55 protein-coding genes and 1 pseudogene (2 of these 56 running past the window's edge) are annotated in these 57671 nt (G+C 62.3%); 22 read left to right on the forward strand and 34 right to left on the reverse strand.

The window, feature by feature from the left end; genetic code table 11:
- The 3 genes in view from HALRU_RS09720 to HALRU_RS09730 are tightly spaced (at most 22 nt apart) and all read right to left on the reverse strand, a layout consistent with a single transcriptional unit that may run on beyond the window.
- A protein-coding gene (locus HALRU_RS09720; protein ID WP_015301210.1) for a helix-hairpin-helix domain-containing protein crosses the window boundary here: on the reverse strand, positions 1 to 758 show its 5' portion. The gene continues 130 nt to the left of window position 1, outside the view; only the first 758 of its 888 coding nucleotides appear in the window; the start codon lies at positions 756 to 758; its stop codon lies off the left edge, out of view.
- Entirely contained in the window at positions 755 to 1564 is an 810-nt protein-coding gene (locus HALRU_RS09725) for a DUF2589 domain-containing protein (protein ID WP_015301211.1), read from the reverse strand. Before HALRU_RS09725 ends, HALRU_RS09720 begins: the two co-directional genes overlap by 4 nt.
- Positions 1565 to 1586: 22 nt before the next feature.
- Positions 1587 to 2192, reverse strand: a complete 606-nt coding sequence (locus HALRU_RS09730; RefSeq protein WP_015301212.1) for a DUF2589 domain-containing protein — start codon at positions 2190 to 2192, stop codon at positions 1587 to 1589.
- 274 nt (positions 2193 to 2466) lie between these two features.
- Here HALRU_RS09730 and HALRU_RS09735 point away from each other — a divergent pair, with 274 nt between their 5' ends.
- The 4 genes from HALRU_RS09735 to HALRU_RS09750 all read left to right on the forward strand — a co-directional run bounded on the left by HALRU_RS09735 (position 2467) and on the right by HALRU_RS09750 (position 7908).
- On the forward strand, positions 2467 to 5400 hold the full coding sequence (locus HALRU_RS09735) for an ATP-dependent helicase (protein WP_015301213.1): 2934 nt from the start codon (positions 2467 to 2469) through the stop codon (positions 5398 to 5400).
- A gap of 121 nt (positions 5401 to 5521) precedes the next feature.
- On the forward strand, positions 5522 to 5989 hold the full coding sequence (locus HALRU_RS09740; RefSeq protein WP_015301214.1) for an acyl-CoA thioesterase: 468 nt from the start codon (positions 5522 to 5524) through the stop codon (positions 5987 to 5989).
- A 108-nt stretch (positions 5990 to 6097) separates the two neighbouring features.
- The gene (locus tag HALRU_RS09745) at positions 6098 to 7087 is read left to right on the forward strand and encodes an AIR synthase family protein (protein ID WP_015301215.1); all 990 of its coding nucleotides are present in this window, start codon (positions 6098 to 6100) and stop codon (positions 7085 to 7087) included.
- A gap of 209 nt (positions 7088 to 7296) precedes the next feature.
- The gene (locus tag HALRU_RS09750; protein WP_245547738.1) at positions 7297 to 7908 is read left to right on the forward strand and encodes a type IV pilin; all 612 of its coding nucleotides are present in this window, start codon (positions 7297 to 7299) and stop codon (positions 7906 to 7908) included.
- 33 nt (positions 7909 to 7941) lie between these two features.
- Here the strand turns inward: HALRU_RS09750 and HALRU_RS09755 are convergent, their stop codons facing one another.
- The 6 genes from HALRU_RS09755 to HALRU_RS09780 all read right to left on the reverse strand — a co-directional run bounded on the left by HALRU_RS09755 (position 7942) and on the right by HALRU_RS09780 (position 14743).
- Entirely contained in the window at positions 7942 to 10704 is a 2763-nt protein-coding gene (locus tag HALRU_RS09755) for an AAA domain-containing protein (protein WP_015301217.1), read from the reverse strand.
- Positions 10705 to 10848: 144 nt separating this feature from the next.
- Positions 10849 to 11172 (reverse strand): transcription factor S, encoded by a 324-nt coding sequence (locus tag HALRU_RS09760; protein ID WP_015301218.1) that lies wholly within the window; start codon positions 11170 to 11172, stop codon positions 10849 to 10851.
- Positions 11173 to 11317: 145 nt separating this feature from the next.
- On the reverse strand, positions 11318 to 11848 hold the full coding sequence (locus HALRU_RS09765; RefSeq protein WP_015301219.1) for a hypothetical protein: 531 nt from the start codon (positions 11846 to 11848) through the stop codon (positions 11318 to 11320).
- Positions 11841 to 12701: a hypothetical protein gene (locus HALRU_RS09770; RefSeq protein ID WP_015301220.1), complete on the reverse strand. Its 861-nt coding sequence runs from the start codon at positions 12699 to 12701 to the stop codon at positions 11841 to 11843. Before HALRU_RS09770 ends, HALRU_RS09765 begins: the two co-directional genes overlap by 8 nt.
- A gap of 131 nt (positions 12702 to 12832) precedes the next feature.
- Positions 12833 to 13669 carry an RAD55 family ATPase gene (locus HALRU_RS09775; RefSeq protein ID WP_015301221.1) on the reverse strand — a complete coding sequence of 279 codons (837 nt, stop codon included), beginning with the start codon at positions 13667 to 13669 and terminating at the stop codon, positions 12833 to 12835.
- A gap of 108 nt (positions 13670 to 13777) precedes the next feature.
- A complete protein-coding gene (locus HALRU_RS09780; protein WP_015301222.1) occupies positions 13778 to 14743 on the reverse strand; it encodes a beta-ribofuranosylaminobenzene 5'-phosphate synthase family protein in 966 nt (321 codons plus the stop codon).
- A gap of 165 nt (positions 14744 to 14908) precedes the next feature.
- Here HALRU_RS09780 and HALRU_RS09785 point away from each other — a divergent pair, with 165 nt between their 5' ends.
- Complete coding sequence (locus HALRU_RS09785; RefSeq protein WP_015301223.1) at positions 14909 to 15658, forward strand: hypothetical protein; 750 nt, start codon at positions 14909 to 14911, stop codon at positions 15656 to 15658.
- An 84-nt stretch (positions 15659 to 15742) separates the two neighbouring features.
- Here the strand turns inward: HALRU_RS09785 and HALRU_RS09790 are convergent, their stop codons facing one another.
- Positions 15743 to 18718, reverse strand: coding sequence for an MMPL family transporter (locus HALRU_RS09790; RefSeq protein ID WP_015301224.1), 2976 nt, complete (start codon positions 18716 to 18718; stop codon positions 15743 to 15745).
- 382 nt (positions 18719 to 19100) lie between these two features.
- Between HALRU_RS09790 and HALRU_RS09795 the strand changes: the two genes are divergently transcribed.
- Both HALRU_RS09795 and HALRU_RS09800 read left to right on the forward strand, forming a co-directional pair.
- Complete coding sequence (locus HALRU_RS09795; protein ID WP_015301225.1) at positions 19101 to 19706, forward strand: TetR/AcrR family transcriptional regulator; 606 nt, start codon at positions 19101 to 19103, stop codon at positions 19704 to 19706.
- 1207 nt (positions 19707 to 20913) lie between these two features.
- Complete coding sequence (locus HALRU_RS09800) at positions 20914 to 23142, forward strand: CDC48 family AAA ATPase (protein WP_015301226.1); 2229 nt, start codon at positions 20914 to 20916, stop codon at positions 23140 to 23142.
- A gap of 212 nt (positions 23143 to 23354) precedes the next feature.
- Here the strand turns inward: HALRU_RS09800 and HALRU_RS09805 are convergent, their stop codons facing one another.
- From HALRU_RS09805 to HALRU_RS09835, 6 genes are all read right to left on the reverse strand, one after another.
- A complete protein-coding gene (locus HALRU_RS09805) occupies positions 23355 to 24266 on the reverse strand; it encodes a DMT family transporter (protein WP_148680497.1) in 912 nt (303 codons plus the stop codon).
- A gap of 134 nt (positions 24267 to 24400) precedes the next feature.
- Positions 24401 to 26491, reverse strand: a complete 2091-nt coding sequence (locus HALRU_RS15990) for an oligopeptide/dipeptide ABC transporter ATP-binding protein (protein ID WP_015301228.1) — start codon at positions 26489 to 26491, stop codon at positions 24401 to 24403.
- Positions 26484 to 27794 carry an ABC transporter ATP-binding protein gene (locus tag HALRU_RS09820; RefSeq protein ID WP_015301229.1) on the reverse strand — a complete coding sequence of 437 codons (1311 nt, stop codon included), beginning with the start codon at positions 27792 to 27794 and terminating at the stop codon, positions 26484 to 26486. Before HALRU_RS09820 ends, HALRU_RS15990 begins: the two co-directional genes overlap by 8 nt.
- Before the next feature lie 2 nt (positions 27795 to 27796).
- Complete coding sequence (locus HALRU_RS09825) at positions 27797 to 28798, reverse strand: ABC transporter permease (protein WP_015301230.1); 1002 nt, start codon at positions 28796 to 28798, stop codon at positions 27797 to 27799.
- Positions 28795 to 29859: an ABC transporter permease gene (locus HALRU_RS09830; RefSeq protein WP_015301231.1), complete on the reverse strand. Its 1065-nt coding sequence runs from the start codon at positions 29857 to 29859 to the stop codon at positions 28795 to 28797. The genes HALRU_RS09825 and HALRU_RS09830 overlap by 4 nt, the downstream gene beginning before the upstream one ends.
- 52 nt (positions 29860 to 29911) lie before the next feature.
- Entirely contained in the window at positions 29912 to 31519 is a 1608-nt protein-coding gene (locus HALRU_RS09835; protein ID WP_015301232.1) for an ABC transporter substrate-binding protein, read from the reverse strand.
- Between the two features lie 195 nt (positions 31520 to 31714).
- Between HALRU_RS09835 and HALRU_RS09840 the strand changes: the two genes are divergently transcribed.
- Complete coding sequence (locus tag HALRU_RS09840; protein WP_015301233.1) at positions 31715 to 32338, forward strand: ribonuclease HI; 624 nt, start codon at positions 31715 to 31717, stop codon at positions 32336 to 32338.
- Positions 32339 to 32377: 39 nt separating this feature from the next.
- On the opposite strand, the gene HALRU_RS09845 is transcribed toward HALRU_RS09840, so the two are convergent.
- Positions 32378 to 33109, reverse strand: a complete 732-nt coding sequence (locus HALRU_RS09845; protein WP_015301234.1) for a phosphatase PAP2 family protein — start codon at positions 33107 to 33109, stop codon at positions 32378 to 32380.
- Between the two features lie 210 nt (positions 33110 to 33319).
- On the opposite strand from HALRU_RS09845, the gene HALRU_RS09850 reads away from it, so the two are divergent.
- The gene (locus HALRU_RS09850; RefSeq protein WP_015301235.1) at positions 33320 to 34804 is read left to right on the forward strand and encodes an NCS2 family permease; all 1485 of its coding nucleotides are present in this window, start codon (positions 33320 to 33322) and stop codon (positions 34802 to 34804) included.
- Positions 34805 to 34891: 87 nt separating this feature from the next.
- Entirely contained in the window at positions 34892 to 35143 is a 252-nt protein-coding gene (locus HALRU_RS09855) for a glutaredoxin family protein (protein ID WP_015301236.1), read from the forward strand.
- A gap of 140 nt (positions 35144 to 35283) precedes the next feature.
- Here the strand turns inward: HALRU_RS09855 and HALRU_RS09860 are convergent, their stop codons facing one another.
- The 3 genes from HALRU_RS09860 to HALRU_RS09870 form a co-directional block, all read right to left on the reverse strand.
- The gene (locus HALRU_RS09860; RefSeq protein ID WP_015301237.1) at positions 35284 to 35553 is read right to left on the reverse strand and encodes a DUF7521 family protein; all 270 of its coding nucleotides are present in this window, start codon (positions 35551 to 35553) and stop codon (positions 35284 to 35286) included.
- A 5-nt stretch (positions 35554 to 35558) separates the two neighbouring features.
- The gene (locus HALRU_RS09865) at positions 35559 to 36032 is read right to left on the reverse strand and encodes a winged helix-turn-helix domain-containing protein (RefSeq protein WP_015301238.1); all 474 of its coding nucleotides are present in this window, start codon (positions 36030 to 36032) and stop codon (positions 35559 to 35561) included.
- A gap of 415 nt (positions 36033 to 36447) precedes the next feature.
- On the reverse strand, positions 36448 to 37416 hold the full coding sequence (locus HALRU_RS09870; protein WP_015301239.1) for a transcriptional regulator: 969 nt from the start codon (positions 37414 to 37416) through the stop codon (positions 36448 to 36450).
- Positions 37417 to 37667: 251 nt separating this feature from the next.
- Between HALRU_RS09870 and HALRU_RS09875 the strand changes: the two genes are divergently transcribed.
- A complete protein-coding gene (locus tag HALRU_RS09875; RefSeq protein ID WP_148680498.1) occupies positions 37668 to 39014 on the forward strand; it encodes a tRNA(Ile)(2)-agmatinylcytidine synthase in 1347 nt (448 codons plus the stop codon).
- Between the two features lie 11 nt (positions 39015 to 39025).
- Here the strand turns inward: HALRU_RS09875 and HALRU_RS09880 are convergent, their stop codons facing one another.
- The 4 genes from HALRU_RS09880 to HALRU_RS15720 all read right to left on the reverse strand — a co-directional run bounded on the left by HALRU_RS09880 (position 39026) and on the right by HALRU_RS15720 (position 41224).
- Complete coding sequence (locus HALRU_RS09880) at positions 39026 to 39280, reverse strand: hypothetical protein (RefSeq protein WP_015301241.1); 255 nt, start codon at positions 39278 to 39280, stop codon at positions 39026 to 39028.
- 79 nt (positions 39281 to 39359) lie between these two features.
- Positions 39360 to 39512, reverse strand: coding sequence for a hypothetical protein (locus HALRU_RS15715; RefSeq protein WP_015301242.1), 153 nt, complete (start codon positions 39510 to 39512; stop codon positions 39360 to 39362).
- A 456-nt stretch (positions 39513 to 39968) separates the two neighbouring features.
- Complete coding sequence (locus tag HALRU_RS09885) at positions 39969 to 41057, reverse strand: tyrosine-type recombinase/integrase (RefSeq protein ID WP_015301243.1); 1089 nt, start codon at positions 41055 to 41057, stop codon at positions 39969 to 39971.
- Entirely contained in the window at positions 41054 to 41224 is a 171-nt protein-coding gene (locus tag HALRU_RS15720) for a hypothetical protein (RefSeq protein ID WP_015301244.1), read from the reverse strand. The genes HALRU_RS09885 and HALRU_RS15720 overlap by 4 nt, the downstream gene beginning before the upstream one ends.
- A 508-nt stretch (positions 41225 to 41732) precedes the next feature.
- Here HALRU_RS15720 and HALRU_RS09890 point away from each other — a divergent pair.
- Positions 41733 to 42008 (forward strand): transcriptional regulator, encoded by a 276-nt coding sequence (locus HALRU_RS09890; RefSeq protein ID WP_148680499.1) that lies wholly within the window; start codon positions 41733 to 41735, stop codon positions 42006 to 42008.
- On the opposite strand, the gene HALRU_RS09895 is transcribed toward HALRU_RS09890, so the two are convergent.
- Entirely contained in the window at positions 42009 to 42791 is a 783-nt protein-coding gene (locus tag HALRU_RS09895) for a hypothetical protein (protein ID WP_015301246.1), read from the reverse strand.
- A 293-nt stretch (positions 42792 to 43084) separates the two neighbouring features.
- On the opposite strand from HALRU_RS09895, the gene HALRU_RS09900 reads away from it, so the two are divergent.
- From HALRU_RS09900 to HALRU_RS09935, 9 genes and pseudogenes are all read left to right on the forward strand, one after another.
- A complete protein-coding gene (locus HALRU_RS09900; RefSeq protein WP_015301247.1) occupies positions 43085 to 43531 on the forward strand; it encodes a type IV pilin in 447 nt (148 codons plus the stop codon).
- Between the two features lie 103 nt (positions 43532 to 43634).
- Positions 43635 to 44036 (forward strand): hypothetical protein, encoded by a 402-nt coding sequence (locus HALRU_RS09905; RefSeq protein WP_015301248.1) that lies wholly within the window; start codon positions 43635 to 43637, stop codon positions 44034 to 44036.
- A gap of 4 nt (positions 44037 to 44040) precedes the next feature.
- A complete protein-coding gene (locus HALRU_RS09910) occupies positions 44041 to 44601 on the forward strand; it encodes a hypothetical protein (protein ID WP_015301249.1) in 561 nt (186 codons plus the stop codon).
- Positions 44598 to 44741: pseudogene (locus tag HALRU_RS16265) on the forward strand (twin-arginine translocation signal domain-containing protein); the annotation flags it as partial. The gene HALRU_RS09910 and the pseudogene HALRU_RS16265, both read left to right, overlap by 4 nt.
- Positions 44742 to 45854: 1113 nt before the next feature.
- Positions 45855 to 47258 (forward strand): PQQ-binding-like beta-propeller repeat protein, encoded by a 1404-nt coding sequence (locus HALRU_RS15995; RefSeq protein ID WP_245547739.1) that lies wholly within the window; start codon positions 45855 to 45857, stop codon positions 47256 to 47258.
- Positions 47259 to 47260: 2 nt separating this feature from the next.
- Positions 47261 to 47800 carry a hypothetical protein gene (locus tag HALRU_RS09920; protein WP_015301251.1) on the forward strand — a complete coding sequence of 180 codons (540 nt, stop codon included), beginning with the start codon at positions 47261 to 47263 and terminating at the stop codon, positions 47798 to 47800.
- On the forward strand, positions 47797 to 48591 hold the full coding sequence (locus tag HALRU_RS09925) for a hypothetical protein (RefSeq protein WP_015301252.1): 795 nt from the start codon (positions 47797 to 47799) through the stop codon (positions 48589 to 48591). Before HALRU_RS09920 ends, HALRU_RS09925 begins: the two co-directional genes overlap by 4 nt.
- Complete coding sequence (locus HALRU_RS09930) at positions 48588 to 49760, forward strand: ATP-binding protein (protein WP_015301253.1); 1173 nt, start codon at positions 48588 to 48590, stop codon at positions 49758 to 49760. The genes HALRU_RS09925 and HALRU_RS09930 overlap by 4 nt, the downstream gene beginning before the upstream one ends.
- Positions 49761 to 49914: 154 nt before the next feature.
- Positions 49915 to 50298, forward strand: a complete 384-nt coding sequence (locus HALRU_RS09935) for a hypothetical protein (protein WP_015301254.1) — start codon at positions 49915 to 49917, stop codon at positions 50296 to 50298.
- A 52-nt stretch (positions 50299 to 50350) separates the two neighbouring features.
- On the opposite strand, the gene HALRU_RS09940 is transcribed toward HALRU_RS09935, so the two are convergent.
- Positions 50351 to 51238, reverse strand: coding sequence for a DUF6414 family protein (locus HALRU_RS09940; RefSeq protein ID WP_015301255.1), 888 nt, complete (start codon positions 51236 to 51238; stop codon positions 50351 to 50353).
- 102 nt (positions 51239 to 51340) lie between these two features.
- Complete coding sequence (locus tag HALRU_RS09945) at positions 51341 to 51595, reverse strand: DUF7692 domain-containing protein (protein ID WP_015301256.1); 255 nt, start codon at positions 51593 to 51595, stop codon at positions 51341 to 51343.
- 280 nt (positions 51596 to 51875) lie between these two features.
- Here HALRU_RS09945 and HALRU_RS09950 point away from each other — a divergent pair, with 280 nt between their 5' ends.
- A complete protein-coding gene (locus tag HALRU_RS09950) occupies positions 51876 to 52409 on the forward strand; it encodes a hypothetical protein (protein ID WP_015301257.1) in 534 nt (177 codons plus the stop codon).
- A 65-nt stretch (positions 52410 to 52474) separates the two neighbouring features.
- On the opposite strand, the gene HALRU_RS09955 is transcribed toward HALRU_RS09950, so the two are convergent.
- From HALRU_RS09955 to HALRU_RS09985, 7 genes are all read right to left on the reverse strand, one after another.
- Positions 52475 to 53224 carry a hypothetical protein gene (locus HALRU_RS09955; protein ID WP_015301258.1) on the reverse strand — a complete coding sequence of 250 codons (750 nt, stop codon included), beginning with the start codon at positions 53222 to 53224 and terminating at the stop codon, positions 52475 to 52477.
- A 735-nt stretch (positions 53225 to 53959) separates the two neighbouring features.
- Positions 53960 to 55633 carry a DUF7845 domain-containing protein gene (locus HALRU_RS09960; RefSeq protein WP_015301260.1) on the reverse strand — a complete coding sequence of 558 codons (1674 nt, stop codon included), beginning with the start codon at positions 55631 to 55633 and terminating at the stop codon, positions 53960 to 53962.
- On the reverse strand, positions 55630 to 55923 hold the full coding sequence (locus HALRU_RS09965; protein WP_148680500.1) for a hypothetical protein: 294 nt from the start codon (positions 55921 to 55923) through the stop codon (positions 55630 to 55632). The genes HALRU_RS09960 and HALRU_RS09965 overlap by 4 nt, the downstream gene beginning before the upstream one ends.
- Positions 55920 to 56111 carry a hypothetical protein gene (locus HALRU_RS09970; protein ID WP_148680501.1) on the reverse strand — a complete coding sequence of 64 codons (192 nt, stop codon included), beginning with the start codon at positions 56109 to 56111 and terminating at the stop codon, positions 55920 to 55922. Before HALRU_RS09970 ends, HALRU_RS09965 begins: the two co-directional genes overlap by 4 nt.
- Positions 56108 to 56986, reverse strand: a complete 879-nt coding sequence (locus HALRU_RS09975) for a DNA adenine methylase (RefSeq protein WP_015301261.1) — start codon at positions 56984 to 56986, stop codon at positions 56108 to 56110. Before HALRU_RS09975 ends, HALRU_RS09970 begins: the two co-directional genes overlap by 4 nt.
- A complete protein-coding gene (locus tag HALRU_RS09980; protein WP_148680502.1) occupies positions 56976 to 57269 on the reverse strand; it encodes a hypothetical protein in 294 nt (97 codons plus the stop codon). Before HALRU_RS09980 ends, HALRU_RS09975 begins: the two co-directional genes overlap by 11 nt.
- A protein-coding gene (locus HALRU_RS09985) for a hypothetical protein (protein WP_015301263.1) crosses the window boundary here: on the reverse strand, positions 57259 to 57671 show its 3' portion. 115 nt of this gene lie beyond the right edge of the window; only the last 413 of its 528 coding nucleotides appear in the window; its start codon lies off the right edge, out of view — the gene reads right to left on this strand; the stop codon is at positions 57259 to 57261. Before HALRU_RS09985 ends, HALRU_RS09980 begins: the two co-directional genes overlap by 11 nt.

Below are 57671 nucleotides of genomic sequence, written 5' to 3' on the forward strand. Positions count from 1 at the left end.
GACCGCGAGTCCGTGCTCACCGACTCTGCGATTTCGGCTGGGTCCGTCTCGACGAGTTGCTCTAACGTTTCGATGCCGTGTTCTCGCAGACGCCCACCGATCGTCGGCCCGATATCGTCGACGAACTCGATCGGCTGGCCACCCGAGAGGACGGTGATCATGCCGCGAGCCTGTTCGATCCAGTCGTTCGCACGGCCAGGAGAGACGGTCGCTCCCTCCGAACTGACGATGGTGGCGAGTTCTTCTGGCGTGTGGGCGACCAGATCGACGATCGTCTCGACACCCGCGTCCGCGAGGTCGTTCGAGAACTGGGTACCGATACCGTGGACAGCATCGACCGAGAGACCGCTAGCGTCACGAAACTCGTCACCAGCAGCCACGTCGTCGCCGGGTTTCCGGGGAACGGATCGGCCCGGCCGGGTCCCGGCTCCGAGAATGTCCTCGTAGTCGAGTTCGTCGAAGTCGTCGATGTCGACGAGGTCGAAGAGATCGACGGTGAACGTGAGCCCGGATTCATCACCGTCGCGGGAGTCAGTGATGTAGATCTCCATGCCACGCTCGGTCTCCTCGGCGTCGAGCCCGACGTCGAGAGTTACGTCGGCGTTCGCTGCGTGGTAGACGGGAACGGCCCCGTCATTCGGGATTGCGCCATTCTCTACGAGTTTCAGGTAGCGTTCACGGCCGTGTTGTAACGCCTGTAGTTCCGCTTCGGAGAACGAATCGTACAGCGCCGTCAGAAACGTTTTGAGTTCGGTCATTCGACCGAGTCCTCCCCGCCTCGAACGTCGTCGAGGCGGCGTTCGATAGCTTGTCGAGCGGTCTTTCGGTCGTGGTTCTCGCGTTCGGCCGTCAACATCGCCCGGAGCGTCGCCCCGTCGTCGATGTCGTCGATCGCCGATTGCAGTTCGGAGACGGTGAACGCCGATGGATCCGGGACCGACAGATCGGCTCGCCGTCCGTCGTCGGTACCCGGTGCGATAGCGGGGCCGCCCCCGTCGGGGTGCCCCTCTGTAGCGGACAGCGCCGCCGTTCGCTCCTCGTCGACCCGATCGGACGTCGCGGTCTGGGTCACCCGGTCGAGGACGTCCATTCCCGCCGACTGATTCTGCAGTTCGGCGACCATCCTGACGTTCAGATCGTACGTCGAGCGGGTCTTTCGATCCATCGTCGTCTCTCGATCCGACGGCGTGACGCGCAGTCGCGGCGGTCGATAGGGGACCATCGCAGGACTGGCTGCCGCTGGCTCGTTCTCTACCGTCTCGACCTCGGTGATCTTCGCGGAGAACTCCTCTTCGATCTGGTGGATCACCAGGTTCGGCAACGAGAGAAAGAGCAAGAGCGGAATCTCGATCTCTCTGGCCACTCGGCGCGTGCCGCCCGCCGGATCGGATTCGATGGTCGTGTACCCGAACGTCACGGTGACCAGTTGACCGTCCTCGTCGTAGCCATACTCGCGGAGTAGTGCGACAGATTCTGTCTGCGCCTCGACGCTCGCGTCGATGGCCGCGATCAGCGGCCCCGAGAACAGCGACGAGAGGGGCAGGTTCTGCAACTCGTCAGTCACCGATGATCACATCCGAGGCCCATTATGTACCGTCGTTGGAGACATCGTCTTCGGACGTTTCAGTGATCGTCTGCTCGAGAACGTCGAGCAGTCGGGTAACCCCCTGTGGAGATTCGATCGAGCCGGCCTCGATGTGGACCGACTGATCGTAACTGCGCTCGATCTTCTGCTGTCGCTTGTCTGTCTTCTGGTAACTGGCCCCGACGTTGAAGCCGATGATCCCGCCGACGAGGCCGCCGACACTGCCACCACCGCCACCTTCCTCCTCGACCTGTCGCATGTGCGTCGAGTTGAGCGAGACGTTGAAGTCGACGGTCACGTTGTCGACCTCGAAGTACGGTACGTGGAGCAACAACAGGAGCGGAATCTTCATCTCGAACTCCTGGGTCTCGACGGTTCCCTGCTCGTTCGTCGCCTGTTTCTTGTAATGGAAGTTGACGTACACCGGCTCGCGCTGCGCGTTGAACGAGCCGAAACTATCGGTCTCCGTGAAACCGACATCCTGAATGAACGCCGCCGCCGTCTCGGACGCTTCGGCGTTCGCCTCGACGGCAGCGTTGAGCGGCGCGCCGAGGATCTTGCTATACGGAATGTTACCGAGTTCGTTCGGGAAGTCTGGATCTGACATTGCGTCCCAGCGAAAATAGGAACGAGATGACGATAAATACTTGCATCCGATTATTATTTTTAATAAGTTAGAAACCGAAGGAGTTTCAAGATTGTTTCGAAGACCCCACGGGCGACCGACCATACAAAATGCGGGAATAGTGGCCAGAGGTTTTAGTTAGTAGATTGGCACCAGCGGCAGATTCGCATCGACCCACGGAACACCAAGCCCGCACATATTCACTTTCACTCCGGCGACCCAACCCTCTTTGGTGCTCGCGTCCCAGGATACCTCGATGGAATCCGCCGAGTCGGTCGACCTCCACGAGCGCCTGTCGCTCGACACCGACGCGGACATCGCCGACCGCGACGTCCTGGACCTGTTCGAACCCGCGGTCCAGGAGTGGTGGATCCGCGAGTTCGGCGAGTACGTTCCCGAGAACGAGGGCTTCTTTACGCCACCCCAGCGCGGCGCGATTCCGAAGATACACGACGGAACCAACACGCTCGTGTGCGCGCCGACGGGGTCTGGGAAGACATTAGCCAGTTTCAGTGCGATCATCAACGAACTCTTTCGCCGCGATCGCGAGCAGGATGACGGACTGGCAAATTCGGTCTACTGTCTGTACGTCTCACCGCTGAAGTCGCTTGCCAACGACATCCACCGCAATCTCACCCGGCCGCTCTCCGGAATCGAGTCGATCATCGAAGAACGTGGCGACGACGTTGGCGAGATTCGCCACGCGATCCGCCACGGCGACACGCCCTCGAGCGAGCGCCAGAAAATGCTGGACGAGACGCCGCACGTCCTCAACACGACGCCCGAGACGCTCGCCATCCTGCTCAACTCGCCGAAGTTCCGCGAGAAGCTCCGGACCGTCGAGTACGTCGTCGTCGACGAGATCCACTCGTTGGCGGAGGGCAAACGCGGGACGCACCTCTCGGTGAGTCTCGAACGCCTCGAGGCGATGGCCGAGGGCGACATCACGCGAATCGGCTGTTCGGCGACGATCGACCCGCTCGAAGACGTCGCCGAGTTTCTCGTCGGCCGAGAGTATCCTGCAGAACCCGACGAATCGTCTCAGGCGACGTCGAAGGGGGCCAGTGATGACCCCGATACCGACGGCGAATCCTGTGACACAGCCGACGCGCCCCTGGAACCCGCCGGCCAGCCCCGGGAGTACGAAATCGTCGACGCCAGGTTCGCCCGCGACTTCGACCTCGAACTCGAGTGTCCGACGGACGACCTGATCAACACGCGCCGCGACATCGTCCAGGACCAGTTCTACCGGCGGTTACACGACCTGATCCAGGACTACACCAACACGCTCGTGTTCACGAACACCCGGTCGGGCGCAGAGCGGGTGCTCCACGAGTTGCGCGAGCGGTTTTCGGGCGACGGCGAACCCGGCGCTGGCACCAACATGGATGCGACGACCGAAGCGGCCGCAGCGCCCGACACACCCGGGATCGGCTACGACGAGTCGAACTCCGCCTGTCACCACGGCAGCCTCTCGAAGGAGGTCCGACAGGACGTCGAGGAGAAGCTGAAGTCGGGCGAGTTAGACGTCGTCACCTCCTCGACCTCCCTCGAACTCGGGATCGACATGCCCCACGTCGACCTCGTCGTGCAGGTCGGCTCCCCGAAGAGCGTCGCCGCGCTGCTCCAGCGCGTCGGGCGAGCCGGCCACCGCGTGGGCCAGACCGTCACCGGCCGCGTGATCGCGCTCGACCGCGACGAGCTCGTCGAGTGCGCGGTCATGCTCGCGAGGGCCGAGGAGGGGTTCGTCGACTCCGTTTCGATCCCGGCAAACGCCCACGACGTGGCCGCCCAGCACGTCTACGGGATGGCAATCGCCGAGGTTCGACCCGAACACGAGGTGAAAGCCATTCTCCGTCGGGCCTACCCGTTCCGCGAGTACGACGACGAGCGCTACGAACGCCTGATTCGGTACTTCACCGCCGACTACGCCGGCCTCGAGGATCGCAACGTCTACGCCAAGATCTGGCGCGACGAGAACGATCCGCCCGACGGTAAACACCACTACGAGGATCACCCAGTCGGCGAGACGTTGATCGGCAAACGCGGTCGCCTGGCACGAGTGATCTACATGACGAACATCGGGACGATCCCCGACTCGTTTACCTGCAGCGTCCACACCCGCGCGAGCGACGAGTGGGTCGGCCAGCTCGACGAGGACTACCTCGACACCTTGGAGAAAGGCGACGTCTTCGTCCTCGGTGGCAACCACTTCGAGTACCGCTATCGCCGCGGCTCCAAGGTGTACGTCGACCACACGCACGCGAGACCGACGGTGCCTTCCTGGTACTCCGAACGGCTCCCGCTCTCGACGGACCTCGGTCGTGAAATCATCGACTTCCAGCGGGAACTCCTGTCGCACTACGAGGCTGGCGGCGGCGCCCGGGTCCGGGCCTGGCTCAGGGAGTTTCCGCTCGACGACAACAGCGTCCGGGCGCTCGCGCGCCTGTACGACCACCAGTGTCAGTACGGCGGCGTCGAGAGCGTCTCGACCGACAGCCGACTCGCGATCGAGGTCGAACGCAATCGCGAGGAGTACGAACGCCACTACTACGTCCACTCCAATTACGGCCGGCAGGTCAACGACGGTCTCTCGCGATTACTCGCCTACCACTGCGCCCAGGAGGCGACCGCCAACGTTCGGGTCGCGGTCGCGGACAACGGCTTCGTCCTGTCGATGCCGTTGAACCGCAAGGTCGACGTCCCCGGAATCCTCGCCGACCTCGATCCAGACGCCGTCCGCGAGGATCTGCGGGCCGCCCTCTCCGGAACCGACCTCCTCCAGCGATACTTCCGGATCAACGCCACGCGCTCGCTGATGATCCTCAAACGCTACAAGGGCTACGAGAAGTCCGCCAGCGAACAACAGGTCTCGAGCGAGATGCTGCTCGGCTTCGCGGAGGGTCTCGAAGACTTCGCCGTCGTCGAGGAGACCTACCGCGAAATTCTAGAGGACAAACTCGCGGTCGACGAGATCGAATCCATCGTCGGCGCCATCGAGACCGGCGACCTGACCGTCGAACGGGCGCTGTTCGACTCGCCGACGCCCCGGGCGTTCGGCCTCGCGACGCTCTCGGCCAGCGACGTCGTCCTCGCCGAAGATGAGAGCGCGGCGCTCCAGTCGTTCCACGACCGCGTGCTCGCCGAGATCGACGACTCGTCACCGACCGGCGTCGTGACGGACGATTGAGGCGCAGGGAGCCCAAGAGGTATGGTGATACCCCCGTCGGATCCACAGTCCAGTGACGGCGTCCGTGGGTGCACGTTGCCGGCGCCAACAGGACTTTGCACGTACTTCACCCACGATCGCTATGAGCGACTCCAGCGAGACGAGTGTCGAAATCCCGTACGATGGCAGCGACGACACGTTCGAGACGGTTAGCGAGAACCGGGTTCGGCTCGCAGAGACGGATCTCGGCGGCGTCGTCTTCTACGGCGAGTACGTCACCTACCAGGACGCGGCCGTCGCGGCCTACCGCCGGCAACTCGGCTACGGCGGCGAGTACGTCCGCGAGCCAGACCTGACGACGCGCGTCGTCGCGACCGAACTCGAGTACTATGCCTCGGCACGGTTCGAAGACGTCCTGGAGAACGAAGTGCGCGTCAGTCGAATCGGGCGAACGAGCGTGACCTACGACCACCGCATCCGTCGAAAAGCGGACGGCGAACTGCTTGCCGAGGGGACGGTCACGCAGGTCGTCGTCGATGCAGAGACCGCCGAGTCCGCACCGGTCCCGGCGGAGATGCGCCAGGCCATCGTCGACCGGCAGTCGTCCTGATGGCAGTCGGCTGACCGGCCATAGAGTGGCTCGTTTCAGCGACTCGTTATCGACCATGCCTGTGCCGCGAGCGACAGCTACAAGCCTCGAGTCGTCCCAGTCTCGTCCATGCCCGGGAAGGTAGGTCCCGACGAGCTGGCCGAACACGTCTTCGAGCGCTCCGGTGCCCACGACGATCGCGTCAGACAGGGCCCGGGGTTCGGCGAAGACGCCGCGGCGATCGACGTGCCCGCGGGGACGCTCGTCGTGAGTTCCGATCCGATCTCGCTCGCCGCCAGTCAGGCCGGCCGCCTCGGCGTCGCCGTCGCCACCAACGACGTGGCCGCCTCCGGCGCCGACCCGGCGTGGCTCACGGCCGTCTGTCTCCTCCCGACCGACGCCCCGGAGACGCTCGCGACCGTCACCGGTGACTTGGACGACGCAGCTCGCGAACTCGGCGTGTCGATCGTCGGCGGCCACACCGAGTACGTCGACGCGCTCACCAGACCCACGCTCTCGTTGACGGCAATGGGCTTTGCCGACCCGTTCGTGCCGACCGGCGGCGCGACGGTGGGCGACCGCGTCGTCATCGCTGGCCCCGCCGGCCTCGAAGGAACGGCGATCCTGGCGAGCGACTTCGCCGACTCGCTGGCCGTCCCCGCAGCGACCATCGAGGCGGCGACGGCGTTCTTCGAGGAGATATCGGTCGTGCCTGCCGCTCGCCTCCTCAGGGATCGGGCGACAGCCATGCACGATCCCACCGAGGGCGGCGTCCTCGCCGGACTCGTCGAACTCGCCGGTGCCTCGGGCGTCGAACTCACGATCGAGCGCGAGGCGATTCCCGTTCGGGCGGAGACCGAGACCCTCTGTGCAGCAGCCGACGTCGACCCGCTCCGCATCTTCGGTTCAGGAGCACTTCTCGCGACCGTCCCCGACGAGTACGCCGACGATGCAGTCGCCGCGCTCGAGGAGGCGGGGATCCAGGCGGCGAGTATCGGATCCGTGACTGCCGACGATCCTTCGGGACGCCTCACGCTCGACGACGAGGAGATCACTGGACCGATCGCCGACGATCTCTATCCGCTGTGGGCCGAGGCGGACGAGCGGACCGAGTCCTGATTCGAGTCGCCGAAACACCTACGGATCGAGCGCCGACTCACCGTTCGATACGGAACGAACGTTCTTGGGTCGCACCCTCTTCCGAACAATCGAACGACGGCGTTCGCCTCGAAGATCGGATCCGTGCCGGTATCGGCCCTGATACGCGCGTGGCGATTCCGGCTGGACTGCCGGTCCCGGGCGAGCGCACGAACGAGGGACACACTCAGATGATATCGAGCGGCGATTTCGACCCGCAAACTGCCGACGAGCGAGCGATCTCGCCGGCGATCGGGTTCGCCCTGGCACTGATCGTCACGGTCGTCCTCGCCGTCGGCGTGGGCGTCCTCGTCGGGACGATTACGGAGGATCCGGAACCCGACGCCGACTTCGAGTGGCGTGAGTCCGGACAGGGAATGGACCGACAGGTCACGCTCGAACACACCGGGGGAGACACGATCGACGGGAGCGAACTGACACTCGAGGCGGCCGGGATCCGCGGCTTCGACGGCAATACGTCGCTGGCAGACTGGGGAACGGTCAGAAACGGCAGTACGCTCACCGTCGGCTTCGTCGCCGACGCCGACGTGGCCGCCAGACAGCCGTACCGATCCGACGTCCAGCTCGAAGGTCGCTCGATCGACGGAACCGACGAAGAAACCGGCGTCGACGTGCTGGCGATCGCGGTCGAAGGAACCCCGCTGGAACAGGGGACGGTCCTGGCCAGTTCGATGCGTGATGGGGAAGTCGTCGACGTCACCGCGACCGATCTTCGGTCGCTGGAACTCGTCTGGGACGGGTCGTGGGGAGAGACGACACTCGACGAACACCTCGTCGAATAAGAGAGAGAGATTCCATCCCGCTCCCGAACGCGCTCAGCTTCGCGCCCAGTCGAGCATCCGTCGGTAGACCGGATCGCTCTCGAGGGCTTCGGCGTCACCCACCAGCACGAGGGCTCTCTTTGGCCGCGTGAGTCCGACGTTGATCCGCCGATAGTCCTCGAAGATCGGGCCGTCGAGGTCGCCGCTCGCGACGAACGAGACGACGATTACCTCCTGACTGGACCCCTGGAAGCGATCGACCGTGTCGACGGTCACGTCGGCGGGAACCCGTCGCTCTATCTCGGAGACCTGCGCCCGAAACGGCGCGATGACGCCGATGTCGTCCCGGTCGAGCCCCGCAGCCTCGTAGGTCTCGATCAGGTCGGCGATTCGAGCCGCTTCCTCGGCGTCGGTGTGACGTTCCTCGTCGCCGGGAACGTCGATGAACGTGACCGGATCGCGCCGGTCGGCCGGCAGCGCCGACCGGGAGACGCCGTCGAGATCGTCGAGCGTCCGGCTCGCGACGGCCGGTGTCGCCGGACGGAGGCGGCCGTCGTAGAACTCGCGCGACGGGAACGCCTGAATGCGCTGGTTCATCCGATACTGTCGGTCGAGCATGACACCCGCGTCGGGGTAGGTCTCGACCAGTCGCTCGAACAGCGACTCGACGAGCTCGTTCTCGGCCTGCACCACCGGCGGCAGCTGGTGGTGGTCGCCGACCAGCACGAATCGTTCGGCGAGATTGATCGCGGCGTACGTCCCCGGTTCCGTGAGCTGGGCGGCCTCGTCGACGAGCGCCACGTCGAACGACTGCTCTTTCATGATCCGGGAGCCACACGTCGCTGTCGTCGCCGCGACGATCTGGGCGTCCTCGAGCGCTCGAACCCGGTCGTCCGGGTCGCCTTCGCGTTCGAGGCGCAAGTGCTGGAGATCCGGTCTGACGCCACTCTCCGTCCCGACCCGGGCGATTCGATCCGGGTCGATACCCGCATCCAGGAGCGCTTCGAGCGCGTTGTCGACCGCCCGGTTCGTAAACGCGGACAGCAGGATTCGCTCGCCCCGCTCGACCATCGCGTCGACGGAGCGGGCGATCGTGTACGTTTTGCCGGTCCCCGGCGGACCGTGGATCAGCGCACAGTCACGGGCACCGACGGCCTTGCGAACCGCTTCGTCCTGGGCAGCATTGTTGTCGACGAACGTCTCGTCGAGTGACTCGAATGCCGGTTCGGCGCGTTCGAAGAGGATGTCCTTGCGCCGCTCGTCGCCCTTGAGGAGCGCGTCGTGGAGCGCCACGAGGAGTCGATCGGTCGTCAGCTCGCTCGGGTAGATGTCGATACGGGCGACCTCGACGGGTTCGTCGGCCGTCAGGACCACGTCCTCGTCCAGCCGTTCGATCCGCGCCAGTTCAGCGTCGCCCCCGACCGGCTCGCCGTCGCTCGCGAGGACGAGATCGCCCTCGCGGAACTTGGCAGTTCCCGACGAGCCGCGTCGGGCCCGCAGTTCCCATCGGCCACCGTCGAGTTCGCGCGCCTCGACGAACTCGAGATCGACGATGGCGCGATCGTCGTCCGCTCGCTCCTCGGGGGTCTGTTCCCAGAGTTTTCCGTACTCGCGATGGACCTCGCGTCGTTCCTCCTCGATCGCGCGATAGAAGCGCTCGAAGTGGTCGAGTTCCGCCTCGGGCAGTGCCTGGCCGACCTGTCCGGCCTTCGACTCCTGATCGAGGCGGCCGGAGACGACCATACAGGTGTCGCGTTCGAAGCAGTACTCACACTTCGCGTCGGCTTCCTTCCCCGTCGGGACCGTGCCCGACGCCTCCATCGCCGCGATCTCGTTCCGGAGCCGGAGGACGTACTCGAGGAGGCCACGACCCATCGAGAAGTCCTTCGCCGGGGTGAGGTCGCCCGTCTCCTCGTTCCGGTCGAGCGCCGAGTTCTTCGTGTACAGGAGCGTCCCGGTGTCGATCGAGCCGCCGTGTTCCTCGAGGACGAGCGCGTACAGCGCCGCCTGCACCTTGTCCTTGAATCGGGGCTCCTTTCGCAGGTTCTTGCCCGTCTTGAGTTCGACCGGCGCGCCGCGGCGGATCGCGTCGGCCCGGCCCTTGAGCCCGAACGTCTCGCTGATGAGCAACTGCTCGGAACGCCAGTCGTCTTCCTCGCTCAACCGGCCCTGTTCGAGCCAGCCCTCGATCGCCGCGGCGTTCTGTCGAACGTCCTCGGCGGCCGACTCGGCCGACTCACCGAGCAGGCCGAGTTCCAGCGCCCGCTCCTCGATGCGCTCGTCGATCGAGGCGTCGAGGTCGCGACCGCGGAGGAGATCGCCGAAGACCTCGTGGACGAGCGTCCCCTTCACGACGGGGTAGTTGAGCGGAACGCCGGAGAGCTTGTTGAGGTAATACAGTCGCGGGCACTGCACCCAGTTGCGGACGTCGGTCACGTCGACGAGGTAGGACGGTTCGACGACGACGTAGGAGTCTGTCGTGGTCGCGTACTGGGTCTCACCGCGGAACTCGTCGCGTCCGGCCTCGGTCACCACGAGTTCCATCCCCGGTTCGAGCACGTCGGCGGATTCCGTCCACTTGCCCCACAGCGTGACCGTCGTCGCATCGACGTCTGGCCGGTCGGCCTCGACGGAAGACCGAGCCGACGTGGCTGCATCCGTGGTGTGGTCGAGGGTTGCAGTCTCGTCACCGGTCCCATCCGCCGCGACCGTCTCGTCCGCCAGCTGCACCGGCACCTCGGCCAGCTCCCGTTCGCCAGCGCTCGTCGAGACCGTTCGCGCCGTCACCTCGCCGACGACCGTTCCACGTACCTTCACGCAGGATACCTGCGCCGGAACCTGAAAAACGCTGTCGGTCCCGGTTCCGTTTCCGATTGTCGGCAGCAGATAACAACTGTCAGCCCGGCAACGCCGTCTCGACCCGGTACCGAGAGACCGTGTGGTCGGGCGAGTCGCGACGAATCAGTTGTACCCGCGCCACTTGTGGCCACACTCGGTACACTTGAAAAATCGCGTCGGTGGCTCGTCCGCCGACGCCGTCTGCTGGATGTAGTACCACGCCTCTTCGGTGCCACACTGGTCACAGCGGACGTCGGTCGCCTTCGGCTTTCCCTCGAAGTCGGCGTTTTCCTCGGTCTCGATCACCTCGTCGTCCGTCTGCGTCTCCGTCGTGACGAAGTCGGCCTCCTGCTCGCGATCACGATCGATCGTCGCGTCACAGGCAGTACAGACAAGCTGGTCGCCCTCGGGTTTCATCATCGAACCGCACTCGTCGCAAAACTGCATGAGTGGTCGTAGACCCCGACGGGTGAAAAGTCCCGCCGTCTCGGGCGAGGGGACGGCTGGCGATCGACAGAAGAGCTGCCACCGACACCATCGACCCGGACACCAACGAGACGGGACCGAGACGGCTGTACGTCGTGTCCCTGCGTCACCGATCTTCGATCGACTCCTCTTCGAGAACGACCGGACAGTTCGCGACTTTCACCGTCTGGACGTCGACGAGTTCGAGGATCGACGTGCCCTCGTGTTCACAGCGGACGGCCGGTGGGTCGGCAAAGTGAACGCACTGATGGCAGTACCGCCGCTTGTCGATGTCTCGGATCTCTCGCTCGTGAATCTCCCCAGTCGGCGGGTCGTCCGCCGCTTCGAGCTGGGCCCAGACCCGCTCGCCGTCGAGTGTCGCGACGTCCATCTCGTCGAACAGCGCCTGGACCTCGGCGCCGTCCGAACCCGGCGACAGCTCGTCGGCGAGGTCACCCATTGGGCTCGTCTCGCTAGCGCTCTCGGGGGTCTGCGATTCAGTCGCGTCGACGTCACCGTACGTCATGGACGTTCCGGTCGGCTCTGTGGTGTCCGACTTCGTCCCTGGCGATTCCGGATCGACCTCCTCAGGTTCGGACGTGTCGATCTCAGAGCGGTCACCACCATCTCCGGACGCATCCGACGTGTCGTCAGTCATGGGATTCCTCGTTCGATGAGCCGGTATCAACCTCGGCCGCTTCCTCGAGTCGCTCTCGCTGGGGACCGCCGGGATCCGAATCACCGGGGAGCGCCGGAGGCTCTCCCGTAACCAGCGTGTGCGAGCCGAGGATCGACGATCGGCGCTCGACGTCGGCGATCGACGCCCCGCAGTGAGGACAGGTCGGGGTCGTGAGCAACGAGATGTCGACGCCCGACCCACAGTCGGCACACGAGGCGCTCCGGACGTCGAGTCGGTTCGCCGCCAGTTTCAACTCGTCGGCGGCGGCTCGGCGGTTCGCCCGCGCTTGCATCGCCGTTCGCGTGTCGCGGAGATCGAGAACGGCGTTCGCCAGCACGGTGGATCGATCGGACACCAGTTCGAGGTCCGCAGCGAGTTCGTCGAGGATGGTCTCGTAATTGTCGAACCCTTCGTCGACTCGGTCTGCGAGCGTCTGGAGGCTCGCATCGATCGCCTCGACGTCGGCCACGACGGCGTCGATCGTCGACTCCAGCGCTTCGACCGTCTCCGCGTCGGCGTAGCGCTCGTGGTCGTGCTCGAGTAGGGCCCGACCGTCGACCTCGCGTTTGACCTGCACGACGCGGTCGCGGACGTCCTCGACGTGATCGATGAACTCCTCGCGCTGGGCCTCGACGTGGGCCCGAAGCGACGCCAGTTCCTCGGCGTCGGCGAGGTCGCCGTCGGTCGAGACGTCTCGAACCCCCTTGAGAAGTTGCCGACAGATCGCCTCACGAGACGATCCGTGCCGCGTCGCCTGTTCGTCGAGCCAGTCGCCGACCTCGGGCGGCACCGAAACCGTCATGGTATCGTTTTCGCGCCCGTCGCTGGCCATTTACCGTACATTGGGCAGTGAAATCCTTAACCGTTGGTCTCGACTCAGCGTTCGAGTCGAGCACTGGCCGCCTGGGTGAGAGACAGCTGACTGCCTCGCAAGGACCCAGCGACACGACGACAGTGACTCCGTTATCGGATCTTCCGGACGTTGCTCACGTCGAACCCGGTGTCGCCGATCTCGGTCTCGAATCGGACGATGTTCTCGTCTTCGAGCCGGGAGAGGACGCCGCGGAACTCCTCGACGACGAGCGTGCGTGCGCGTTCGGAGCCGCCCGTCTCCCACTCGAACAGCAAGGTCCCGTCCGCAGCTTCTTTGAGCCGGCCGAGCGTGCGTGCATCGAGCGGTTCGACGTTGACCAGCAAGAGGACGAGCCCACCCCATCGATAGGTCGCCCGTGCGAGCCCCTTGAGGAGAAAGGTGAGGTCGGCCGGATCGAACCGGTCGGTCGAGGCGGCGATGAGGTCCGTCACGGAGTCGATCACGACCAGGTTGCCCGGCGCGTTCGCCGTAAGATACTCGCTGACGGCCGCCAGTACGTCCCGCCTGTCGGTGGACTCGCCGAGCGCCCTGATATCGGGCGTCCGATCAGAGTACCACTCCGTCGGAACGGGCGAGAGCTGAAAGTACTCCTGTGAGAAGTCGGCTATCGTGAGCTCCGGGGCCGCCGCGTCGACGAGGTCGTCCGCGAGGGCGAAGCGCATCTCGTCGACGACCGCCGCAGACTCGTCCGTGAACGTAACGTAGTGAGCGTCGGCCGGCGGGGACGCCGACCCCTCCAGATCGCCGTAGTAGAGGTCGAACGTTGCCGAATCCGCCGTCGCGAGCGCGTTCATCGCCGCACTCGTGTAACAGAACTCCCTGGCACCCGCGCCGGATTCGCCGGCGAGCAGAACCACGCTCCCCGCCGGGGCGCCACCACCGATCATCGCGTCGAGGCGGGAGACGCCGAAGGGAATCCGCTCCATAGCCGTCCATCGAACGGCGCCGGGTTAGCTGTTGTGGCACCCCCGATCCAGCGGGAGTGACCGCACCCGTGCATCCAGAGTCCGTCCGCCCCTGAGCGGGTAGCCACCTCACTCGTGTACCCGGAACCCGTCCGCAGCCGGACGGGTGACGTAGACCGTCCCGTCCAGTCCGAGTTCGTCGAGACTGTCACGGGCGAGTGTCTCGGCCTCGTCACGGTGGGTTCGGTCGGTCACGCCGTAGACCGCCGGGCCCCACGACGACTGGCCGATTCCGGTGAGTACCGGGGCCTCGTCGAGGTGCTCGACGAGGCGACCGGCTGGTGGGCGAAAGACGCCGCCCTGGGTCTCGGTGTACCAGGTCCCGTTCAGGCGGCCGATTCGCTCGACTGCGTCGCCAAAGGCGTCCAGGTGCCCAGCCGCGGCTGCGGGAAGCAATCGCCTGGTGAGGACGCCAGCGATCTCGTCTGCGACAGCTGGTGACGCGTCTTCGACGACGGACCGGATGCTCGCGTCTTCCGCGTCACCGCTCCGGCCCGGCGTCGCGTCCGGAACGACCACGACGAACCGCCACGACTCCGGGAGTTTGTGGCGAGCGACCACCGGCGGGACGGTCCACTCGCCACGTTCCGGTGGCGCCGTCGTGAACCTGGCTGTCGGGTGGCCGGCATCGACGACGAAGCCGCCGCGTTCGAACGTCGCCACGCCAACACCGCTTCGCCCACCGCGTCCCAGTTCGGGGGCGTCTGACCGAATCGCGAGCGGGCGATCGTGTGCGAGTGCGGTCGCCGCGTAGACGGCCAGCGCGAGTTGCGTCCCGCTCCCGAGACCGACGTGGCGGGGGATCGACGACTCCACCTCGATCTCGACGCCGGACACGCCGAGGCGTTCGACCGCCCGGGTGGCGTACCGGCCAACTGGCTGGCCCGCCACCGAGATATCGTCGGCCGGTTCGGCGCTGATTCGGGTCCGCGGCTCGGCGAGGCCGACGCCAACGCCGCCGTACAGGCGGTCGTGTGCGAGCGAGAGGTTCTGAAACCCGACGTGGAGGCGGGCGCCGGTGCTGACGGTGACCATCGACGTCTCCTCCGTATGCTCGACCGCCTCAAGGGAATTTCGCCCGCGTCAACGTCTGCGGGCATCGGCATCAACGTCTGCAGGCGCCGGCGTCCCCCATCGAGCCGCGGAGCGAAATCACGGCGACGAGGGCACACTTATTCCCGTCGGGGCAGAACTCACCCCGTGATCGTCGTCCGCACGACCGACTTCGAACTCTATCACGGGGTGGTCACGGAGCTTCGCGACCGCGACGTGACGTTCACCACGATCGAACCGGCGCAGCCACTTCCCGACGAGACGACGGTCGTGATCACGGACGACGCGACCGAGACGACCGACATCGACGCGGACCTCCCGATCGTAACGGGTGAGCCGGATTCGCCCCGTCAGGCTGTCGATTGCGCGCTCACGCTCACCCGCGGCGATAGCGGCCGGACCATCGTCGGCGTCGATCCCGGCCGAAAACCGGGGATCGCCGTCCTCGTCGACGAGGTCGTCGTCGCGGCCTTTCAGGTGCCACTCGCGGATGCCGTCGAAACTATCGAGGCAGAACTCGCGACGGCCGACGATCCGATCGTCCGAATCGGAGACGGCGCCCGACTCCAGGGGACCACGATCGTGAACGATCTCGCAGACGACATCCGGGTCGAACTGGTCGACGAGACTGGGACGACACCGTATCTGGGGACCGGCGCTCGCGGCATGGGCGACGTCCTCGCCGCGACCAACATCGCCCGGATCGAGGGCGAATCGATCACCGAACGCGAGTTCGAGCCGACCGCCGGCGAGCTACAGGTTATCAAAGATCGCTCCCGGAACGCCGGCGAGACGAACCGGGCGATCGACGACCGATTCGCGCGGCAGGTCGCCGCCGGCGAGTTGACGATCGCGGAGGCACTCGCCGCGCATCGAGCGGAGACGGACGACGAATAAGACCGGCATCGAACACTTCGCAATCGAAAATCGCGTCCGCACCACAGTATCGAGTCGACCGATCCGGGGGCGAGCGGTCCGCCGTCAGTCGTCTTCGTCCGACGGGAGCGTGTCGTCGGACTCGCTTGCCGGACCGGTCTTCCCACCATCACTGGCGGCAGGCTGTGCGCCAGGGACGGCGAACGAGACGTCGTCCGGCCCCAGGTACTTCGTCCAGAGCACGAGCAGGCTCGGCAGGACGAGCACGCTCGCGAGGAACGCGTAGATGATCGTCATGCCCGTGATGATGCCGAACTGCTGGAGCGGCGGGAGGATGGCGAACGCGAGGACGCCGAATCCACCGACGGTCGTCGCCGCGCTCCCGAGCAGTGCACCGCCCGTGCCGGTGATCGTCCGGGACATCGCCTCCCAGACCGATCCCGTCCGTTCGAGTTCCAGGTTGTAGCGTTCACTGATGTGGATGCTGTAGGCCACGCCGAGCCCGACCGTGAGGCTCGTGATCATCCCCGTCATCACGTTGAACGGAATGCCGGTGAGATACATCGTCCCCAGGATCCACGAGACGCTGAAGACGACGGGCATCAGCGTGACCGCGCCGAGGGTCGCGCTCCCTTCCGTGAGCCGGTAGGTGAGCATGAGGAAGGCGAAGACGGCCACGAGCGTGATCACCAAGCTCTCGATGACCGTATCCATCAGCTGGTCGGAGACGATGTCGAACAGGATCGTCTGACCAGTGGCGGTGGCAGAGACACCCGCCGTCCCGTCGATGCCGGACGCGATGGTCTGCATCTCGTCGGTGACGTCGCTCATCGCCGCCGTCCCTTGCGTCGAGATGACCATCCGGACACCCTGGTACTGGCCGTCGTCGGTCTGGTGAATCACGTTGGACGCTTCGGTGGGCGCAGTCGCGAACAGGGCATCGTAGACTCCCTCGACGTTCTGGTCTGGCACCATGTCGTCGTTGGTGTCTGCCGCGGTGAGCGTCGCGTTGAACGATTCGTTCTCCGCGGCGACCGCCTGCATCGTTCGAATCGGACTCTCGAGGTCGGCGTCACCGCTCCCGAGCGTCGCGACGACGCTGTTGTTCGCGGCCTCGCGCTCGGCATCGTGGATCCGTTGTAACGTCTGTGGATCCGTGACGCCGTCACCCTGAACCACGATCTGGGCCTGTGCGTCCTCGCGGACGAAGTGCTGGTTGACGTAGTCCAGGTTCTCCTTCATCGTGTACTCGGCCGGTTTGAACGGTTCCGGCAGGTTCTTCGTCCACTCCGGTGGGTCCTCGGCGATGAAGTCCTCCTGATCGAAGGTCGTGTCGACCTGCGTCGCGCCGTAAGCACCGCCGGCGCTCACGAGCAGTGCGATGAGGATGACGGCAATCGGAGCGCGCCGTGCGGCCACCGACCCGGCGCCGAGGAGCTGGCTGAATCGGCCGCCGCCGGTCCCGAACGCCCGCTTCTTGCGATCGAACCCGCGGTTCTCGAGGAACTCGTCGAGTTCGACCTTGATCGCCGGGATCAGCGCGCCGAAGATCAACAGCGCGGCCGTGATCCCGGCCGCGCTCACCACGCCGAAGTCCTGAATTGGCGGGACGGGACTGGTGAGGTTCGAGAGGAACCCGATCACGGTCGTCGCGGTCACCCAGACGAGGGCGATCCCGACGCCGACGAGGGCCGTCCGCATCGACCCACGGGAGTCCGCTTCTGCGTACGCACCACCCTCGTGGCGCTGCTCCCGGTGGCGCATGAAGATGTGGATTGCGTAGTCGATCGAGAGCCCGATCAGCAGAACGGGAACGGCGATGAAGATCTGGTTGAAACTGATCCCAGTCCAGCCCATGAAGCCGAACGTCCAGACGAGGACGGCGATTATGCCGAAGAGCCCGAGGAGGATGTCCAGGACGTCGCGGTAGGCGACGATCAGCGCGAGGACGACGAACAACAGCGCGAGCGGGCCGACGATGGCCAAGCTGTCACCCATCGAGTTGTTGATCTCCTCGGTCATGACGCCGCCACCGAAGATCATGACATCGGTTCCGGGGGCGTCGTCCGCGTTCGCGATCGACCGCATCTCGAGCTGGGCGTCGACGATCGACTGCGGCATCGAACCCGTCTGGGCTTCAGCGCCCCCACCACCCTCCATCTGGTGGGTGACGAGCATCATCGTCGCGTTCGCGCTCGTCGAACCGACGTCGTAATCGACCGGCATGAAGGCGAGACCGTTCAGTTCCCCCGCTCCCTCTTCGCTGAGGACGGTGCCGAGCGTTCGGTCGAACGTCGTCTCGTTCATCGCCTCGATCGCCGCGATCTGATCGGCGATCGGCGGTGCGGAACCGTTCTGCAGGGCAGCCTGGCGCTCCTGCAACCGCTCACTGCGTTCGCTCAGTTGTGCGTACTCGTCCTCGAGGACGCCCTGCGTACCGAGCTGGTAGGCCGATTCGACCTGCGACTCGTTCTCGGCACTCTGGAGCATGCCGACGGCCTGTTCGAACGGCTGGAAGTGCGAGTCGGTCAGGGTGACGGGCGAGTTCTGGTTCGCCGATTCGAACGCCTCACGCGCCGACGACGACTCTCCGTCCCGGATCGAATCGAGCGACGCGCTCAAGGCTTCGGCGGTCGCGTTCAGTTCGGCCTGTCGCTGTTCGAGGGCAGCAGCTTCTTCCTGCAACTCGCGCTGTTGTTCGCCAGAGATCGCCGTGATGGCGACGAGATTCGCAACGCCGACCGAGGGCTGCTCCTCGGAGAGCGTTCGATTGACCGTCGGCTCGTCTCTGAAGGACTGCTGGAGTTCGAGCTGTGAGACGAGGGCGTCCTTCGTGAGAACGTTGTCCCCTCTGACGATCACCTGCGCAGAGGTTCCGTTCTCGTTTCCACTATCGAAGTTGTTCTGCGCGTACGAGAGCGCCGTCGATTCGTCCGAGTCACCCTGGAACGTATCGAGCGAGGACGTCTGGTCCACCATCCCTGCGCCCGCGCCCATGATCACAGTGAAAACCAGCATAACCGCGATCACCGCTTTGGAGTGATCCATGATCGCTCCGGCGAGGCGGTCCATCCAGCTCATGGGAGAACCGGTCCTCCGGTGGTCGTCGCTTTGGTTACCCGTCGTTGGTCGGCAGTCATCTTGTGACTGAATATTCAATCAGCACTTAAGAACTTTCTCACTTCACGTGCCCGCCGCTGAGCGAGTCGATAACTGATAACTGACACACACACACACACACACACCTCTACAAGCACTACAATTACCTCTACAATCCTCGGACAGTTCGGGGCCGCATACCGTTCGAGGTTGGTTGTGACCACCGCCCCCCGACCACTCGTTCGCGCTTCGTCCCGATCTGATGACTGACCATTCAATCAATTTTTATAGCCAGCGCCGATATGGGACCTATCATGGACTGTGGGATAGTCGGACCCGGGCACACGAACCGCCGTGAGTTGCGATGAACCAGGGAACGTCGTTTCTCGACGATCCGGACGATACCCGGGAAGCGATCATGCGCGCGACCTACGTCGCACTCGGGAAGCACGGCTACTCGGATCTGACGATCCAGCGAATCGGTGACGAGTTCTCGAAGAGCAAGTCGCTGCTGTACCACCACTACGACAGCAAAGACGATCTCCTGCTCGACTTTCTCGAGTTCATGCTGACCCAGCTCGAAGAGCAGTTGCCGGTGTACAGGGATAGCGGCGCCGACGACCACATTCAGGATATCGTCGACCAGACCTTCGTCTTCGGCGGGAGCCACACCAGCGACGACTTCGCTCGCGCGATTCTCGAACTGCGTACACAGGGAGCCCACGACGACGCGTTCCGTTCGTACTTCACCCGCAGCGACCAGTTCGTCCGAAAACACGTGGCCCACACGATTCGATCCGGCATCGAGCAGGGAATCTTCCGGGACGTCGATCCACAGGAGACTGCGGCACTGTTTCAACTCACGTTCGTCGGGACGATGACGCAGCGCGTGACGAGTGACGACGACGTCCTCGAAGATGCACGCGCCGAGTTCGAACGCTACGTCCGCGAGTGTCTGCTGGCCGAGTAAACGGTGCTGACCGGGTGAGTTGCTGCCCGACGAGTGTACGTTTGAACCCACGAGTGAGCGATCAGTTGATTGGCTCTCAGAGCCCAATCATGCACTACCAGCGTCCCCGCACCTCAGTACGCCTGTCGTGGCTATTTCAGGGAAACAACGGGTCGACACTCAAACGGGGCAGACAGTTGTCGTGCACGGCTCGGTACAGAGAGCAGCGAGGCACACAGTTCCACAGACAGTGACGGAGAGACCAGATTCGTCAGTGCTGGGAGCCGCCAGATGACCGGATTTTCGGTCCGTCCCCACCCCGACAGAGACGACGATTCGCGGTGCCAGCTGTAAGCGACACCATCGCCACGTCTGGTTTGGGCCGGGTTACTACGCAGCCAAGAATCGACAGCTGTGCTACCAATCAGCCGGAATGAGGGATTTTGAGTGCGTAAAGAGGCGGGTAGCGGTCTCGAAACTGGCGAATTCGACGGGAGTTTAAATACTATTTCGGGAACTGCAACAACAGATTTTGATATAGCATTATGCAATTCATTTGTCGGTGACAGCGGACCCCTTTTAAAGAAGCAAGGTCGTTCGTCGGGCCAGCACAAATCATCCGATAGCGCTCGGTCTCGACAGGGAGCAAAATTAGAACCTACTGAAAACCGAGAACACGGGGACACAACGGAGAACTGATCAGAAAGCGACGAAGGGCGAACACGAGGACAATTCGCGAACGCGAAACGCGTTCGAACACGTCAACGACCAGCTATCGGACGACCCGGTCGGAATATCACACTGCGCCAGTATTATCGGATCGTTCGTTCGATGGGTGGCAAAAACCGATCACACAGCCCATCGAGTCGATCGGAGTAGCCGATCAAACCATTCGATAGGTCGTGCAGTTCCGATCGGGCAGTCCGAGTAACTGTACAGGAGAATTCTTCCGACAGAGCTGCGTCCAGACGATGTCGAGAACAGCAGGACGTCCTGGGTAGCAGGACGACCGATTCGCTGTCGAGACGATCAATTGGTGTTCGTGTACGCGTTGCACCAGAGAGGCTCGCCTCGGCACAGACAGGGCGAGCCAGTCAGGGCACACGAGGGCAGTAACCCTAAGGGCGTTCGAGTACCAGTAGCACACGTGAGTGTGAGTGCAGTATCGTGAGCAAAAGAGCTATCCGGCGAGCAACCGGAGTACCGTCAACGTCGTCCACCACAACCTATGAACGAAGTGCAACTGGAGGTCGCGAAGGCGTATCCCAACGACTCGGGCCGCGGCATCGCCCGGCTCGACCCCGATACGCTGCTGCACCTGAAGCTGAGTCCGGGAGATATCATCGAGATCGAAGGGGCGAACACCACCGCCGCCAAGGTCTGGCGAGCCGATCGACAGGACTGGAACACAGACACAGTCCGGATCGACGGCTTCACGCGCCAGAATGCGGAAGTCGGCATCGGCGAGCGCGTCACGATCCGTAAGGCCGAGGCCACGAAAGCCGAGTCGCTCGTCCTCGCCCCGCCGGAAGAGGCGTCTGTCCAGTTCGGTTCTGACGCCGCCGGGATGGTCAAGCGCCAGATCCTGAAACGGCCGGTCGTCGAACGAGACATCGTCCCGGTGATGAGCTCGACGAACCACCCATTCATGCGCTCGCCGGGGCAGGCGATCCCGCTCATCTCCGTCGAGACTGAACCCGACGGCGTCGTCCTCATCACCGAGGACACGGACGTCGAGCTCCGCGAAGAGCCGATCTCCGGCTTCGAGAAGACCGGCGGCGGCATCACCTACGAGGACATCGGCGGCTTACAGAACGAGATCCAGCGGGTCCGGGAGATGGTGGAACTCCCGATGAAGCACCCGCAGATCTTCAAGAAGCTGGGCATCGAGCCGCCCCAGGGCGTCCTCCTGCATGGCCCGCCCGGCACCGGGAAGACGCTGCTCGCGAAGGCCGTCGCCAACGAGACGTCGGCCTCGTTCTTCTCGATCGCTGGCCCCGAGATCATCTCGAAGTACTACGGGGAATCCGAACAGCAGTTACGCGAGATCTTCGAGGACGCCAGCGAGGAGTCTCCCGCGATCATCTTCATCGACGAACTCGACTCCATCGCGCCCAAGCGCGAGGACGTCACTGGCGAGGTCGAACGCCGCGTCGTCGCCCAGTTGCTGACGATGATGGACGGCCTCGAATCCCGTGGCCAGGTCATCGTCATCGCGGCGACCAACCGCGTCGACAGCGTCGACCCCGCCCTCAGACGCCCGGGCCGGTTCGACCGTGAGATCGAGATCGGTGTCCCCGACGAGACGGGCCGCGAGGAGATACTCCAGATCCACACGCGCGGCATGCCGCTTTCCGACGACGTCAACCTCTCGCGGCTGGCCGACGACACGCACGGCTTCGTCGGCGCCGACATCGAGAGCCTCACCAAGGAAGCTGCGATGAAGGCACTGCGTCGCTACCTGCCGGAGATCGATCTGGACGAAGAGGACATCCCGCCGAGCCTCATCGACCGGATGATCGTCAAACGCGACGACTTCGGCGGCGCACTGAACGAGGTCGAGCCCTCGGCGATGCGCGAGGTTCTGGTCGAGCTCCCGAAGGTCTCTTGGGACGACGTCGGCGGCCTCCACGACGCCAAAGAACAGGTCCAGGAGTCCGTCGAGTGGCCGCTCAACGACCCCGAGAAATTCGGTCGCCTCGGCATCGACCCGCCGGCAGGCGTCCTGCTGTACGGCCCGCCCGGCACCGGGAAGACGCTGATGGCGAAGGCGGTCGCCAACGAGACGAACGCCAACTTCATCTCCGTGCGCGGCCCGCAGCTGCTCTCGAAGTGGGTTGGCGAGTCCGAGAAGGCCATCCGCCAGACGTTCCGGAAGGCCCGGCAGGTCTCCCCGACCGTCATCTTCTTCGACGAGCTGGACGCGCTCGCGCCGGGCCGCGGCGGCGAGGTCGGCTCGAACGTCTCCGAACGCGTCGTCAATCAGCTACTGACCGAGCTCGACGGGCTCGAAGACATGGGCGACGTGATGGTCATCGGCGCGACGAACCGCCCGGACATGATCGACCCGGCACTGCTTCGATCTGGCCGCTTCGACCGACTCGTCATGATCGGCGAGCCCGACACGGACGGTCGCGAGCGCATCCTCGAGATCCACACCGAGGACATGCCGCTGGCGGCCGACGTCAGCCTGCGCGAGATCGCCGAGATCACCGACGGCTACGTCGGCTCCGACCTCGAGTCCATCGGTCGCGAGGCGGCGATCGAAGCCCTTCGTGACGACGACGAGGCCGAGGTCGTCGAGATGCGCCACTTCCGACAGGCACTCGAGAACGTCCGACCGACGATCACCGAAGACATCCTCGAGTACTACGAGGGAATCGAAGACCAATTCCGCGGCGGCACCGCCACGCGACCGGCGAGCGGTCGCCGTGGCAGCCGGATCGGCTTCCAGTAGCACACTCGATCGGCACGATTTCTGTCGCTCACGTTTCGACGATTTATCCGGCCTCGACTCGCCTCAGTCTACTTGACTCGTCTCTGGCTACTCGATACGTCTCAGCCTACTTCGCTCGTCGACGCTCGCTACTCCGCTCGACGACACACCGGCTACCCAGTTCGCACACTGCTTGCACAGCACCGACCGAGTCGTCGTGATCAGTGGCGGCGTCAGGCTCGCAACTTGGCGAGTTCGCGGGTGATCGCCCGCCGTTTCACCAGCAAGAATCCACAGAAGATGAAGACGAACCCGACGACTGTGGCCGCATCCACCGGCTGGTCGAGGTAGAACCAGCCGACGACGGCGGCCACGATCGGGGCCACGTAGGAGACCATGTTGATCTCGACGGCGCCGAGTCGGTCGAGCAGGTCGAAGTAGATGAGAAACCCGATCGCACTCGAGAAGATCGAGAGATACGCGAGTGCGCCGATCGCTTCCAGATGCGCCCAGTCGGCGATAGCGAAGGACTCGCCGAGGCCGACGCTCAGCACGTGTAAGATCACGGCGCCACCGAGCATCGACCAGGCCTCCATCGCCTCGATCTCGAGGTCGGCATCGAGCCGGCGCGTGAGGACGCTTCCGAGTGCGAACGCTGCGGCGGCACCGAAGACGAGGAGGTTCGCGACCGTATCCGTCGTCACCACGTTCGACGGGTCCGGCCGGGAGATGACGAGCACACCGACGAGCCCCAGCCCGACGCCGACCACGCCGATCCGGGACAGCGCGTCCTGTGGAACGAGTGCGCGTGCGAACCCGGTCGTGAGGACCGGCGACAGACTGACGAGGACGGCGGCGGCTGCCGCCGTCGTGTTGAGCTGGCCGACGAAGAGAAAGGCGTGGTACACCGCGATCATCAACACGGCCCCGGCACCCACAGTTAGCCACGCTTGCCGTCCGCGGGGGAGCGGGTCGTCGGCGACGACGAGCGCGTACGCGAGCATGATGACGCCTGCGACGTCGTACCTGACCGCAGCGAAGAGGACGGGTGGCAGGTAGGTCAGCCCGGCGTCGATAGCCACGAACGCGGACCCCCAGGCGAACGCGAGGACGAGAAACAGGGTTGTCGTACGGTACTGACTCACGACGAAGACCGAGGGGGTGTCCGTACGAAGTTGTTTCGAATCGCAACGCATCGGTGGCCAGAGAAACCGCACCGTACGACACTGGCGGCCCGCAAATACCCCACTGACCGGCTTTGGGCTTCCAACGCGCCGCGTCAATCCCCGGACGGAATTGTCTCTGCTGGTTCTTTGCGAACGTCAGTCCGCAGGTGACAGGCCGCAGCGTGGCGTTCCGTCGCGAGACCGGGATTCACTGTCTCACAGACGCTCTCGTATCGTTCCCGGAGGGTATCAGCGGCAGTCGCCCAGTCGTCGTCGACGACGTGCTCGAGCGCGGAGCGCACCGTCGATCGATCGCGGTCCGGAAGGTCGTTCGCGAAGTAGCGCTCGTACAACGCGTCGACGAGTTCGGCTCGATCGGCCGCCGTCGATTCGTCGCCGGCAGGAACGTCGACCGTTTCGCGAACACGCGCTATCGGCAATTCACGGTCCTCGATACGCTGGCGGAGGTCCATGATCGCTCGGTACGCGCTCTGTTCGAGTTCGACGTCGTCCGGTTGAATCACCTTCGGACAACGGGTTCTGAATCGGCAGCCGCTCGGCGGATTGCGCGGCGACGGCACGTCCCCCGATATCGTCTCCCGTGTCCGGTTTCGTTCGTCGGTACTCGCTCGGGGGACGCTTTCGAGTAACGCCTCAGTGTAGGGATGCTGTGGGTCGGTGAACAGGTCGTTTGCCGGCCCGATCTCGACGATTTCGCCGAGATACATCACCGCAACGCGATCGCAGACGTGGCGGATGACGGAGAGGTCGTGACTGATCAACAGGTACGTCAGGTCCAGTTCGTCCTGGAGATCGTCGAGGAGGTTGAGAACCTGAGCCTGGACGGAGACGTCGAGCGCACTCGTCGGTTCGTCGAGGACGACGAAGTCCGGTTCGAGTGCCAGCGCCCGGGCGATGCCGATCCGCTGGCGCTGCCCACCGGAGAACTCGTGAGGATATCGATCGAGTTGATCCGGAGAGAGGCCGACCCGTCGCAGCAGGAACTGCACGCGGTGTTTGCGGAGTACCGCATCCGATTCGGGTTCGATGGAGACGGTGATCGTCTCCGAATCCCGATTCACCGTCGCCGTTACCAGTTCCGGAGTTTCGACCACGATAGCGCGGTCGGAACCGGTCGATCCAGTCCCCGATACATCGACAGACACACCCGTTTCCTGCGTGATGACGTCCGCGTCGAGCGACGATGGCGTGGCGATAGTCAATTCGCCGGGATCGCTCGCCGTCGTATCGATCGTCTCGCCTGCCGTGCCAGCACGCACGGTTACAGGGACGGTCACGGTCGAGCCATCCGGCTCCAGCGCTTTGTCCACGTTCGCGTCAACGTGCACGGACAGTTCGTCCGGTCCGATCCCATCGGTCGTCACGTCGGCGTTGGCGTCGATTTCTGGGTCCGATATCGGCCAGTCGTGGGTCTTCAGCGGAGCCTCGATGATGTCCCCGATCGACTGACGCGGATCGAGGCTCGAGAACGGATCCTGAAAGAGGATCGCCGTCTCTCGTCGGAACGCAGGTGGTCTGAAGTAGGCGCGAGCGATCTTGAACAGGGAAAGCACACCCAGCACCGAGGCGACGACCCCAACCACGGCGACGATCGGTTCGACGAAAAGCGTCGCGATGGCGAGGACCAGGAGTGCGCCGAGCGTCCAGACGGCGAGTCGCCAACCCCAGACACGCTGGGTGGCCAGGCCGAACGAACCTGCTAACAGTGCCGCCCCTGCAAGAGCCCACAGGACGCCGAGGACACCGAGCGGGGTGGATGCCCCCGTTCCGACGGGATCGAATCCGGCGAACGCACTGCCGGCGGCGAGCACACCGCCGACGAGCGTGGCGAGCGCGAAGACGGCGAGTACGCCGGCGAGAAGGTACGCGCGAACGGACAGCGATCTCGGGGCCTCGCTGTACGATTCGATATCGGAGACATTCTGGCCGTCGTATTCGATGTCTCCAATCGTCGGGGACTGCAGGTCGAGAATCGTCTCGCCCGTCGTCGATTTCCCACTACCGGACTCACCGACCAGGCCGAGCGTCTCCCCTTCCTCGATCTCGAAGGAGAGGCCATCGACAGCGCGGACGGCCACCGGATCGGTCCGCAATAGCCGATCGACGAGCGTGTTCTGTTCGAAGAAGTATTTCCGAAGCCCCGAGACCCGAAGCAAGGACCGATCGGATCCGTCCTCACTCATTGGTCTCACCCGAGTTGGCTCCCTCACTCGGAGGGGAATCGGATGCAACCGATCGACCGGTCGCAGTGTCGACCGCCTGCGAGTCTGCATCCCGACCAGCCACCGGACGGACGTCGGTCGGGCTCGCGTCGTCTGCGAAGTAATCCGCTGGAAGTGCGAGATCTTCGCTGTAGGTCAGGTCGGTGAGGACACACCGCGCTTCGTGATTCGGTGAGTCGTTCGCCTCGTTCATCGACGGATGTTCGAGACACGCCTCCATCGCCTTCGGACACCGGTCTGCGAAGTAACAGCGATCGTCCATCTCGTGATCCAACAGGCTCGGGACGTTCCCCGGAATCGGCGTGAGTCTATCGCCCATGGTGTCCAGATCCGGAACGCTGCCGAGCAGCCCTTTCGTATACGGATGAACAGGTCGATCGAACACGTCTTCGAGCGTCCCCTGCTCGACGATTTCACCGGCGTACATTACACCAACGCGGTCGCACATGCGGGCGATGACTCCCAAATTGTGCGTGATGAGCAATATCGTCATTCCCGTCTCCGCCTGCAAATCAGAGAGGAGATCCAGAATCTGGGCCTGTATCGTCACGTCCAGTGCCGTCGTCGGCTCGTCGGCGATCAACACGTCGGGTTCGCCGGCCAGCGCTTGCGCGATCATCGCCCGTTGCAACATCCCCCCAGAGAACTCGTTCGGGTACTGGTCGGCTCGTTCGACGGGATCGGGAATGCCGACCTGCTCGAGCAGTTCGACCGCACGGTCCGTGCTGTCGTCGGTGACGAACTGCTTCGAGGGCAGCACGCCCGAGACGAGGTAGTTGCTGAACGAGTACATGTCGCCGCCCGTTCGGGCCCGCGTCGACCGTGGGTTCGCGCTCGCACGTCGCTGTACCTCGACGGCCTCCGCAATCTGTTCGCCGACCGTGAGACTCGGGTTGAAGCTGCTCTCCGGGTCCTGAAAGATCATGCTAAACGACGTCCCACGGAGCGAATCCCAGATCGATTCGGGAACGTCGAGCAGGTCGACGAACTCGCCGTCGACGGCATCGGGGTAGTCCGCTGCCAGGTCCTCGGCGAGCGACGGCTTCCGGTACTCGATCGATCCCGACGTAATCTGTCCGGGAGATTCGACGAGATCCATGAGCGAGAGGGCGGTGACACTCTTGCCGCTCCCGCTCTCCCCGACGATACCGAAGACCTCCCCCTGCTCGATCGAGAGGGAGAGGTCCGAGACGGCGTTTACCTGCCCCTCACTCGTGAAGAATCGCGTCGATAGGTTCTGAACGTTTAGAATTGATTCACTCATACTCACACACCTCGTTCGCCGCCTTCGATGTTCGGATCCAGTGCATCACGCAGCCAGTCACCGAGTAGGTTGACGCCGATGATCGCCAGCATGATACCGATCCCGGGCACGACCGAAATCCACCAGCTCGACTGGAGAAGGTCCTGCCCGCGCTCGATATCGTACCCCCAGGAGAGCGTCGTCCCGGAGAACCCGAGATAGGCGAGCGACGCCTCTAACAGGATAACCGCCGCGACCTGGATCGTCGCCAGGACGATGATCGGCGTGAGACTGTTCGGGAGGATATGCGTGGCGAGGATCTTCGCATCGCTCATGCCGTAGCTCTTGCTCGCTTTGACGTACTCGGCGTTACGCAACGAGATGGCCTCACCGCGTGCGACACGAGCGAACCAGACCCAGATGACGAGGGCCGCGACGAGCGTGACAGAGCCCGGTATCGGAATACTCTCTGGCATCCCGGATACGACCCCCAGTTCGACGAATGGGTCGGGTATGTGTATTGGCGCCGACCCGAAGACGCCAATGAGCGCCAGTGCGAGGACCAGTGCCGGGAATGCGAGCATGATGTCAGCCAGTCGCATGAGCGTGTCGTCTACCTTCCCGCCGTAGTACCCGGCGACCAGTCCGATCGGGACGCCGATGAGGAGCGCGAGGAACGTCGCGAACACCGCAACCAGGACGGAAACGCGAGCCCCGTAGAGGAAGCGCGAGAAGACGTCCTGGCCGACGTTGTTCGTCCCGAGGATGTGTTCGCTCGTCGGCTCGACGGTTGCCCTGGTGAATTCACCGTCTTCGGTGATCGGCGTCGACGTCTGGGTGAAGAGCGGTGGATACTCCGCACCTTCCTCGCTGTAGTACCCGGTTCGGGTCGGGTCGTGTGTCGCTAAGAGTGGGGCAAACGTCCCCAGCAGGATGATCACGACGAGCAACACGAGCCCGAGCTTTGGGAGAAAGCTGTTCGAAAACGTCTCTCTCAGGTTCGTTTTAACACGGTCAGAGATCATTCGGTTCTCACCTGCGGATCGAGATATCGGTACGTCACGTCGACGACGATGTTGATGATGATGAACATGACTGCGACGAACAGGATGATTCCCTGCATGAGCGGCCAGTCACGAATGCCGATGGCCCGGATCAACCGGAGTCCGAGTCCCGGCCAGTTGAACACCGTTTCCGTGATCACGGAGCCACCGAGCAGGGTCCCCATCTGGAGACCGAGCACGGTGATGATCGGAATCATCGTGTTGCGAAGGACGTGCTTGTATCGGATGAGAACATTCGGGAGCCCCTTCGCTTCCGTTGCCGTGACGTAGGGTTTGCCGAACTCGTCGATCATTCCACTGCGCGTCAACCGCGTGATGAGCGCCGTGAAGTACGTGCCAAGCGTTATCGCTGGCAACGTGATGTACTTGAGCCAGGTGAGTAACTCACCAGGCGATTGCTGGAAGATGAGCGTCGAGAACGCCTCTCCGAATCCGACAGCCCGTCGCTGCGTTGGGAACGAGAAGTACTCGAACCCGAGCGACCCCGGGAGCGTGAATCCCGATTCGGCAGAGATACGTATCACAGGGTATGGAATCCCGAACCTGACGCTGAAAATGAGGATGAGCATCAGGCCAAGCCAGAAGTTCGGCGTGCTGATTCCGAGCAAGGAAAACAGCGTCGCGCCGTAATCGGATGCCTCGCCCCGTCGTGTTGCGGAGATGACGCCGAGCGGAATCGCGATGGCGATAGCGACGATCGTGGCTGCGATCGTCAGTTCGAGTGTCGCCGGAACGCGTTCTAAGACCATCGCGGAGATCTCCCGTTCGGATTGCCACGAATAGCCCAGATCGCCGGTGAGCAACCCTTGCACGTAATCGACGTACTGGACGAGTATCGGCCTGTCTAACCCCTCCTGTTCACGAACGAGTTCGATCGTCTCCTGGGTCGCCCCCTGACCGAGCATCAACGTCGCAGGATCACCGGGCGACACGGCCCGCAAGGCGAAAAGAACGGTAACGACACCCCAGAGAACGAAGACACCCTGGGCCAGGCGGCGAACGAGGAATCTAGCAAATGTCATTATGGTGTAACTGAATGAATACTGATATCGATCGGGGACCGGCGGGCAACCGTTACTGGCTCATTTCCCAGACGTAGATCGACTCGTCTTCCCGAGGCTCCCACTCGATGGCCGAGTTGGCACCGTAAAGACTCTCTTGGGTGTGCAAGAAGACGAACGGCGCCTTCTCACGAGCGAGCGCGTTGACGTCCTGAAGGGCCTGCGTTCGTTCCTCGGGGTCTTCGATCTGCTGACTTTCGAGGATCGCATCGCTGAGTTCCTCGTCGTCGAACGTTCGGGACGGATTGTCGGGGATGGTGAAGAATCCCTGAACACCGTAATCAGTGTCCCCGGTGATCGTTCCCCAGCCGATCAGGTAGAACGGGATGTCGAACGAATCGGGGTCGACGCCGGCGGAGTTCGCGTCGGAGACCACACTGAACTCGACGGGATTGACGGAGCAGCTCACGTTCGAAAGCTGGTCGATGTGATCTGCGGCTGTCTCGGCGACGGCGACGTCGTTCAAGTAACGACCCTGTGGCGTCACCAGTTCGATCTCGACGCCACCGTAGCCGCTCTCCTCGACCAGGCTCTCGGCCATTCCAATATCCTGTTGGTACGGCTCGAGGTCCTCGTTGAACCCGTTGATACCCGGTGCGACCGGCTGACCGCGCGCCTCGCCAAACCCGTCGAGGACGTTTTCGACGATCGCCTGATTGTCCACAGCGTAGTTCATCGCCTGCCGGAACTCCAGACTGTCGAACGGTTCGACCGTGTTCTTCATCGGCAGGAAGATGTTGCGGAAACTGGTAACCGTCCGCATCCCGATGCCATCGGTGTCGGCGACACGAGTGGCGTCGGTCGGCTGGATGTTCATCGTCACGTCGGTTTCGCCGGCCTCGAGAGCGTTCACCCGGCCGCTTGGCTCGCCGTTGGAATTGAACGTGACGCGCTCGAACGGTGGTTCGTCACCCCAGTAGTCGTCGAACCGCTCAAGAACGATCTCTTCACCGGAGGTGAAGTCGACCACTTCGTACGGACCGGTGCCGTTGAAATCGTCGGCACTCGAACCGGAGATCGCACCGTTCTCCGCGTCGTGGTTGTCGATTGCCCACTGCATGTTGATCGCACGAGCGTAGTTCCCGAACTCGAACTCCGCGAGGCCAGGTGCCGCACCGTAATTGATCGCGACGGTGGTCTCGTCGACCGCTTCGGCGCCTTCGATCGAACCGAGGCCGAACGCCCCGATGTCGCTTACGACACCCATGTCGTTGTCGACTGTCCGATTGATCGTCCACGCGACGTCTTCGGCCGTGAGGTCGTCGCCGTTGTGGAAGACGACGTCGTCCCGGAGCGTGACGTTCGTCGTGCCACCACCCTGAATCTCCCAGTCTTCCGCGACCCGGGCAAAAATCCCCTCACCGGGTTCGAAATTGAACAGTGGTTCGTAGATGTGGTCGTAAATGTTGAAGTAATCACCCGTAATGTGATCGAGCGGATCGATCACGTCGGGGAACTGGGTCACAGTGATCGTGATTTCCTCGATATCACCATCATCGTCACCACCGTCTCCTCCCTCGATACACCCGGCCATCGCAAGGAGGCCCGAGGCGCCGGCCAAGGTACCGCTGTATCGAAGCACCGATCGACGATCAATAGTTGGGTTGTCAGCACCCTGCATACACCATCCATGAGCGGACCGGCTACTTATATATATTGGATTTGTGCATACAATACACAACTCACTGTCTGTTCAGTTACGATTTCGGACGGTCCCGAGGGGGCAACTGATTCCGACGTACCTGTCCGTTTCGAACACCTTCTCGCCGTGCAACACGCCCGTACAGTTAAGGCAATCCGGACCTGATCCAGCAATATGGCCGCTCACGGCCGTCCCGCCCTACGGGATCTCTTCGACGAGTCGCCGACACCGCACATCGCCCACCACCCCCGGACCCACCACCGGGACTTCTACGTCGCCTCCGACGGATCGTTCCGGAGCGACCGCGGCGGGCTCGGTGCGGTGATCGAGACGCGAGATGGGGCCCGCGTCGCTCGAGTCTCGCGACCGGACTCCCCACCGGACAACAACGTCGCCGAGTTCCGGGCGCTTCACCTCGGCCTCGACGTGCTCGCCGCCAGAGCGCCGCCGAACGCCAGCGTCGGCATCCTCGTCGACCACGACGAGCTCGCGAGTAACGTCAACAGCGCCATCCTCGCCGGCCGGCACCCGGACGGACGGCCACCGCGACCGTTCTCCGTTCCAACGGCGAGCCGAAATCACTGGCGTGGCATTCGGGCCCGGCTCACCGGGTTCGGCGACGTCAGAGCCGCCCGCATCGATAGCGACGACAACCCGGCCCACCCGCTCGCCAACGCCCCCGACCAGTACCGACACGTCAACCGCGAACCGTTGCGGTGTGTGCGCCCGGATCCCGTCGAGTCGACGACGAACGGCTACCTCCCGCCATCCCGTGCGAACCGAAACGTGAGTCAATAATCGCGCCGTCGGTGATCGTCGGCCAGAGCTCGACCGTCGTCAGTCGGCCGAGAGTGGTCGACTCGCCGACACAGGTCCGACTCGTTCTGCAGCCACCCACCCCGTCGCCCCACCGACACAGCCGAGAAACGCCGCGATACCGTCCGTACTCGCGCCGGTCACGATCAGTGCGATCACGCCGAAGACCGCTGCGGCCCCGAGCGCCCGTCGCGGGTCACCGTCGAGGACGACGCCGGCGACGACGAGGAACCCGACCGCGAGGGCGACCGACACGACTACGTCGGCCAGATAGTGCACGCCGAGGACGAGTCTGGAGACGGCGACCAGCCCGACGATCGACGACGCGACGAGGAGTCGCGTCCCTCGGCGCCCGGTCCGACCCCAGATCGCCAGCGCACCCCACAGAAGCGCCGCAGCCATCGTGTGTCCACTCGGGAAGCCGTGCCCATGACGGCCGATCGCCTGCAGCTCGGTAGGTGGACGATCGGCCGCCACGACGGTCTTCAGGATCAGGGTGAACGCGAGGCCACCGAGAACGACGCCGACGAGGAACGCCGTCCGATCGGAGACGAGGCGCTCGCGTGAATCGCGTCGTCCCCGCCGGATATCGACGAGCACCGCGACGGCGAGTCCACCGACGATGACCGCAAGGTCGCCGAGCAGCGTCACCGCGTCGGCGAGCGGGACGAGCCACTCCGGGGCCGACTCGCGGAGCATGCGCGTCACGCCAGCGTCTCTGAGGGAAGTCACGGCTGCTGGCTCGATACTCATCGTGGAGCTACTTATGTGTCGCTCCGTCCAGGAGGAGTCGGGCGCCTGCACCAGAGACAGCGGCCTCCTGTTGGGAGAAACGATGAATTTGTCGAGAGGTACTGGAACAAAACACTACTCGTCACGGCACTCGGTCGCAATATTTTCAAAACTGGGAGAATCAGATGGGAAACCTTTACTCTCCCCTCTGAGTAGCCGCGCCTGACTACGATGTCATCAGGGTCGACAGATGGGCAGGGCGACACGGGTGGAATCGCCGAGTACTTCGACTTCGACGAGTACGGAACTGACTTGCGGACCGAGACCATCGCCGGGCTGACGACGTTCCTCGCGATGGCCTACATCATCGTCGTTAATCCGTCGATCATCGCGCCGGCGATAATGGGCGAGTATCCCGATGCAATCGAGCCCGGGATGACGACGACTATCAACGGAGAGACCTTCGTCTACGGCGAGGTGGTGCAGATGCTCACTGTCGTGACGATCCTCGCGTCGGTGATCGCAATCCTCGTAATGGCGTTGTACGCCAACCGGCCGTTCGGCCTTGCGCCGGGGATGGGGCTGAACGCCTTCTTTACGTTTACTGTCGTACTCTTGCTGGGCGTTCCGTGGCAAGTTGCGCTGGCTGCGGTGTTCGTCGAAGGGATCGTCTTCATCGTTCTCACTGCCGTCGGCGCCCGTCGGTACATTATCGAACTGTTCCCGGAACCAGTGAAATTCGCAGTCGGTGCGGGGATCGGGGTTTTCCTCCTCTTTCTCGGATTTCAGGAGATACAGGTCGTCACCGGTGATCCCGAGACACTCGTCACGCTCGGGAACGTGCTCCAGTCACCAGTTGCCGCGGCAGGCCTCGCTGGCCTCGTTCTGACACTATTGCTGTACGCTCGCGGGATCACCGGGTCGATCGTCATCGGCATCCTGCTAACCGCCGTGGGCGCCTGGCTCGCGACCTTCGCCGGCCTCGTCGAGCGCGGGACCATCACGCCGACCGAGGAGGAGGTCGTGACGAGCGTGCAATACGACTTCACGCCGCTCGTCTACGAGTTCGTCGACGGCCTCGGGATGATCACCGAGGATCCGCTCGTCTTCGCACTCGTCGTTTTCACCTTCTTCTTCGTCGACTTCTTTGACACCGCCGGGACGCTTATCGGTGTCTCGCAGATCGGTGGCTTCCTCGACCAAGAGGGAGATCTCCCGGACATCGACAAACCGCTGATGGCGGACGCCGTGGGAACGACTGCCGGCGCCGCTATGGGCACCTCGACCGTGACAACATACATCGAATCCTCGGCGGGAGTCGAGGAAGGCGGCCGGACCGGCTTCACCGCACTCGTTGTCGGCGCACTATTCGCACTCTCGTTGGTTCTAGTCCCAGTCGTCACGGCAATTCCGACGTTCGCCACGTACATCGCTCTCGTCGTCGTCGGGATCATCATGCTCCAGGGCGTCGCCGACATCGACTGGCAGGACCCAGCCTGGGCAATCTCCGCCGGCCTCACGATCACCGTCATGCCACTGACGACGTCGATCGCCAACGGACTCGCCGCCGGGATTATCAGCTACCCGCTCGTGAAATCTGCAAAAGGTGAGGCCCGTGATGTCTCGATCGGACAGTGGATACTCGCGGTTGCAGTCGTCGCCTACTACGGTGTCTATTTCGCGGTGCAAGCCGGCGACGTTACCTTCACGCTGTAGGCGAAGCAACGCTCTACGAGGACGTTTCTCGATTTATTTCGGATGGATAACCGACGCGCTCTTTCCCGTCGCGGTCCTGTGTCACGTATGGCCGACATCACGTACTACGAACTCCCCGGCTGTCCGTTCTGTGCGATGGTTCGCACCAAACTCGACGAGCTCGGGCTTGACTACGAGACGATCGAAGTGCCCGCCGCCCATCACGAGCGAACGCGCGTCCAGGAGGTGAGCGGCCAGACCGGCGTGCCAGTCATCACCGACGAGGCCCACGATGTCGTCGGCATGCCCGAGAGCAGCGACATCGTCGCGTACCTGGAGGAGACCTACGGCGACGCGTGAGAGCGACGCGAGGCGTGTGTACTAGCGGTGCTTCTGCCAGCGAACGAGTAACCGTTCTGCGGACGAGTACCGAGAGTAGCAGGGTCAGGTTCGAGTGAAATCGGTTGGAGCACGTACTCCTGTGCAGCCAAATTGGAATCTCACCGACCGTACAGCGCGTAGATCATGACGAGAAACCCGGCACCGATCAGGAGGCTCTCGACGAGCAATCCGGCGGTGAGGCCGATACCGACGATGTGGTGTAAGAAGCCGACCAGCGTCGTTCCCACCGTGATGACGAGGAGGCCGACCGCGAAGTACTGGAGGCCGTCCATTCCCGTCTGGCGGTACGCTCGATAGGCGAGCAGCGCGACCGTACTGCCGAGGACGAGCAGGCCGACCTTCACGACGACGAGGAGTGGCTGGAGCATCGTCACTAGGAATCAGCCCCTGGGGAGTCGCCGGCTGTAGTGTCGGCAGCGGACTCGCGGTCGTCGGCACCATCACTCGTCTCGTCACGTACACCGTCGCCGTCGGACGACGATTTCATCCCGGCCCAGAACGCCGCCATGCGATCGGTCGGATCCGCGGGCGGGCGCTCGATCGCCAGGTCGAACTCGTCATCCTCGTCGATCTCGATCGAGATCGACGTGACGTCGCGCTCGTACAGCGTGGCGTTCGGGCCGTCACGTCTGATCTCGGTGTACTCGGTCACCAGCGCGGCCTCACTGAGTTGCTCCAGTTTTCGATAGACCGTCGAACGGGGCAGTCCGCTCTCCTCGCACAACTCGGCCGCAGACGTCGGTCGGTGGAGACACGCGAGCATGGCGCGACAGTCCGCGTCCTCGATCGTCGTGAGGACAGCCTCGAGCGACGGCGTCCGATCGGTCTCGTCTGATCCGCCGGTCATCGATCGAGCGGGGTCTCCCTGGCGTGATGCGAACGGGGACCAGCGGTCCCAGCCGGTGGGTGTTTCAGTCATGTGGGCCGTCACCAGTCGGTGGTCAGTGGCCGATACCTCGCACTCGGTCGGGTTGGGTCCATCGATGTCGATCTGATCCGAATCGGCCCATGCTGACCGAGAGCCTGTCGAAACCGGGACTCCGACGTCCGTGCTCGGCAGGACAGAGGATGGCCACCCCTATAGCGCACCGGTCGAATCCCAGTCCGCTGGACAACTGCCTCGGAACAGGTGACCCAGCTGGGACTGAGACGGGACGGGCGAGAGATACGATGGACGGAGAAACACGGCGGACGGCCGACCCATCCAGTTTCGGTCAGGAACAGCCGAAAAACCGGTGCGGGTCGTTCCGGTGACCCAGTGGCTAGAGCGCTTCTTCCGGTTCCGCGCGTTCGCGGATCACGGCCCGAAGCTCGTCGGCGTCGTCCATCGCCTCGAGTTCGTCGCGCTCGACGAGTGCGGTCCCGTCGACGGACTCCCGGGAGGCGTCGTCGACGACGTAGACCGAGCGCGTCCGGGCGACGTGGCCGATCGAGGACATGATCTTGGCCCGCTTCTTCGCGGCCTTCGTAAAGGTCGAGTGGCCAGTCAGCACGGGTTCTTCGTTCCGGTCTTCCTCGGTACTGACGGCCTTGAACGGGGAGCGGGTCGTCGGGTGAACGGTGAACCCGGTTCGAACGAGCGTCGCGACCAGATCGGCATCGTTCGGATCGGCTTCCGGATCGTCAGGCGTCGGCTCGGAGTCGTGGACGTCGTCATCGTCGTCGAGGACGTCGACCGGGTGGGTCAGATCGCCATCGAAGAGTTCTTCGAGCGCCATCGCAACCTCGACCGAGGCGTTCATCCCGTCTTCGTACTTCGAGACCGTCCGGCGCGAGACGCCGAGTTCCGACGCGAGCCGTCCGAGACTCCAGTCGCGTCGCTTACGTTCGTCCGCGAGCAGGTCGCCGTCGATGTTGACGTACAGGCCGCCGGGCGCCGCGTAGATCAGCGGCGGGACCCCCTCGATGAAGAGGTTGTAGGCCGTATCCGGGCTGAAGACCGGAACGCCGTGGCGGAAGTAGACGACGTCCGGTTTGAGATCCTCGTCGCGGCTGCGAAGCCCGATGACGAACGGCGTCGCGCCGAGGTGGGCACCGAGACGCCGCATCTCGAGTCCGGTTGCCTCGTTGAACGCGTCGATGTTCCCGAGGATCTTGACGAGGATGAGGTCGTTTCCACGGCGTGCTGCGACGTCGAAACTCTTCGGTCGGATCGCACACCGGTCACTCACCACGAACCCAGCGTCCGAGAGCATCGCAGTGACGTTTCCGACCAGTGCAGACCGAGACATGGTGTGATCTAGCTATTCACCACATATATGCTTTTCCCGTACGGCACCGACCCGGCTTGCGTTTTCTGACCGAGACCGCGGGCTCGGTTTAACTAATCGAAGATATCGCCGGATAGGTTTGTAGAAAGTGACCCGAAGAGCGGGTCGCCTGCTCGCCGATGTTCGAGAGGGATCTGGGTGTTCACACACACACACACACACACACACTCGCAGTCCGAAACGCGTACCAGCCCACGCACCAAGGGATGTATATGACGATCGTCGGGCTGGACGACACCGACTCCCGCGAACGAGGGATGTGTACCACCTACGTCGCCAGCCGGATCGCGTCGCAATTGCGCCAGCACGGCACCGTCGACCGACTCCTGCTGATTCGGCTCAACCCCGCCGTCGAGTACAAAACGCGGGGCAACGCAGCGATCGCGATTCACACCGACGTCGATCCCGAGGCGGCGCTCCGAATCGCCGAAGACCGGCTCGACGAGTTGGCGATCACCGCCGACGACCGAACGAATCCCGGGCTCGTCGTCACCGAATCGACAGCCTCGGACACCCACGAGAGTGTGAACGACACGGTGGCGACGTTTTCACGACGGGCAATTCACGAACAGCTCTCGATCGACGACGCCAAGACGGTCCTCGACGAGACAGGCTACCGACACCGCAGCTGGGGGAACGGCCGTGGCCGCATCGGTGCACTCGCGGCCGTCGGTGCCTGGCGCGCGTTCGACGAGTGGACCGTCGAACACATCACCTACCGAGAGCCGACGCGATGGGGAACGCCACGGGAGGTGGACCCGGAATCGCTTCGTACCGCTGCACAACGGGCGTACCCGACCGTCTGGGACACGATCGACCGGGGGACCGGCGAGCTCGTCTGCGTGCCCCGGACGCCGGGGCCGGTACTGGCCGGCATTCGGGGCGACCAGGCAGCCGCCGTCGACGACGTCGTCGCGAGTCTCGAGGGCGAACCGATCGCGAGCAGCGAGCGATTCCTGACCAATCAGGGAACCGATGCCCACCTTCAGCCCGGCCGCCTCGGAACGCTAGAGAACGGGCACGCCTACACCGTCGATGGGATCGTGACGAGTGAGCCCGAAACACGACGTGGCGGACACGTCTTCGTCACCATCGCCGCCGGCTGGGGTGACCAACCGCCGGCCGACACGACCGACGGACACACCACAGCCCCGGACGGGCACGATCCTCCCGAGCACGAACGAACCTGCGTCGCGTTCGAACCGACGAAACGATTCCGCGACCACGTCCGAGCGCTCCGCCCGGGAGACTGCGTGACCGTCTGCGGCGAAGTCGCGCGCGGAACGCTCAAACTCGAGAAGTTCGCCGTCCGGGACCTCCGCAGGGAGCAATCGGTCACGCCTGCCTGCCCGTCGTGCGACCGGACCATGAAGAGCGCCGGGAGCGATCAGGGGTACCGCTGTCGGGACTGTGGAACGTCGACCTCGACCCGCGACCGGGTCTCGATCGACCGGAACCTCGAAGTGGGCTGGTACGAGGTGCCGCCACGGGCGCGCCGTCACATCGCGAAGCCGCTGATCCGTGGTGGCTTCGACGCGCCCACACATCCCGAGCGCTGACCGAGACAGCGTCAGGTCTCGATCCGGGTGAGTAACGACACCTCGTCCCACCTGACCCCTTTGCCAGTCGGTCCCTCGCCGTCGAGTTCCAGATAGCCGGGTTCGAAGCCAGTGACCTCGCCTTCGACTGTGGGCGATTCGGAGACGCTGTGGCCCATCGTGTCGGCCGTGTGCACCTCGACGAGCACACCTTCGTCGACGAAGTCACGAACGAGTGACGCCGCAGTCGGTTCGTCGGCGTCGGGCGGAATTTCGAGTTCGGTCACGCGCTCCGGTACGCGGTGTGAGATGAAAATGGAACAGGGCACCGGTCAGTGTGCGTAATTGTCACCACAATACCTGCAGTCAGTCCCCACGGAACTCGTCGGGAACCTCCTCGACACAGCCGGCTTGCATAACTGATCGAATGTGGTAGTCCTTCTCGGCCGGGTCGTCGGCCGCCAGCGCCAGTTCGAGGTGTGTCCGACACGATTCGGAGAGTTGACTGAGCCGTCGCATTGTGACACACGAGAACACCTTGGTCGATTACAAAACCGTTTCTACGATTCACCGGCTGGCCCGGTGGTAATGTCGCATTTCCCCCGCGTTTCAGCCATCAATCTCGGCTCACTGTAGCGACGGCTGAGACTCGATCGGCGTCGGAGTACACAGGCGAGGGTCGGCCAGCGTTCGTCGAGCCCCCTATCGGCACCGACAGCGCCGTCCCCTCGCCGTTTTTCAGTGTGTTCGACCGCGTGTTAGGCTTACTGGCCCACAGGAAGTCTGGACCGCCGCAACGGACCGATTTCAGTCGCCAGTAGCAACTGCTTACCCAGGGGTCCGAGAAGTGGATTTTCGGCCGGTAGCGGGTGCTTAGAGAGCAGAGATGACTGCTTTCAGAAGTTCGAGTGGGACCGCCGAGCGCGACAATCCGGTTTTTGGACGTACTGGTCCGTCTACTGCTGGATTTGGAAATCATGTATCAGCCTCCTTGTTGAGGAATGACCGCCGAGACTGCATTCGGCGGATCGGGTCGGGGTGGTCATAGTGCGCCCTGATGACCTCAGGGGTGGCGTTCACTCGTTCGGCGACGACCTCCGGCGGCCATCCCTCGTCGCGCATATGGGTGATCGCGCCGGTTCGGATTGGATGGGGAGATCGTGAACTTGGGCAGCGCGCTTCGTGTCCGTGTTTCAGCGCCTCGCAGTTCTCCTCGTCGCGGTTGTGCGGGCACGTCCCGTAGCGACAGGGCTGAGTCAGGATATAGATGTCTCGCCTAATGCTCGACTTCGAAACGCGGGCGTTGTCGCCCTTCTCGGTCGTGAATAACGGCCGTCGGTCGCCGTCCGACCGCTTCGCCCGTTTGACCTGGATGTAGCTTTTGATCAGGCTGGCAACGTCGTCAGACAGCGCGACGGGGCGCTCTCCCTGTTTCTTGTTCTTCAGCGGCGTGTCGGTCTCGGGCCGGTGGCGGAAGTACAGGAACGGGAGATCGACCTCTTCGAGCGCTTCGTGATCGATGTCGTCCTGGTGGCGTAGACGATCGAGGTCCGACGGCTCGAAGAAACAGTCTTCGAGATCGAGCGCGCGAAGCCCACCCAGCCGGCACCCGCAGTGCCAAGCAATCGCGAAGATAGCGTGGCGGCGTGATGCCCGGTCGTACAGTTCGAGGTCTTCGAGGATCTGCTCGGCTCGTTCAGCGCGAACGAGCTCGTCGTTGACTCGCTCCGCTAACTCGACTGTCGGAACCTCGACCTTCTCGTACAGGCCTTCGGGGACGGCTTCGAGTCGGTCGCAGAACTCGAGGAAGAGCTTCAGCGTTCCGAGCTGAGTCTTCAGTGTCGCCGGGCTGAGCCCTTCGCTCCGGCGCTCCGAATCGTACCGAAACACGTCACGACTCGTCAGGTCGTTCAGATTGTCGATTTCCTCCTCATCGCACCACTCGACAAACGATTGCATCCGGTAGCGGTAGCTCTCGATCGTCGCCTCGGATCGAGTAGACTGCAGCCGTTCAAGCCATAGTTCGAGCGCTTCGAGAGGGCTGAGTGGTTCGAGCTCGCTCACTGTCTTACCTCCTGTCCGGCGCGATCGCGGCGCTTGGCTTCGCGATAGGCGTGTTCGATCTCCCGCGCGCAACTGGCGCAGACGTAGCCCTCGGGAGTGATCTCCTCGGCCGTCCCGTCGCAGCGCGGCGTGTCGCACTGGCCGGGTTCAACGGGTTGGACGCTCATGCGGCCACCTCGGGAGTGTCTGAAAACTGGCTGTTAGCGATACGCTGAAGGGTCGTGCGAATGTTTGCCTGCATGGTCTCACCTTGTGGGACCACGGACGGAACCGGGCGCACATCATGTCCAGGTGCGCGCGCCCGGTGGGCGTCCGTTGGTCGAGTAGACTGTTGCTGACCGGGCCCCATAAGCAAGAGAGCCCACTTTCCGGAATTTCCGATACACCACTGCCGAATGGGACTTTCATATCCCGCCGCGCCTGATTCTGACATGGTTCTCTCACACCAGAGAACCGCTCAGACCCGCGCCACAACGCGGGTCGTCACTTTTCTTCAACTCATCGGTCGGCCCAAGCCCAAGCGGAACTCTGTCACCGTGGCCAAATATTCACAACATCTTAAATCTGTGCAATAGAATATGCACAAGAAGGACATAACATGCGATCTGTCACAACATCGGAGAGTCTAAGAAAGGTACCGGGGAAAACGGGGTTATGCGCCCCAGGGTACCGTGGATGAACGAAGTAGACGACGCTATCCTTGAATTTCTCGATGAAGCTGATGTCGACGATCAACCGATTGCACTGAAGCCTGGGGCCGTTCACTACAACCTCGTTGAGGAGTTCGAAATGGTCGACAAGAGTCTAAGTACGTTCTCCCGGAAAATGGCGCGCTTGGCAAAGAACGGGTACCTCGAAAAGACCGAGGAGGGAAAGGGATCTCCGTACAAGATCACTGACAAAGGCCGCGCATATCTCGCGGGCGAGCTCGACGCCGACAATATCGAATAGTCACTGCCCGATCGCGTCCGTCGCGTCCCGCGAGAGGATCACGTTCTTTTCGGAAACCGAAACGGAAGCGCCCGCCACGTCTTCGATCAATCGGGCCAGATCTCGGAGGTACGCATCGGTTCGCTCCTCGCGGAACCGCACAATCCCGTTGTGGGGCTTTGTCGCGCGATTTTCCAGATAGCAAAGCACGAACGTCTCTCGAATCGCGTCTGGCGCGTCCTCCAGGTACCCGGGCAACTCAATTCGTTGCTGAGTCTTCGAACCTACAGGAGCGCCGAGACACGCAAGCACCCGGCCCAGAATCGTACCGTGTTCGGTCGGACGCACTTCATCTGCCCGGCCGTCACGATCGTCGACGATCTCGTAGTCGACGCCGACCGCCTCGATCGCGTCGACGATGTGCAGCTGGCGTCGGTTCGGATCGAGCGCAAACGACGGCCGATAGTACTGCTCGGCAATCGACCCACCTGAAAACACGTTCGAAACCATGGCGTTCAGTCCTTCGAACGTCGGACTCGTCGCATCGGTTTCGATCCAGTTCATCCGACGCGCAACGTCGATAGCATGGGCCGCATCGGGCTGTCCCCCGTCGAGCCAAGTACGGATACGGCTTCGCGGGAGTTCGAGCGCGCTCGCGATCGCAGACGAACCTTTGTTTGGGTGGCGCGATCGGTAGTCCATCACGTCCCAGTACTGTTGTACGATCGGCCAGACGTCATCGTAGTAGCCACCGTCGTAGGTGCGCGCGAGATCCTCGGCAGTCACGATCGCCTCGTCGGTCATCATTCGACTCAGGGGCCGAGCCGTCCAAAACGGTTATGGGCGCTCACGCTCCGCCACAGATATGTCGATTTCAAGAGTTTCAGCGGCTTCAAGAGGTGCTTGGAACCGACCAGTGGACAGTTAGGACGCCTTGAAACTCACTCTGGCAAGTAGGTTTATTAGATAGCCGTTCCCCGTCTTGTTTGAATCCAGTCACAGAGAAAGCCGTGGACGGCGCCCGCTCCGCGATGGACGGACGCACGTAGGTCGATGCTGACGCGTTGGATACGCTTTCCCAACTGGAGGAGATCAACATGATGGACGGAAAAACAATTCGCGATAAATTGGTCGGATCGGACGATGAACGGGCTGTCTCGCCTGTTATCGGAGTAATCTTAATGGTCGCTATCACGGTCATTCTGGCGGCCGTCATCGCGACGCTCGTGATGGACTTCGGTGACAGTACAGAGAGCCCAATCAACGCTCAAACTACGTCGGATGTGAGTTCTAGCAACGATGAAGTGAAAATCACAATTCAGGAGACCGGAAGCGCTGAATACTTCATGCTCGGAGGCCAAGCCGGCGATCTCAGCAACGTTTCCTTCTCTGATGGCAATGCGGACAAATTCGCCGAGAATCCCTCGACCGGGGATATAATCACTGTCACATTCGACGCTCCAGCTGATGAGAAAGAAGTGAATGTGATTGCTGTTGAAGGCCAGCAAGAGGAGACCGCTGGCTCGTTCACTGTCGGAAACTAACTCGTCCGAGAATCGCTGAGTACCGGACCCATTTCTTCGCGCCTCTAACCGAATGTGAGGTATATGGCTCGCGTCAGGAAATCGGCCGCTTGGGTATCATCCCATGGCACTGACGCAATCGAAAGGAGTTGACCTCACAGACGCACTGCTCGCACCGCTGTTCGTCGCGGCTTCCCTCGTGATGGGAGGGCTCGGGACGTTCAGCCTCGATCAACCGCTCTCGTTCTCGCTGTCGGACGTGCTCTATGCCGCGTCCGGCGTCGAGATTACCTACGCGTTCATCGCCTCGATCGTCGTCCTGGTGATCGCCTGGCTCACCAACGAAGCCAGGGACACGTCTGACTACAGCCAGGAGCAGCTGGCGATCATCGGCGCGATGGTCCTGCTGAACTTCGCGGCAGTCCTCGTTCCGCCGGTCGCAGCGGCGATGGACACGTACTGGTACGCGGGCGGCCTGCTCGTCATGATCAACAGCGCCGGCTACTACCTCATCGCCTACTACTGAGCCCATGCCCACCGCACAATCCACTCACTGCAGGACGGGGTACCGCTTCGCCGCGATCGTCGCGGTTGCACTGTTCGCGATCGGCGCGATCGTCTTCGGCGCCGCGGTCGCGACGGCCGACGGCCCGGACGAGCTCGGAAACGAGACGGTGAACGTCTCCGCGGACACGGACCCGCTGGAGGTGACCGTCGACTTCGCCGACGAGTTCAACGAGACGGACACCGAGACGGTGACCGCGACGTTCTACAACGAAACCGAGTACGCCGACGATCCGGCGACGGCCACCGAGTTGCACAACGTCACGGTCACCGGCGATCCCGGCGAGACGATCACCGAGGAGGTGAACGTCTCCGAGACGGACGCGCTGAACCTCAGCACCGAGTATCGGCTGATTCTCACCAGCACCGAGGAGAACGTCGACAGCGTCGAAATCGGCGGGCTGATCGGCGGCCCAGTCGTCGTCGACGGCGACGGAATGCCCGGCTTCACGCTCGGCGCCGCCGTCGCCGCGCTGGCACTCGCTACCGCGTTCGTCGCCGCACGTCGGCGCGGAGGTGGCGAATGAGCGCGGACCCGATCACGGTCGACTCGGCGAACGGAGGTGATCCTGTCGATCACCACCGCCCGGAAGGGCGCGAGATAACGCGACGTACTCTGCTCAAGACCGGCGCCGCAGCTGGCGCCGCGATGGGAATGGGCGCGATCCCGAGTCAATCTGTGTCGGCAACGACGGCGCCGTCACTCGTCGCTACGCCAATAATCTCACCGGGGTTTCTGGCTGTCTCTGCCATCGGCTCCGCGATCGATGGCGTGTTCGGCTCTACGCCCGACACGGGCGATCGTCTCACGCTGCACCAACAGGCGACACAGCAAAAAGAGGGCTGGGACGGCCACGTCGTCCAGTTCAACAACCGGCTCACGGACGCCTCGACGATTGCAGATATCGAAGCCCGTGACGGAATCGCCCAGAGCTACGAAAACGGTGCGACGGAGAACGAGGCCTTATCAAACGCACTCGCTCGAATCCGATCGTACTACGCGGATGCGCCGGAACACAACGCGATCGAGATCGCCAATAAGGCGCTCCTGTCCTACCGTGTTATTCAACACGCTGGGGACCAGACCGACCCGGTTTTCACGGTCCCTACGGCGTGGCAGAACGAAGATGACACGGTAACTGGCCAAATCGTGTTCCGGCCCGACGGCACTGCCGATCTGTCGAAGGACGATCCTGGGTTGACCAGCTCGACCATCACGCGCCACGACGGCACCGAGCACACGGTCGGCGTCGGGGTTCAAAACGCGGATGACAATCCGCTTGACGAACCGATGACGCCCATCCTCGAGATTTACGACGACAGTTATTACGCTGACGGCGCGTCGAAAGTTGATGAGATTGTCCCGCTCTCGGATGAGACGATCGACGCATACGATTCGTCGGCAGATGAATTCGTGTTCACACTCTCGGATAATTCAGTAATCCACACGAATCTAAAATTCACCATCCCACCGATCACCGATTCGGATGGGAATCAGCTTCGCGAGTCGAAAACCGTATTCGATCTTCGCGAACTCATGAAGATTCTTACTGAAATCCAAGACCAGAGTGACACGATCGTCGGCAACTACGATGCCAATTTCGTCGGTGAATTGTACGCGCTGATGGACGACGGCACGATAGATCCGGGCGATATCCGTGGCTCCGCTGGAATCGCTCGTTTCCTCTCCGGTACGGACGACGCGAGTGACTCGCGCTTTCAGCTGGCGTTGATGCAGCAACTCGGAATGTCCCGATCGGACCTCTCGAACGTCGCGAGTATGTCGGTCACGCTCCAGGGCGCGACCGACAGCAAGGTAGAGTACACCGATTCGGGAGACAGGAACGTCATTCCGACAGATTTCGAGTCATTGGAACTCGAAGGCCAGTTGTTCGCTCGAACTGATGTGAGTGAGATCGCATCTGGTGAGGTGTATTTCCCGAGGGAGCGTGTCTACGGCGTCGGTGCTGATTCGAGTATCTACGCAATCGACCCGTCCGATGGGTCCGAAATCTGGGCATCTGATCACTCGTTCTCCAACGGCATGGCAATCGCCGAATCGGTGAAAGGGGATAAGGTGTTCGTCGCAGACAACAACGGCGGAAACGTCGATTGCCATGATGCTACCTCTGGTTCCATCGAGTGGACTGGGTCGGTGTCTGGTCCCTGCGAATCAATCGCCGTTGATCCGGCTGATGAGGCCGTCTACATCGGGACTAACGATGGCGTCCTCGATGCGATCGACCCGGCCGACGGCTCTGGCCTCTGGTCGGAAAACATCGGTGGCGAAATCGCGGCACTCAGCGCCCAACACGACGGCGACTGGCTCATAGTTGCTTCTGGCTCGGCCATCCGTCGCGTCTCGACGGCTGATGGATCGGTCGATTGGGAGTACACGGAAGCTTCCTCCGCGTTGGTCGATATCGACCTACTGGGCGACGGTTCGGAAGCCATCGCGACCGACGGCTCGACGTTCCACATAGTGGACACTGCAGATGGAACACAGAAACGCACCTTCTCGGACCCGAACAACTCTGCGCGAACCTCCGCAGGGCCGGACGGTGAAGCCGTCTATTCGGTCAATGGGAACACTTCGGACGTGTACGCAATCAACACGTCAGATGGGTCTACCCGGTGGACGAACTCGTCTCACACCTACGAACCGGAGGTCGTAACGGTCACGCCGTCGGGAAGCGAGATCGTCACGGCGAGCTATGACGAGATCGTCGCGTTCGACTCGACCGGTTCCCGATCCTGGTCGACTAGTTCGATGAACGTTCAGTATAAAGTGGCGTCTGGTCCTTCGATCCCCGGAAAACCCGGCGGGAAACTCTCCAACGCGCTGTTCTTCGACGTAGCAAATGGGGAGGAGTACGAACTGCAGTCTGGGTCGATTACTATCGAGGAGATTACCGATGCAGACGGTAACGAACTCGATTCGTCGGATTACAACGAACCCGGCTACGACACCTATGACAGCCAGGAATACGCGGAGTACGTCGAGGAGCACACGACATACAAAGAGACGATATACCGGGAGGAGGATTCTGGCCCCTCAGTGCCCTGTCTGATCGGGTGCGGCGACGATGGGGGCGACTGGATCGGCCTCGTGGTCATCGGCGCGATTCTATTCATGGTTGTCGGCTGGGTGACTGACCTGCTCCCGTTTGTCGGTGGTGACTGACCGTGCACCGGCTTTTCATTGCAATCGCGACGGTAGCACTGGCGCTGTGTCTCGCGACCGGTGGCGTCGCGGCCCAAGCCCAAAACGCGAGCAACGAGACGACGGCGGCGGCCGGCGACGACTACCAGGAGGTTATCGACGAGGACACACGAATCACCAACTGGCAGTATTCGCCGGGCCAGTTCCTCATCACCATCCAGGCTGACGCATCGACGTCAATCTCACTCACCGAAGCTGGATCGTTCGACGAGGGAACCAGCCAGTTCAACTACGGCGAGCGCGAGCTCGAGGAAGGTGAGAACGTCATCCGGTTCTCGGTTACCGACCGCCAGGGTGCGGCCGTCGCGATCGCGACGAGACAGTCACTCCAGAACGGCGGCGGCGCGATCGTCTCGACTGGCGCCGTCGAACGCAACCCGATGAGCAATTTCGGCGGTGAAAGCGGACTGCTGTCCGGTATCGCGATCACAGTCGCGATGGCCGGACTCGGCGCCTTGTACGTCGTCCGTTCGGAAGACAGCGGGGTGAGTGTCGCATCATGAGCGAGCTCGGTACTACCTTCGCCTCCTGGAAGGACCGCGCGACCTACCTCGCCGCCGAAGCGCAGCTGCTCATCATCGGCCTCGTCTTCTCGATCGGCGCGCTGTTCTTCTACTTCAAGCCAGAACTGCCAGGCATTCCGCCCATCGCCCACGGCTGGCTCGCCGCGCTCATGATCTTCGGGCCGCCGCTGCTGGCGATGTTCGTCACGGGCGCCCGGCGGCTTCGCGACCGACACCGGGTCACCGTCCACCACATTAACGCCGTGACCGACGAACGCGAGAAGTACAACGTCGAGCCCGGCGTCTGGGACGAGAAGACCGTCGAAGGCCCGTCTCCCTACGTCGTTAACGACGGCGACGCCTACGAAGTCCGGGAGTTCGAGTGGCACGCGGACACGGAGACGCTGATCGTCACCGGGTGCCACTTCTCAGAACTCGCCGACTCGAAACTCATCACGGTGAAGGCGATGCTGGAAGACATCCACGGCCAGCTGATCGAGACGGCGATCGCCTACAACAAGTTGCGAGCTCGAATCTCGCGCATGGGCGTCGAGATCGAACGCGACGTGGTGAACTTCCAGGCCGAGGCCGACGAGCGTGGGCTAATGGGCCAGAAAACGGCGGTGAAAGAACGGTTCGAGGCGGCCGAAGACGAAGCGCAGGAGTGGGACACCGACGAGATTCGCGACCTCGGCGACTACGAACACGAGTACGATCCCGTCGCGAACCCCGAAGGCGTCACCGTCGACACCGGCCATCAGGCCGCCACGGACGGAGGTGAGCAGCGGTGACCGACGAACAGGAGATCTTCACCGCGGCGCAACTCCGGGAGCATCAGGACGGCTACCAGGCACGCGAGAACCGCGAACTCCTCCCGCACACGGGCATCGTTCGGGACCCAAAGATCGAGCGGGCGCTCTCGATCCGCGCCGTCCACTACGATCCAACCGACTGCGACCGGCCCGACGAACTCCCGGCGAAGTCCAAAGACCTCGATAAGCACCGCCAGATCCAGCGGATCGAAGGAACCCAGGTTGCCCGCCAGGCACTCGAAAACGGCGACATGGCGACGGTCAAGCACCTCACCGGCGACACCAACCAGCGCGCGGACGTGAGCGGCATTCAGGCGATCGGCAACGTCGACGATCTCGTCACCGGCCCGGCGTCGATCATCTACATCTACGCCGAGCCCGGCAGCGGGAAGACTGACTTCGCGCTCCTGCTCGGCCAGCGCTGGCGTCACCACCAGCCGGGGGACGCCCTGGTCGCGTCGAACATCCAGACGCTCGAAGAAACCACCGAGTGGACCGATGACGACGGCCGGCTTCGCGACGGCTGGCTCGCCAACTACGGCGCGCTCGACGAGTGGATCAAGCAGGACGGCGAACCCACCGAGAACGCACAGACGCCGAAGCTGTTCATCTTCGACGAGGCGAGCTCGCACGCCGCAGGTGGTGGCGCGCAGGGCTACGAAACCCGCCAGAAGATGGGGCCACTCGTCTACAAGATCCGCAAGTACGGTGGGTCGCTGATCATTATCGGCCACGACGGCGGCGACGTCCACCCGATGGTTCGCGAGCAGTCGAAGGTGGTCAAGAAGGACGGAAAGAAAGAGGCGACAATCTACGACTCGATCCGGAATCGCAAGCCCCAGGGCAAGATCGCGGGCATCACCGGAATCCCGCCGACTGACTGGCGCTTCGACACGCACGAGGCGACCGCCTGGAGTTGGCACGACCTGCGAGCCGAGGACGAAGACGACGGACTCGACGAAGCCGAGGCGGTCGAGCAGGCCGCGATCTACACCGTGATCCGGGCGAAACAGCAGGGAATGAGTAACCGCCAAGTCGCGAAATTCGTTCCCTGGAGCCACGAGACCGTCCGGAAGCGCTGGAACGAGTATCAGAACGACGGCCGGTACACCGACACGGTTGCCAACGTCGAGGGCGTAATCGCATGACGGGACGCCATCGACAACCCGTCAACGACAGCAGACACCCCACTAATAGGGCCGCGGACTTACCTACTCGGTTCAAACCCTGCGGCCCACCGCTCAGGACAAGTAACAGCCGGGAGGAGTCGATATATAAAACGCGCGTGGCGCGTGATTCGGCGTGAATCGCTCGAAGCGGGCGAACCATTTCGGCACGATCTGCGAGAAGCGGATGGCCGCGAAGCGTCGCTTCGATCTCGAACGGGCGAGCTGGCACGATGCCCGCTTCGGAAACGGCACGCCGGTCGAGATCAAGTCGACGATGCTCGAACACTCGGACGGTCAGCCGGGAAATTTCAAGGTCTACCACGCCTATCACCGGAAACTCCGTCGCCACGACGGCTGGTACTGCTTCGTCGTCTACCGCCCGCACGGCCGCTCAGGCTGTACGGTCGTCAAGGACAAGATGGTCAAGGCAGCGAATCTCCCGCTACTCCGGTGGCACGGGGGCGGCGATCACCGCGATACCCAACAGGCGAAGATCGCGATCTGCGACGTGTTATAATACTCAAAACCAAACGCCAATAGACATATAAAAATTGTATATTATATAAAAACTACCACCAGATGGCAATCGGATGAACAACTTTCCCAGGCCCTTCTACCCCCATATGACGATCTTCCATCATAATATCTCGCCCAGCGGCGATCTCCCTAATCGCTTCATTAAATGGAGTGCCAGCATCTTCTGATAACGCTTTCAGAGTACGGATCATGTCTCCGGGAACCCATGAGTCATTGGTACCGATTCGTCCTTCTATTCTTCCAAAGACGGTGTAGGGCCGGGGAGAAGAGAAAGCGTGCGCTAGTGGAGTCCGCTTAGAGTCTCGACGCAACGGTACTGCATATGATTGACCATCATCATCTAACCTGAGAGGCACTCTATCTGAATGTAGTCTCTTTGCCATTGATGCCGTCGCTTTGTTACCCTTGGCCTTTTCCCCCATTAGACCCAACTCTTCAATTAATTCATCATCAACGTCGGGGGAGTTTTCAACAGTTTCAGCTGCTTCGCTAAACGCCTCTCCCCAAGATGCTATGGCTTCATCGTGTAGTTCAATCCGGAAAAGAGACATCGCCTCCATTTCACCTTCTATTTTCACTACATCTCCAAAACTCACTCCCTCATCGGATGGGTCTTTGATTTCTATTCCTTCGGATTGGAATTCCTTCTGTAGCCGGTCAAACCGATAAGGTGCTGTCAATTTAATTTGTTGTTGGAAGTTTTGTGAGTCCAGCTCCCTTTGACTCACTTCGGCATCCACAGCGCCTGCAAATAGAGGTAGTATAGACCTTAATCGCCCCTGACGTTCACTCTCCGATTCGGACTCCCTTTGGGCATCAGTAGCGACACCTACCCCTATTGAGGAAAGATGGCCATTAATGCTCTCTTCGTCTAAATATACGAATTCACGTGGCTCCGGGTCATGCCATTCTGAAGACATACAACTATTTCAGTGAGAGGGTTATTAAATATCCGTCACTAATGGTTAGCCAGTCCAGAATCTGGTGACAAAAAGAAGCTCGAACAAATACTCAGGTACTCTCTATTCTTTTGAAACTATAACCTCAGAATCTACATTGAAACGAACAACTCTCGTCGAGAGTGTCTCGGCGATCTCCTGACGCTGTTCGGCAGTGAGGTCGTCGCGCTCGAGTACCTGGCGCGCTGCCGCGACGAGTTCGGGAACGTCCTCGCACGCCTGCGTGACTGCCTTCGTCTTGTTACACCCGTAGTAGTCCGCTGCTCGCTCGATCACGTCCTTTCGGTACGCGTAGTCACCGTCGGTGCGGATTCGCATACTCGTACACACGGACCCCCGAATCCTAGTTTTTTCGTCTCACTGGACCCGGCCCACAGCCCATAATCGGGGGTAGTTCTGTCAGACTGGCTGAGTGGTGCCGGGCCCGCGGGCTCGATCGGCACGGGATATGCACACGGCCAGCTGGCGCTCGTGTGCATATTCGGGAAACCGGTTCTCTCGACGCGCAAGTGGTGGGGATAACAGGTGAAAGGTCAAAATGATGGATTGGTGATTGCCCAATCCTTATATTCAAAACAACCTTCGTTTCTACCAATAAATGAATCTAAACCCTACGATCATAGGGGCCATTATTGGGGCGATTGGTACCTTCATTACAATTCTGGTCGGCCGTATCCTATTCTACCAGTGGGAAAGATACCTGAAGAGACAGAAGATACGTAATGCCTTTCTAACGGAAATTGACAATATTGTTGAAAAAACAGAAGAGATGAATAGGCGCAGAAAGGAGAAAAGCGACGTTTGGACAACCCCCATGGGGAGAAGTGAAAACATACGTATACTCTTAGAAGAAGTTCCTACGCCAGTATTCGAGAATAGTTCAGAACTCCTCTATGAACTTTCCCAAGAAGAAGCAAGGTGCATCATCGAGCTCTATACAGAAGTTCAAATGTCGAGATGGTTTGAAGCGCCGGATTCCTATGATGAACAGGGAATTACAACACGCTTCAACGTCCACAAGGTTAGAAATAAGGCCAATATAGCTATTGGAGAAATAAACACGCAGAGGGAAAACGACAAGCCATGGGGATTTTCCATTGAACTTCCGTCTTCTAAGAGCTTAGGTCGGTGAGTTACAGTTTCGAAATTGCCGCAAGTTCCATTACTGGAGCTATAACCCCAGGAATGGATATATCATCAGTCCTGCTCAAGGTAGGAGGGGATCCTATCATCAACAGTTCGACGCACTTGCCGTCGTATGAATTCTCCTGAGTTCATGCCTGCGCACTCCTGGACCTCTTCCTTCAACTCGGCCGATATCCTCCCATACAGTCCTGCATTAATCGTTCTGATAATAGATAGAATCACTAAGCAAATGTGGGTTGATGGAGATAGTAAGCTCCGGTTCCATAGAAACTTGGACACAATCAAATTCCAATCCCTATCGTTGTTGCGGATGTCACCCGGCATTTCCACCAATTCCTGATTGAACTTAGTTACTAAATCAGCATTTGTTTTTATCTGATGGATCAATATGTTCAACAGCAACATGGCACCAACGCCACTGATTCCTAATCCAATTCCTACAACTTTGAACGCGGTTGATACTATTGAAGAATGAATTTCCAATACACCGACAACGGTGAGACCACCTCCCAACCCTCCACATGCTGCGGCAATATAGTAAGTTATGATTTTAGCCTTTGAAACCCAATCCTCAAATATCGAGATAAGTTCTGACAACTTGTTGGTTTGGTTAAACTTCTTAGCGTCTGTACCGGCATTCTGAGCTAACTCAGTCAGTTTTGAAATCTCAATATCATAATTCTCCTTAACATAATCCGTTTGTGTTCCCTTGTAATACCAACTCAAGAAGTCTTGCTTCACCGATTCATGTATTATGGGAAAGTAACCTATGTCAAATACAAACTCTGAAAGACTTCTCATGTCCAGAACTGTCTACTTCCTCCCATATAGAATTACATGCAATTCGTGCAAAATCCACCGGATGCTGTTATGTTAGGTGGGGTTTGACCTACATCCCTTCGCTTCAGTTGGACCGGCCAGCGGCGCGTCGGTTAGTTTGAGACTCTGTCAGTCGGCACAGAGTGGGGAAGTTTAGTGAAGGTGATCCTCTGAAACGACGTGAGCGGGCCAGCAGTCGGGGCACATCTCGACCCCACGCTCGGCTATCGACTTTCGAAGGTCCGTCTCCTGCGCCGCGCCACGCCCCAGAACCATCCCGCACTCTGTAAGGTCCGACCGATACTCGACGTCGTGGAGATCGCTCACGACTGCGTGACACAGGCTTTCTCGGACGATGGCCGAGTGACCGTGTAGATCGGGGTCACACTCGGGCGCGGCTATCATGCTGATTACAGCTGCGGGGCCTGGGGTCGAAAATTTTTCGCGCGCCCGCAAGGGGCGCGAACGGGTACCCCGCTCCCTCCGGCTTCGCCTGCGGTCGCGGTGCGGCGGCGGGGGTTGTTTGATTTTGTGGGCTTACCCACACCCCTAAGGGGAACCCCGACAGTTGCGGTCGGCCCGGCCGGGCGCCGATGAGCTAACGGCGAGCTCGAGGAGCGGGACGATCGTGCCGATCGGGCCGAAACCCGGTCGTATCTGTCGCGCGAGTGCCGAAAAGAAGGGGTCAGAGTAGTGATGCCTCTCACGAGGGCCGCGCTATCGGTGCTGCACGTACCGGGCGCGGCCGCGATTCGCGTCGAGATACCGGCGAGCGGCGGCCAGTCCGCCGTTGACCTCGACCTGGGCCTGGCGGAACCGAACCGGGTCTTTCCCGGCGTCACACCAGAGGCGATAGGCTTCGCTGAGCCGGCGCCGGGCGTCGTGCGTCGAGGCGACGTCACCGAGTCGAATCTTCAGGCGGGCGTCGGCTCGATCGTCGACATCGACACCGTGCTTCGCGCACCACGCCATCAGCGCACTCGTTGTCTCGTCGAGCCCACGGTCGGCCGCGGCGACTGCTTTCGCGCCCGCCTCGACCGCCCGTCGAGTCGCGTCTTTCGCCTCCTGCACCGCGTTGTGAACGAGTTCGGCGATGTGGTTCGACCGGAGCGACACCCGGCCGTATTCGCTCTCGACGAGCTCGGGGATGCGGTTGAGCGCACGGCGAACGCTATCCTCGTGACGGCCTTCGGCGGCGGCGATATCCTTCGGGGCGACCTCTCCGCCGTCGGTGACGAGATATTCGAGCGCTTCCCACTCGACGGGCGAGAATCCGCCGTCTGCCAGGTGACGGATCACGACCGACTCCTGGTGAGACTGGATCTCGGTCAAGTTGAGTTCGACCAGCTCGCGCTCGATCGAGCGGGACGGGTCGAAATAGCGATCCTCGACGAACGGCCCACCGCCACCGCTCCCGTCCTGAGGATGAACGTTGATCCCCGCGTCTGCCAGCACCGCGAGCAAGGTCTCGTCGAGCTGACGGACGAGATCGCGAAGGCTCTCGGGATCGACACCGACCGACTCGTCCCACCGACTCGCCTGGTAGGAGACCTCGACCTTCGGGTTCTTGATCGGGTGACTCGATTCGAGAGACTTGTACTCTCGGGACTTGTAGTGCTTGATCTCGCGGGGTGCACGGTGGCCGGGGAACGCTTCGGTGACGCGTTCCGGACCGAGCGTGACCGTGTGATAGTAGCCGGGCACGGTCTCGCCGTCTTCGTCGCAATCGTTCTGGACGACCTTCCGGTAGCCAGTCCGATCGGATTCGAGCAAGTGGCCGAGATTCGCGATCGGCCCATCCCGGGCGTGGACCGGACCGCTCCGGTCGTCGTCGACGCGCACGTACCGGGCCAGGTCCTGGACGTTCGAGTACTCGTGTGGATCCTCGAAGTAGCCGGCGCTGATATCGACGGATTGGAACGCCCGCGCGACGAGATCCTGATACCGGAACACATCGACGTTACTGCCCTGCACGCGGACGTTCACCGCCTCGCTGATCCCGGTCGGAATCGACAGTTCCGACCGCTCGCCGTAGCTGTTCTCGACTTCCATTCCCTGCCAGCGTGGGGAAAGGTGGGCGTTCAGCCGTTGTTTCTCGATCGGGTCTTCATCCGACGAGCGCTCGATCGCGAGGCGATACTCCCGTATCTCGTCGATCGCGATCGGCGTTCCCTGTGGTGTCTCGTCGCCCGGATGGCAGATACCGCTCTCTTGGTAGTACAGGGTCGCTTTCCACTGCTCGCCATCGAGTTTGAACGCACCCGTTCGAGACCCGCCGCCAGTCTTGATCGACTGGAAACAGGCGAAATAGGGGTTCAGCCCATCGTCCGCAAAGATGTAGTTGAGCGCGACCTCGTGGGTCTGGGGCTCAACTGCCTCGATCGTGCTCATCGGTCCTCCTCCGCGGCCCGCTCGGTCTCGACCAACCCGGACAGGACCGCCGTCGGGTTCCACCACGTCGCGGTCTGGCAGCGGTAGCAAACGTGCTTGAACGACGTGAGTGCCCTCGCGTCGAGCGTCACCGGGTCCGCATCGGTCGTCTTCGTGACCTCCGACGGCCGGACGCGCTTGACGTGGACCGTCTGGCAGCCCGTGCAGATCGCGTCGACGGGGATGCCGCGGTGACCGGCTCGCGGACTCGCGAGCTCGGCGCCCAAGTCGCGATCGGTCTCCACACTCACGGCAGATCACCCGCCTTGATCGGCGTGCGCGACTGGTTCGGCAGCCGGCGTGGCTTGTACTGCCGCGCCTTCGGATACGCGGTCTGGCAGCCCACGCACAGGGTGAGACCGACACCCTCGTCCGGCGGAACGTATACCGTCGCGAGTCGCGGGTTCACCCGGTCAGAACACTCGAAACACCGGGTCACCGCTGCTCACCTCCATCGGTCGCGGCAACGAGAGTCTGCTGGTGGGTCGAATCGTCGACGAGTCCGGCCGTCGCGTCCGGATCGAAGTTCGTCACCAGGCGCTCAGTGTTCTCCTGCTCCCAGTCGCCCTGACCCGACCGCATCGTCCCGCGGGCCGACCGTTCGATCACGTATTGCTCGCCCTCGAGCGAACGCGGGAGGTCGGTGTAGGAGACGATCCACTTCCCCTCGATCTCGTCGAGGACCTGGGTAAAGCGGTCGTGGTCAAACCCGCCCTCGTGGGAATAGAGATCGTCGCCAACGTCGACATACGGCGGATCGAAATAGAACAGAGTGTCTTCGGCGTCGGTTCGCTCCACCAGATCGGCGTAATCACGATTCGCCAGCTGGACGTTACGCAGTCGATCGGCGACCGCGTGGAGCTTTTCGCTCCGGTTTCGATAGACTCTCGCGTGGTTTCTGGCCTGGCAGAGACGGAAGCCACTGAAGCCGGTATACTTCTGTGCAAACTGCGTGTTCCGCAGGTAGAACCACCGACCCGCTCGCTCGAGGTCGTCAGCCGGTCGGTAGCCTGCGTAAAACTGGTGAGCGTACTTCCGGTGCAGGTCGCGACTGAACGGCGTGTTCGAAAGCCATTCGACGAGTTCCGCCTCGCGATCGCGAAGCGTCTCGTAGAAGTGAACGATATCGCTGTCGCGGTCGTTGAAGATCTCGACCGTGCTACGCGGCTTCTGGAGCATGACCGCAGCGCTGCCGCCGAACGGTTCGACGTAGCAGTGATGCGCCGGGAACTGCTCGATGATCCAGGTCGCGAGTCGCCCCTTGGAACCGGGGTACGGGAACGCGCCCGTTCGCTCGAGCCCATCACTCGACACGGTGATCACCTCCTGGCTGCCCGTGACAGTCGTTCAGCGACCATCTGAGTTGGAAGCAAAGCGCGCCAAGGTCTGCGAGTTCCTCGGCGACGCGTTCTGGGTCGCCACCTTCGTAGGCAGCTTCGAGGAACGCCTGAGCGAGTTCTCCCTGTTCCTCTTGCATCGCCAGCAGTAGGGTTTCAACGTCCTGCAGGCCCCACTCCTCGACGTTCTCCTCGGCTTTCCTCCCCCATGACTGGCCGATATAGAGGTAGTGCCGGCGCCCCGTCTCCTCACTCGACACGGCGACCACCTCGCGATTCGTCGACCGTCTCCGGGTCGATCACGTGCGACCACGCGAGTTGCGCGACCTCCTGCTCGGACCGGTCAGCGTCGACATCGTACCACCGACCGCGGAGGAGTTCGTCGACGAGCGTCGCAGGCACGATCGCCCGCGCCACGTTCGGCAGGCCCGGCCAGGGCACGTACACCGCGAGTAGGTACATCCCGGCCGCATCGAGCAGCTGCTCGTGTGCGCGACGCTTGACGTAGAACCGGCCGCGGGTCGACCGCGAACCGTTGCTCGTCCGGACCTGGCAGGCTTTGATCTCGATCGGCGTCTCCGGCTCGACGACCACGATCCCGTAAAACGGCAGCGTCGTCGACGGTTCGAGGAGGCCGGTTGTCTCCGCGTCGTGCCAGGTGG

Origin of the sequence: Halovivax ruber XH-70 (genome assembly GCF_000328525.1) — an archaeon.
Lineage (GTDB): Archaea > Halobacteriota > Halobacteria > Halobacteriales > Natrialbaceae > Halovivax > Halovivax ruber.

Bases quoted from the DNA above. Each gene is read 5' to 3' on its own strand.
- HALRU_RS09745 (WP_015301215.1), top strand. From the start codon at position 6,098: ATGCCCGGGAAGGTAGGTCCCGACGAGCTGGCCGAACACGTCTTCGAG.
- HALRU_RS09905 (WP_015301248.1), top strand. From the start codon at position 43,635: ATGGCACTGACGCAATCGAAAGGAGTTGACCTCACAGACGCACTGCTC.
- HALRU_RS09910 (WP_015301249.1), top strand. From the start codon at position 44,041: ATGCCCACCGCACAATCCACTCACTGCAGGACGGGGTACCGCTTCGCC.
- HALRU_RS09730 (WP_015301212.1), bottom strand. From the start codon at position 2,192: ATGTCAGATCCAGACTTCCCGAACGAACTCGGTAACATTCCGTATAGC.
- HALRU_RS09865 (WP_015301238.1), bottom strand. From the start codon at position 36,032: ATGACCGGCGGATCAGACGAGACCGATCGGACGCCGTCGCTCGAGGCT.
- HALRU_RS15720 (WP_015301244.1), bottom strand. From the start codon at position 41,224: ATGAGCGTCCAACCCGTTGAACCCGGCCAGTGCGACACGCCGCGCTGC.
- HALRU_RS15995 (WP_245547739.1), top strand. From the start codon at position 45,855: ATGTCGGTCACGCTCCAGGGCGCGACCGACAGCAAGGTAGAGTACACC.
- HALRU_RS09830 (WP_015301231.1), bottom strand. From the start codon at position 29,859: ATGACATTTGCTAGATTCCTCGTTCGCCGCCTGGCCCAGGGTGTCTTC.
- HALRU_RS09790 (WP_015301224.1), bottom strand. From the start codon at position 18,718: ATGAGCTGGATGGACCGCCTCGCCGGAGCGATCATGGATCACTCCAAA.
- HALRU_RS09895 (WP_015301246.1), bottom strand. From the start codon at position 42,791: ATGACCGACGAGGCGATCGTGACTGCCGAGGATCTCGCGCGCACCTAC.
- HALRU_RS15715 (WP_015301242.1), bottom strand. From the start codon at position 39,512: ATGCGACGGCTCAGTCAACTCTCCGAATCGTGTCGGACACACCTCGAA.
- HALRU_RS09780 (WP_015301222.1), bottom strand. From the start codon at position 14,743: ATGGTCACCGTCAGCACCGGCGCCCGCCTCCACGTCGGGTTTCAGAAC.
- HALRU_RS09875 (WP_148680498.1), top strand. From the start codon at position 37,668: ATGACGATCGTCGGGCTGGACGACACCGACTCCCGCGAACGAGGGATG.
- HALRU_RS09850 (WP_015301235.1), top strand. From the start codon at position 33,320: ATGTCATCAGGGTCGACAGATGGGCAGGGCGACACGGGTGGAATCGCC.
- HALRU_RS09955 (WP_015301258.1), bottom strand. From the start codon at position 53,224: ATGAGAAGTCTTTCAGAGTTTGTATTTGACATAGGTTACTTTCCCATA.
- HALRU_RS09735 (WP_015301213.1), top strand. From the start codon at position 2,467: ATGGAATCCGCCGAGTCGGTCGACCTCCACGAGCGCCTGTCGCTCGAC.
- HALRU_RS09760 (WP_015301218.1), bottom strand. From the start codon at position 11,172: ATGCAGTTTTGCGACGAGTGCGGTTCGATGATGAAACCCGAGGGCGAC.
- HALRU_RS09925 (WP_015301252.1), top strand. From the start codon at position 47,797: ATGAGCGAGCTCGGTACTACCTTCGCCTCCTGGAAGGACCGCGCGACC.
- HALRU_RS09900 (WP_015301247.1), top strand. From the start codon at position 43,085: ATGATGGACGGAAAAACAATTCGCGATAAATTGGTCGGATCGGACGAT.
- HALRU_RS09820 (WP_015301229.1), bottom strand. From the start codon at position 27,794: ATGAGTGAATCAATTCTAAACGTTCAGAACCTATCGACGCGATTCTTC.
- HALRU_RS09960 (WP_015301260.1), bottom strand. From the start codon at position 55,633: ATGAGCACGATCGAGGCAGTTGAGCCCCAGACCCACGAGGTCGCGCTC.
- HALRU_RS09940 (WP_015301255.1), bottom strand. From the start codon at position 51,238: ATGTCTTCAGAATGGCATGACCCGGAGCCACGTGAATTCGTATATTTA.
- HALRU_RS09890 (WP_148680499.1), top strand. From the start codon at position 41,733: ATGAACGAAGTAGACGACGCTATCCTTGAATTTCTCGATGAAGCTGAT.
- HALRU_RS15990 (WP_015301228.1), bottom strand. From the start codon at position 26,491: ATGAGTGAGGACGGATCCGATCGGTCCTTGCTTCGGGTCTCGGGGCTT.
- HALRU_RS09835 (WP_015301232.1), bottom strand. From the start codon at position 31,519: ATGCAGGGTGCTGACAACCCAACTATTGATCGTCGATCGGTGCTTCGA.
- HALRU_RS09870 (WP_015301239.1), bottom strand. From the start codon at position 37,416: ATGTCTCGGTCTGCACTGGTCGGAAACGTCACTGCGATGCTCTCGGAC.
- HALRU_RS09855 (WP_015301236.1), top strand. From the start codon at position 34,892: ATGGCCGACATCACGTACTACGAACTCCCCGGCTGTCCGTTCTGTGCG.
- HALRU_RS09795 (WP_015301225.1), top strand. From the start codon at position 19,101: ATGAACCAGGGAACGTCGTTTCTCGACGATCCGGACGATACCCGGGAA.
- HALRU_RS09770 (WP_015301220.1), bottom strand. From the start codon at position 12,701: ATGGCCAGCGACGGGCGCGAAAACGATACCATGACGGTTTCGGTGCCG.
- HALRU_RS09825 (WP_015301230.1), bottom strand. From the start codon at position 28,798: ATGATCTCTGACCGTGTTAAAACGAACCTGAGAGAGACGTTTTCGAAC.
- HALRU_RS09845 (WP_015301234.1), bottom strand. From the start codon at position 33,109: ATGAGTATCGAGCCAGCAGCCGTGACTTCCCTCAGAGACGCTGGCGTG.
- HALRU_RS09765 (WP_015301219.1), bottom strand. From the start codon at position 11,848: ATGACTGACGACACGTCGGATGCGTCCGGAGATGGTGGTGACCGCTCT.
- HALRU_RS09740 (WP_015301214.1), top strand. From the start codon at position 5,522: ATGAGCGACTCCAGCGAGACGAGTGTCGAAATCCCGTACGATGGCAGC.
- HALRU_RS09950 (WP_015301257.1), top strand. From the start codon at position 51,876: ATGAATCTAAACCCTACGATCATAGGGGCCATTATTGGGGCGATTGGT.
- HALRU_RS09775 (WP_015301221.1), bottom strand. From the start codon at position 13,669: ATGGAGCGGATTCCCTTCGGCGTCTCCCGCCTCGACGCGATGATCGGT.
- HALRU_RS09860 (WP_015301237.1), bottom strand. From the start codon at position 35,553: ATGCTCCAGCCACTCCTCGTCGTCGTGAAGGTCGGCCTGCTCGTCCTC.
- HALRU_RS09750 (WP_245547738.1), top strand. From the start codon at position 7,297: ATGATATCGAGCGGCGATTTCGACCCGCAAACTGCCGACGAGCGAGCG.
- HALRU_RS09800 (WP_015301226.1), top strand. From the start codon at position 20,914: ATGAACGAAGTGCAACTGGAGGTCGCGAAGGCGTATCCCAACGACTCG.
- HALRU_RS09945 (WP_015301256.1), bottom strand. From the start codon at position 51,595: ATGCGAATCCGCACCGACGGTGACTACGCGTACCGAAAGGACGTGATC.
- HALRU_RS09840 (WP_015301233.1), top strand. From the start codon at position 31,715: ATGGCCGCTCACGGCCGTCCCGCCCTACGGGATCTCTTCGACGAGTCG.